Genomic DNA, 57,671 nt, shown 5'->3' with positions numbered 1-57,671 from the left:
CAACGCTCTTTCCGTAGCCGGATCTTTGCTTTCCACGGGGCCGCGGTATATGGGTGCAGTCAGCGCTTTTTCGCCGGCCTCAATTATCTTTTTGTAGAGCGGATGCTGCGGCGCCTCTTTTTGGATCTGTGCCAGGCTTCTGCCCTGGTTCATCACCCGTGGGTGCGTGGCCGGTATGCGGCTCAAAAGGGTTTTAAAATCAGGGGTAACCATACCGGCAGCCCCGGGCTCAATCACAAAGGAATATTTGCCGCGGGTGGTGATCTGATCTTTATTGATGATGTCGTACTTCCAATACCATTTACCCTCGTTCAGTTTCTGATGGGGATTAAAAAAGCAAAAACGCTGGCGCGCGCTTTCAATGGTTTGCCCTTCCGGGAACGCCGGGTCCCTGCTGAGGTACACTTTGTACAACACATCGGAACCATTATTCTTTTTCTCCGACGTCCATAACAGCGCGGGGGCATTATTTTTTATGGACGTATTGTTGGGGAATGGCGATTGACGGAACTCTTCGACCACGGCGCCGGGAAGCGTATCGGTAGCCGGGCTTACTACCGGGGTAGCCGGACCAAAGAGCAAAAAAAGAAAGGATAAAATTGTCATTTTGTATATTACTTTTTTAGAAACCGCCCTTTTTCAGGTCCCTGGCGATCGGTACCTTCTCCATCAAGCCTGTTTAAATTTTCATTGTATCCCTAATCTCCGCAAATTAACGGCAGCATCCCGTTTCATTATAGGTCCTCCTTCTTTCTGCTGATGGTTTGATTATTGACCAGCGGCCTGGCATAAGCGGCAATAAAGAAAATATATCCCAGCGTAATGTATAAAATCATCAGCGCATAACGCAGCCCGACCACATCGCCCAAAGCACCTACAATAAAAGGGACCAATGCGCCACCAAATATACCGGAGCAAAGAATGCCTGAAAAAGAGCCGTGGTGCGCAGTAACGGAATTCAGCGCCAGCGAAAACACGATGGAGAACATGACCGATATTGTAAACCCGGCAGCCGGGAAGCTCCATAGGGCCAGGTCCTTTCCTCCAAATAAGGCCATGCTTACCGCAATGGCCGACAATACCGTTGCTATTTTTAATACCCTGCGCGAGTCCCACAATTTTAACACCGCCAGTCCCAGCAGGCAACCAATGGTCATCAGCCCCCAAAAGGCAGCTACGGCTCCCGCCCCGCCCGTTGTAGGGTCTACATGATGATAACGTTTTAAAAACTCCGACATCCAGTTGGCGAGCGACTGCTCAGTACCTACATAGGCTACAATACCCAAAAAGAACAGCCATACCGCCCTCTTTTTTAACAGGGCCATATATACGGCTGCGGCGCCGGATTTTTCGTCGTCCTTCAGTTCTACCCGTGGCATCTTTATAAGAGCCAGCAATACAAGCATCAATGCAAAAATAAATGCAAACAGCCAGTAAAGCGCCGTCCAGTGCAGCCCCCCGCGCACCAATCCTCCCAGTGCGCTCACCAGCGGGTTGTTCACCGGCGCTGCCAGCGTTTTCATCAGGTACGAAAAAACAAAGGGGCTTACAAAAGAAGCAAGACCAAAAACCAGCTGCCCCAGTACAGAGAAAAAAGCAAAATGCTCCTCGCCGCCCGCAGTCCGCATAAGCGGATTAATGATCACCTGCAACATGGCCATGCCCGCACCGATGATAAACAGCGAAGCCAGTGCCATGCCATATTGCGGATTGAAAGCAAACAGCAATGCTCCGGCCAGGTTTAACGCAAAGGCAATGAGCATCGATTTTTTTTCACCCAATAGCTCTATCATGATACCGGCGGGGATGGACATGATGCCATAAGCAAGGAAAAAAGAAAACGGCAGAAAGGCGGCCATCGTAAGACTGAGCTTGTAGGTATCAATAATGATGGGCATCAGCGGCCCTAATATGTTTGTAACAAAAGAAATAACAAACCATATTAATAAAATCACCCCTACCAGAAAATTACTTCTTTGTTTCATATGTATATTTTTTGTCGCCACAATGGCACAAAAACGCGAAGAAAAAAAGCCTGCTATCCTCGTGTATCTATGATTAAATGATCTTTCAATGCTTTAGCCGTGCAGCCCAGCAAGCCGGCCTGGTTGCCCAGCATGGCTGCGGCAATGGTCGTATGTGCCAGGGCTGCGGGCATGGCGGTATTCCTTACTCTTCTCTCTATCTCCCCGATATAAAAACTGCCTGCTTCGCTGATGCCTCCGCCAATTACTACTTTTTGCGGACTAAAAATATTGACCAGGCCGGCAATGCCCGCGGCCATATAATCGAAATGGCGGTGCATTGCCCGTATGGCGGCGGCATTGTGCAGCCGGTATTGCTCCACAATATACCTGCCATTTACACCCCTGCCTGTGTCTTTGCTTATCTGCCGGTAGTTATTGACCAGCGCGGTTACCGAAGCATACGCCTCAAAGCAGCCTTTGGCGCCGCAGGTGCAGGGTGCGCCGTTGTGCTGCAGCATCATATGCCCCAACTCCGCCCCGCGGTTTTTGTAGCCGCCATATAATTCCCCGTTGATCACCACGGCCCCGCCAATGCCGGTTCCAACAGTAAGAAAAACAATATCACTGCAGCCTTTGCCCGATCCAAAAACCAGTTCACCCAGGCCCATCATATTGGCATCATTGTCGATTACGATATCAAAGCCGGTCTGCTTCTTCAGTATTTCACCAAGAGGCAGGCCTTCAAAACCAGGCAGGTTATCGGCCCCGCCAATTACCCTGTTGTCATCCACAATACCCGGGAAGCCAATCCCTGCACCCGCCACATTGCCGTCAACGGCGCCGGCGCATTGCCGGATGGCTTCAGCAATAAGGTCAATTACCTCCTGCTCTGTGCGGGCTCCGTCAAGCGGCTTTAAAAAGTCCTGTACAATTTCCCCGGTATGCGTTACCACACCGCATTTAAGGGATGAGCCCCCCACGTCTATTCCTATGGCATAAGTTGCCGGCATCGTATTGATCCTCCTATTCATTTTCTATTACCAAGCCAGTGTTTTATGGGATGAAAAATCAACCTCTCAAATCGCCCTTTTCAGGATCTTTTCCGCATCGGCATCTTTGTATTTTTTTATGATGGCTTCCAGTTTTGCTTTCATTTGTTTTACAACCGGCGCTGCGGCTTTTAAGCCGTAGATATTGTGAAGCTCGTTCGGGTCACTTTGCAGATCGAACAGCTCCCAGCTTTCTACCCGCTTGTAAAACCGGATGAGCTTGTATCGTTTTGTTTTGATGCCAAAATGCGGCGAAACAGCATGCTCGCCGTTCTCGTAATAATGATAATACAGCGCATCGCGGGATCTGTAACTTTTATCTTTTTTCAGCAGGGGCAAAAATGATCGTCCCTGCACCCCTGAGGGCATTTTTGCATGGGCGATGTTGACCAGCGTAGGCGCTATGTCAATATTCATTACATAATCTTTAACAACTGTTCCCGGCTTTATAACGCCGGGGTAGCGCATCAGCATGGGGGTCCTAAAAGATTCTTCGTACATCCAGCGTTTATCGAACCAGCCATGCTCACCCAGGTAAAAGCCCTGGTCCGACATGTAGATGACCACCGTATTTTCCGACAATCCTGATCTGTCTAAATAATCGAGCGTCCTGCCGATATTCCTGTCCAGTGAGGCCGCGGTAGACAGGTAATCGCGCATATAGCGCTGGTATTTCCATTCTACCAAATCTTTGCCCGTTGGCTTTGCCTTATCAAACCGGACTTTTATCCTGTCGTAGTAAGCATGCCAGGCCGCTTTTTGCTCGGGCGTCATTCCATCGATCCGGAACGAGCCCAGCAATGGCGAGCCATCATAAACCTTCAGGTCCTGCGCCAACCGGAGGGTTTTGTCAATAGACATATCCTGCACCGCCGCTGCCTTCCTGCTCTGATAATTGTCGTAAAAATCATGGGGCAGTTCAAATTCAACACTATCATACCTGCCCAAATCTTCTAAATCGGGCATCCATGTCCGGTGTGTGGCTTTGTGTCCGATCACCAGGCAAAAAGGTTGATCATTCTTTCTCTTTGCCAGCCAATCAATTGCTCTATCGGTAATGATATTGGTTACATAACCGGGAAACTGCTGTTTTTTATTTCCGGGCAGCACGAACCAGGGATTATAATAATCTCCCTGGCCGGGCAGAATACTGTAATCATCAAAACCCTGCGGCGTACTGTCGCCCAGGTGCATTTTACCGATCCAGGCAGTTTGGTAGCCGGCAGCCTGCAATGCTTTTGCAAAGCTGGGCTGATTAAAGTTAAAATTGGAATTTTCGTTGTCTTTAAACCCGTTCATATGGCTGTATGCGCCGGTAAGAATGCAGGCGCGGCTGGGCCCGCAAATCGAGTTGGTGACATAGGCCGCCGAAAATAAAGCACCTTGTTTTGCCAGCCGGTCAATATTGGGTGTTTGCACCTGCTTGCTGCCATAAGCACTGATGGCCTGGTAAGCATGATCATCTGAAATAATGAGCACAATATTGGGCCGCTGCTGGGCCATCATCCTTCCCGCAATCAGTAATGCAAGCGTACAAAAAAATAGCAACTGTTTTTTTATCATTTTATTCATTGAACCTGTTAATACTACCCGAAGTGTCCGCAAACAGCGATGTGAAGCGTTCCCGCCTCACATCGTCCTATATTTTATCCTTTCCCCGGATAATCATTGAGCTATTTCAAATAATCGTAGGCCGGTTCCAGTTTAAAGCGCCGCTGCATTTCTTTGCTGGGGCGCGGCGTTTTGTCTGGTTCACTAAAATAGGGCGCTATATCCCATACCTTCGTATCGCCCCCAATGGCGCGGGGGTCTTTTGTTTTTACCAGGTACGCGTCCATTTTGCTGATCAGATCGGCTTTTATGATTGCATACTTTGGGTTGTCTGCCAGGTTGTGCAACGCGTAAGGATCATCTTTTATATTGAATAATTCGATCTCTGGTCTCTTGCCCATGCCCAGATCAAAAAATGGTTTTACTGCCGGGTCGTTCTTGTGCTCCATAATATAATACTTCGTTTCTCCCGGCCAATTGAGCATATACGGATCAATGTCGCCATAAAACGGCGGATCACCGGCCGGCCATCTATCGGGCTCATTGTTGCGGATCAGCAGGTAGTCCTTCGTACGGATCGCCCGGCCCGGATACCCCATCCCATGCCGGCGCACAAAGGCGTGACGTTCGCGGCCCAGCACCACAAAATCCCTGTCGGGTCCGGCAGACACGGGTTTTTCATCTACCACCGGCAACAGGCTTTTGCCGGTCATAGCTTCAGGTATGGGCAAGCCCGCCAGCTCAAGAAAAGTGGGTGCCAGATCGTTCAGTGTTACCAATTGATCCGTTACGGTTCCCTTTTTAAATTTCCTGGGCCAGGAAATAATGAGGGGCACATGCGTTCCAAAGTCGTACAGGTTGGCCAGGCCACGCGGCATCTGCCAGCCATTGTCGCTGCATACAACAATAATGGTATTGTCCAGCTCTCCGCTTTGTTGCAACTCGTCCAAGGCCTGGCCCAGTTCCCGGTCAAAATGTTCCACCGCAGCGTAGTAGTCTGCTATATCACCGCGCACAGCAGGCACATCCGGTAAATAGCCCGGCACTTTTACTTTAGTTGAATCAATACCGGCTTTCGTGCCCGACCCCTCCACATAAGGACGGTGTGGCTCGTGGCTGCTGATCCAGTACGTCCAGGGAGCATCCTTCTTTTTTGTTTTCAGAAACTCCTCAAAGCTGTTAAACATATTGCCACCGGGATTCCGTTTGCGGCCATTGGCCTCAAAACTCCCCGGCCCCCAGCCTTTGCCCTGCATGCCGACCTGGTAGCCGGATGCCTCAAGCAGATCGGGATAAAGCTGGTACTCCATGGGCAGGATGCTCCAAAGATCGGCCCCCTCCTTTAACCGCCAGATATCCTGGCCGGTGAGGAAGCCCGCTCTGGATGGCGTGCAGGAAGGAGCACTGCAAAAGGCGTTGGTAAAGCGGACACCACCGGCTGCCATTTTATCCATATTCGGCGTCCGGACAGTTTTATCGCCATAGCAGCCGGCATGTTCGGCCGACTGGTTATCGGACATAATAATTAAAATATTGGGGCGTTTGGCTGCTTCTGTTTTTGAAGACCCGCAGGCCGTAAAAAACAATGTCATGCCCAATAAAGCTACAATTGCTATCAATGATCTGGTCATATTGTGTTTCATTTCGAAAATTGAGCATCCATACGGACGCCACAATCCATTCTTTTGCTAAAAAATAAATCCTGCTAAATCAGAGAACATACCTGCCGCTTTTATTTACCACAGGAACCTCCTGCACCGAATATGGGCACCTACTGTTCTCCATATCTTTATACTGCCCCGAATGGCACAGATGCAGCTTTACCTCCCCGGCAACAGCGCTCTTTACCAATTCGGGTTTTTAGCCATCCCGCTGGCATCTACTTCGCTTTGAGGAATGGGGTACAGCTCATGCTTGAACGTAATAAAAGTGGTACCGGCAATATAGGGAAAATTGCCGCGCATGGCTTTTAATGCGTTTTCCGTTTCCATAAGCACCTGCTTCACCGATGTTCCGTCGGCCGGGTTACCCCAGCGTATTAAATCGGCTTTGCGCAGGCCTTCAAAACAAAGTTCCCAGGCGCGTTCCTGCTTTATGGCGTCCAAAAATATTTCCTTGCTCATGCCGGAGCCCAAATCAATTTCGGATTGGGTAAGCTGCGGCAACAACCTGGCAATAGCCGTAGCTCTTGCTTTTGAAAAGGTAAATATAGCGCCCGTTGCCGCAGGAGAAGCGCCTGTTGTATTGGTGGGTGGCGTATTGGTAGAAATACCCGCTGTGGTTACGGTATACAGATTGTTGCCATAAGACACCAGTGCATCGGCCACATAATTGGTATTGGGCTGCCATTGGGGCACTGCCATAGTATCCCAGGGAGCGGCAATGGTAACGGTGGGCTCGGAGGTATAGCCGGCGCCGGTATACGTAGATTGTATGCCACTCAAACGGGTAACACCACCGGAGGTAGCCACACTGGTTACGGCTGCCTTAGCGCCGGAGCCGCTGCCACCGTTGATTTCAATGGCCGGCCAGGATGCGGCACCGGAGGTATAGCCCGCGCCGCCGCTGGTTAAGTACACCCTTACCCTGTTTTTAATATCGAGGCCAAGGCCGTAAGCGCGCCGGCGTACCTGGTTGATGGCATCCAGTGCAATGGCATTGGGGCCGCCGTTCAGTTCGTTCTCCACTTCGGCACGCAGCAACAGCAGGTCGGAATAGCGCATGATCACAAAATTGATATTGGTCTGCCCCTTTTCATTTGCCGCATTGGTTTGCCACTCCCGGCTCCATTTCCCGGGATAGATCTGCTGGTTGGTTGACCCGGTTACCGATATGGGCTGCCGATCGCCGGCAGAATCGATCCTGTAGGTTGCTACCGCAAAATCCTGCCGCAGGTCCAAACTATCGAATGACTGGTAAAACAGCGGTGTGGTATAAATAAAAGTATTTCCTCTGAAATATTTTCCGGTTACGGTAGCGGGAACGTTATAGTTACCGATTTCAGAGTTGCCGGAAGACACTCCGAACAACGCTACCTGGAAGATATTTTCGGTGGGCTCCAGCACATGCTGACACTGGTTTTTAAATACCTGCGCATAATCGGGGTTCAGTTTATATACATTGGCCGCCACTATTTCGTCTATCAGCGCTTTGGCCTTGGTATAATACTCGCGGTAGTTGGCCGGCCGGTTGATGGTACCATCCATCCGCAGGGCATAACCTCCTGCAAAAACGTAAACTCTTGCCAGCATCGCCTTAACTGCCCATTTGTTCACCCGCTCGTCAACAGGCATTGCAGCGGGCAGCAGTTCGGCAGCCTCGCTCATATCCTTAAATATTTGCTCATACACCTGGGCAGCGGGGTCCCTTTTTACGTTCAGGTTACCAGAAGCGGACGGTACCAGCCTGATGGGCACATCGCCCCAAAGCCGTACCAGTTCCGAATAATAAAATCCGCGTAAAAATTTGACTTCGCCCAGCAGCCGGTTCAGGTCTGTTTTCTGAGCGGCCGTTCCATTGGTAAACAAATCCATTTCAGGAATGCGGTCAATGACAATATTGGCCCGGTTAATGCCATTCCAAAGCGTATTCCACATACCGGTAACCATACTGTGCTGCGCATCAAAATTGTAATGCCCCAGGGTGCGCTGATCACCTGAGAAACCGGCCCCTTCTATTTTTGATAGATCATTATCAATGTCGGACATAATAGAAAGATAATGCCCATACCCACCATTACGGCTTGTCATTGCTTCGTACACACCCAGCGTAGCTGCCTTTGCCCCGTCAACATCCGAAAAAACGACTTCACCGCTAAAAACGGAATAGGTATTTTCTTCCAATTGCTTTTTACAGGATATAAATAATATCAGTACAAAAAACAATCCGCAACAGGTTGCTTTCTTCAGAAGTGGGATCTTTTTTGTTTCAATATTTTGCGCTTGCATATATTTACTTTTTGTAGTCAGTTTAATGTTATTTAAAACGCCAGGTTTATCCCTGCCAGAAATGATTTTCCCCTTGGATAGGCCCCAAAATCCACCCCGGGTGTAAGTCCCCCTCTGTTTACCACGCTTACTTCGGGGTCATATCCGGTGTATTTGCTGGCTACATAAAGATTGTAGGCCGTTACATATATGCGCGCATTGCTCAGCTTTGCCCGCTTTATCAGTTGCTTGGGCAAGCTATAGCCCAGGCTGATGTTGTTCAGGCGGAGGAAGGATCCGTCTTCGATCATTTTATCATAAAGCCTTGCACGGCCGTTGCCGGCACCGCTGCCATCATATACCGGAATCGTTTTGCCTTTATTGAGCGCCATCAGCTCTGCCGGATCGGTAACCCTCTGGCCGGCGGCATTGATGCTCATCCAACGATCGGCCTGGTAAGCAAAGGCGTTATTATAATCATTCACAAGGGACGACATAAACAGCTTGTTGGCATTGTAGATATCATTGCCATATACCCAGTTGATAAAAACTGTGAGGTCGAAGCCATGATAGGAGAACGTATTGTTGAGCCCGCCAAAAAACTTAGGCTGGGCATTACCGATGATGGTTCTGTCCAGATCATTGATGATGCCATCCGGCTCACCGTTGGGGCCGCTGATGTCTTTAAGCTTTAAATACCCGGGCTGTACGCTAAAATTCGCATCTACCGGTACGCCGTTTTTCAATGTATACCGGGCATTGGCATTGGTGGTATTGGGGTTATAGTTAAAATCATCTACGGTGTATAAACCATCGTACACCCAGCCGTACATATTGCCAAGCGGCAAGCCTACCTGTAACAGATAATCATTGGCGCTGGCAAAGCTTTGGGCATAAATGGAACTTACGCCATCGTTCAGGCTCAGTACTTTGGTTTTGGGAAAAGTAATATTAAAATTGGTATTCCAGGTAAAATCCTTGTTTTTAATATTGCTGGAAACCACTGTAAGTTCAAAGCCCTTGCTGGAAGTGGCTCCGATATTTCTTAACTGGTTGGTATAGCCGGCCGTGCCGGATATGGCCGTATTGTACAACAGATCTTTGGAGCGGTTATCGTAGTATTCGGCGGTAAGCGTAACGCGCTGTTTGAATAAACCTACATCCAGCCCCAGGTTGGCTTTTACATTGGTTTCCCATTTCAGATCGGGATTGGGCAGGGTATTTTGATACGCCGTACCGGTATTGTTATCATTGAGTGGGTAATTACCATTTACAAATACCTGGGACGACAGGTAATTGGGTACCCGGTTGTTACCGCTGTTGCCCCAGCTGGCCCTTAATCTCAGATCAGACAAAGCGGTATTGCCTTTCAGGAATTTTTCATTGATGATCTTCCACGAAGCCAGGAAGGTGGGAAAATACCCCCATTTATTCTGCGGTGCAAACTTGGACGAGCCATCGGCCCGCATAATAGCAGTAAACAGGTAGCGGTCATCATACCCGTAATTGGCCCTGCCAAAAAAAGAGATCATCATATTATCCTCAGCATAGGAAGTAGGGATATCAGACAAACTGGCCATATCCAGCGCATCCCAGCCCAGGTTTACAAAGGGGAACTGCCGGGCATTGACCCCAAAACTTTCCGAGTAATCATATTGCTGTTCCTGTCCCAGGGTAACATCCAGCTTATGCTTTTCATGAAACCGGTTGCTGTAGGTGAGCGCGTTATTATAGTTCCATCCGAATTCATTACTTTGACTGATAGAGCCGCTGGGGCCGCCGTCGCGCCGCGCATAGGCGGATTTAGAACCTTCAAACCGTTTATTTTTGGTGTTCCCGTCTTTGAACGCCACTACTCCCCTGTAACTGAGATGCTCCACAATATTATAATCCAGGGTAGCGTTGGCGTTGAACAATTTTCTGCGCCGTTCCCTTAGCTGGCTTTCGGCTGCGGTAACCGGGTTTTGATAAATATTCCCCTGAGCGGTTCCCTCCAGTTCGGGATCTTCATCCAGTTCAATAAACTCCTCATCATTGCTCAGGAGACCCAGCGTAGGTCTGTAACGAAAGATATTCTGGAGACCGTTATACTGGCCGTTTGAGCCCGTTATTCCCTGCGTACCAAGCCCTGTAACCGTTTGATCGGAATAATTGACCGTGGCAGCCACTTTTACGTTTTTACCGGCATTGTGGTTAATGCCCAGCTTGGCTACATTTTTTACCGAGCCGCTGTTTTTCATTACGCCTTCATCATTGTTGCGGGAAAAGAAGAAGTTGAACCGGGTTTCGGCGCTGCCGCCATTAAGGCCCACCTTGTGATACTGGCTCATTACGGGGTCGCCAAAAACAACATCCTGCCAGTTTACCCCCTTGCCCCCGTACCGGTATTCGAGCGAGTCGAAACTACCATATCTTCTTTCGAAGGCCGTTTCATCCACAACATTCCCTACACTTTTTTCATATTCCAGCAGGGTGTACTGGTAAGCATCCAGCATGGGTATAGTGCGGGTAATTTCCTTAAACCCTACATAATTATCATAAGTGAGCTTTAACTTTCCCGCTTTTATTTTTTTAGTGGTGATGTTGATAACCCCGTTTGCTCCACGGGAGCCGTAGATATTGGCAGCACCGTCCTTCAGCACGTCAATGGTTTCGATATCGGTTGGATCTAAAAAACCAACCCCATCGGGTTGGGGTACCCCGTCCACCACATACAGCGGCTCATTGCTCTGGCTGATGGAAGTGCCCCCCCGCAGGGTAACTGAGGGATCGGCCCCGGGCGTCCCATCGGGCATACTCACCTGCACACCCGCCAGGCGGCCCTGTAAAGCCTGTGCCACATTTTGCACCGGTACCTTGGCCAGTTCATCCCCGTTAATGGAAGAAACAGCCCCCGTAAGGTCGCGGCGTTTGGCCGTGCCATAGCCAATAACCACCACGTCATCGAGGCTTTTATTGGCATCCGTGAGGGTTATATCCACCCGGCTGCGGTTATTTATTTTTTCATTCCGGGGCTCGTAGGCCACATGGGTAAAACTAAGTTCGCCGTCGGGGTCGGCATTGATCTCATAAGTTCCGCTATTGTTGGTAAGAGTGGTTTTACCGCCTTGCATAACCGTTACACCAACAACCGGCTCCCCGGCGGTATTGGTTACTTTGCCCCTTATCGTTTTAGCGCCCTGCCCAAAAACAGGTGCAAACCCGCCCAAAAACATCAATAAAATTAGAAATTGTCTCATTTCCCGGTTTTAATTTTTTCAGAATAAATGATGAAATAGCGCAATCATCCCTCTCGATCACACAAACAGTCGTTTGTTTTAATTTATGCAAACATCTGTAACAAATTTATAGGGCTACATGAAAAATCACTTCCAATATCGTCTAAAAAGCTTCAAATTTTGATGAAAATGAGTGGGCACCGGAAACCAGTCCGGGTTTTGACGGGACTGGTCAGGGGGGCTGCGCCTGGCCGATCCGCTGAGCCCGCTGGCGGGCGGTACCTCAGAAAAAAGTGAAAAACAGAGGACATCCATGTCTTCCAGTACCTCATTTCAACAAAATTGAATGGGAATTATCAAAAATCGAAAGGCTGCCCTTTCCCTATACGCTACTTTTACCGGGTCAGGAGGCGGGAATTTTTTCTGAAGGACCGCTATTTTTTGTAACGATTCACTATCCATTATTGCCACTGATCCAAAAATTTATAAAATGAGTTTTAAAGCCAAAATTTTATTACCGGGCCTGCTGTTGTGGATGGCACTGGCGTTTTCCTGTAAAAAAGACGACCCGACCAAATGGGAACCGGCTACCCCCGTAACGCCGACCGGAAAAGCGGAACTGTTTACCTCGGTATTTGCCAAAACTGCTATTAGCCGGATAGATACGGCCGGCTGGCAGCCGGGCAACAGCATGGGTATTACCATGCTCCGGTTAAGTGACAGCGTCGTGGTGACGGGCAATAAAAAATACAGCCCCGGCGCCGATGGCACACTGACACCTCAAACCGGGGAGCTGATCAGCTACCCTGCGAATGGTACCCTGGTAAATTTTGTGGCATACTACCCTTTTCAGGCCGGTGCAGATTCAGTATATAAAGTGGACCTGAATAACCAGGCAGATTTTAATGTGTTAGACCTGGTCTATGCCGCACCCGTTACCAATTTTAGCGTGGAAAGCCACACCGTTCCCCATTTAAAATTTGAGCACCAGCTGGCCAAAGTTGTCGTACACGTTACCAAATCGCCCCGCCAGCCGGCCAGTTTTGAAAACATGGAGGTAACGGTTAAAGAGATGACCGCCACTGCCGGTTTTAACCTGAAAACGGGCAATTTTGAAAATAAGGTCAGCGCCGATATAAAACCGGTGGTAACGCCCGTTGCCGGTAAGGCCGATGCGTATACAGTTACGTTCCTGGTAATCCCCGAAAGGATTGAAGGTAAAATGATCACCTTTAAACTCAATTCCGGCAAGGTGCTGGAATGGGCATTCCCCCTGGGCGCTGCGGCTACAAAGGGCAATACGCTGGAAGTGGATGCCGTGATCGGCGAGCCTATTGAACGACTGGTATTTGCGGAAGGTTTTGGCACGGCAAATGTAAGCGCTAACCCCAGCTTTAACAGCTATACCGGCTATGATAACGGGTTGGGATTAACCATTACCGGCAATGGCCAGGTAAGATCCGGCGGTAACGGTTTTGAGAGCAATACCGCCCGGTTTGCCAATACCGAGCAAAATCTTAAGATAGAAGGCATCAATACCGATGGCTATTCAGATTTAAAATTACAGTTCAGTATTGTTTCCACTAACGCAAAAGCTACCGTTCCGGTGGATCTTAAAGAGCTTATTGCAATAAGTTATAATGGCGTTGCCGGGCTGGAAAGCCAGATCCCCAGCACAATAAGCTATAGCAGTAACGCGGCGGGCATATATACCTTCGAAATTGACCTGAGCGCCCTGCCGGCCGGTCCCACAGGTACAGTGGAAATTATCGGGAACAAGGGTTATACGAGCGCCGATCCGAAGCCAAACGGATTCTTCCGGATCGATGATGTAAAACTATCCGGCGCAAAATAAAAGCGTATGCAGCTAAAAGAGGGGATGTCTTTTTGAGACATCCCTTTTAATTAAACAGAAGGCCCTTCCGGCACCCGGTTTCAGAATGCTGATCTTTGCTTATTCGCGGATAGCTACAATATCAAAAATGCCAGCGGCACCGTTATCCACCCGGCAACAGCTCCAATGTTGCTGAAAAACCATCGCAGGCATTCAACCGGCCATTACGGTTGCCCGTTTTTCATCAAAATTTAAACAAAAAAATGCATTTCTGAAAGCCATCGCTTTTATAACACCCTACTTTTATTGCCGGTCGATCATTATACTGAATCATTTTTAATTATCCTTTATGTACAAACGATTAGCGGCCCTTTTAGCCGGCATCGCCTTTACCGCAACCTCTTTTTCCCAAACGGCTCCGGCCTGGTTTACCAACGCCACCCGTAACATTGATGAACAACTTTCCAAAGCCGCCGAAGTGTATACCCCCGGCCAAAACCCACGTTCTGTAACCTGTGGTACCGTGCGTTTGGCCAATTACCGCGACTGGACAACCGGCTTTTTCCCCGGCAGTCTCTGGTATGGATATGAGCTTACCGGCAATAAGGCCCTGGCAACGGCCGCCAGACGTTTTACCCTGGCGCTGGACTCCATACGTTATCTTACCAATACCCACGACCTGGGTTTTATGCTCTATTGTTCTTACGGGAATGCGTACCGCATAACCAAGGACCATACCTACCTGCCGGTTTTGCAGGACGGCGCCAGGCACCTGGCCGCCCGCTTCAGTCCCAAAACAGGCGTTATCCGCAGCTGGGACTTTGGCAAATGGCGTTACCCGGTAATTATAGATAATATGATGAACCTGGAGTACCTGTACTGGGCCGCCGGCCAGTTTAAGCAGCCCGGCTACACCAAGATTGCCAGTACCCATGCCATCACCACGATGAAGAATCATTTCCGGAAAGATTACAGCAGCTATCATGTGGTCGATTATGACCCCACTACCGGCAAGGTACTGAGCAAGGGCACCCACCAGGGTGTTACCAACGAAAGCGCCTGGGCGCGCGGCCAGGCCTGGGGCCTGTATGGCTATGCCATGTGCTATGCCCAGACCAAAAACCCGGCGTTTTTAACACAGGCAAAGCATATTGCCTCTTTTATCATGAACCACTCCAATATGCCAAAAGACAAAGTGCCCGTTTGGGATTTTGATGTGCACAATGCTTACGATGTGGACGAGGATGGGCGTGCACCGCGTGATGCCTCGGCAGCAGCAGTAATTGCCAGCAGCCTGCTGGACCTGAGCACCGAAGTAAAAGATGGCAAAATGTATTTTGATTATGCCGAGGATATTTTAAAATCACTTTCGTCCGATAAATACCTGGCTGCTCCCGGTGATAATCATTTTTTCATATTGAAACACAGCGTAGGCGCCTTCCTGTTCAATTCGGAAATAGACACACCCATTAATTACGCCGATTATTACTACCTGGAGGCGCTGAAAAAATATGCCGCAATAAAGAAGATAAAACGATGAACTTGTTTAAACTTTTTCTTTTTTGATGAATAGATTTAATGTTCCCGTTGATTTTCGCGGATTCATGTTCATTGCAGATGCCCGCAGATTGATTTTCGCGGAGAATCAGCAGACCATCGGCGCTTACCTGCGGGAAATACATATCATAACATAAGTTTAAACAAGTTTGATAAACGCCCTCCATTTGAATAACTAAAAACTAAAAAACGATGTACAAAAAGGCACAAATTTTACCATTGGCTGCTGGGCTGATGATGGTAGCCACTGCATCCTGCAAAAAAGATGATGTAAACAATGGTCCCGGAACCACGCCCGGAGGCAACAAACTGCAATTTACTTCATCCATTGGAGCCAATACCGGCACGAAGGCAACGGGCAACGCCTGGGAAGCTAACGATGCGATCGGCCTATTTATGAATGCGGCAACGGGCGGATCCGGCCTGGCCGCTAACAAGCAGTTCACCACCACCGGCGATGGCAATTTTACCGAAGTAGGCGGCCCCACCACCTACCCTTCCGATGGCAGTGCTGTAAACTTCCTGGCTTATTACCCCTATAACGCAGCTTTAACCGGCACCAGCTATGCGGTAAATGTAGCTTCCCAAACCAACCCCGCCGCCATTGACCTGATGTACTCCTCCAACGCTACCGGCTTTAGCAAAACCAGCACATCAACGCCCAACCTGGCATTTGCCCACGAGTTATCAAAATTAGAAATAACGATCAAACCCGGTACCGGTCTGGCCAGCGTAGCCGGCGTAACTGCCGAGCTGCAGGATCAAAACACCACGGCCAGCTTCGACCTGGCAACAGGCACACTGGGCACCGGTGCCAGCCCTGCCACCATTAACGCAAAAATGGAAACCGGCGGTACCGACCCTGTAGCCACGGCTATTTTACTGCCCCTAGCCGATGCAGCGGGCAAAAAAATAATCTTTACCCTGAATGGTGTAAGCTATACTTGGACCCTGCCTGCCGGCGCCAGATCAGAAGCCGGTAAGAAACACAGTTATACCGTTGCCCTTAATGGCACAGCCCCCTCCACCACCGTGGTATTACTGGGCGCCGCTACCATTACCAACTGGGTAGACGTACCCGGCGGCAGCACCACGCTGGATCCTGATGTTGTCATACCCCCGCCTGCCTTACAAACGATCTTTACCGAAAGCTTTGGAACGGCGGATGCAAGCGCTAACCCCAGTTTTACCAATTACACCGGTTACGACAATGGTGTAGGATTAACTTTTAGCGGAAGCGGCCAGGTAAGAGTAACCGGCAATGGCATGCCCACACCCGGTAATACCGGACGCTTTAGCGGCAGCCCGGACCAAAATTTAAAAATAGAAGGGATCAATACAAGCGGATTCAGCAATTTAAAGCTGTCCTTTAAAATAGGGCCATCCAATACGGCATCTGCTTCCAACAATATTGATATGGACACCATCGTTACCGTAAGCTACAATAATAGCAATTATACTTTTCCCAGCACGGTTTTTTCAGGCACCAACACTCCGGCAGACGTTCAAATAGACTTGAGCGCCGCAGCCGCGAGCGCAACGGGCATTTTGGAAATCACCGGGCACAAAGGTGCTGCAGCCGGAACCAACGGGACCTTCTTCCGGATAGATGATCTGAAACTGGAGGGTGCCCAATAGTCATCCGATCAAAAAAGTAACTTTTATTCAGCAAAGGCTGTCCGTGGGGATGGCCCTTGCTTTTTTAATTTATCAAGCCTTCCTTTCATTTTCAAAACCGCACAATCACGGTGTCCGGGGATCTATTCATAGCTACAACGCTCAATTATTTCTTAACTTCATCCAAACAAAGCCGTTTCAAAAATCCATCAACCCATAAATGAACCTATACTTCGTCCAGGATCAATTTGTACGCCTTTATACTTCGTCTTTGCTCAATATAAGGAAAAGTCGATCACTTTTTTACCCGTTGCTCAGTATAAAGCTCATCTTATATTTTTTGTGGGTGCCGCTGCTGCTTCTTTTTTCCTGCCGCAAAAACGATGTAAAGCCCCTGGCTTCCAAAGTAGTAATGATCTACATGTCGGCCAACAACAGCCTGGCGTCCAATGCCTTTACCAATATCAATCAAATGGAGGAAGGATTTACGGGTATCAACGGCAAGCTGATCGTATACGCCAAGATCTTTGGCCAGCAGCCCTGCCTCTACGAAATTTCGCATGATACGGGACCCGAGATCACCAGCCGCAAGGTAAAAATATATAATGACCATGATGCATCCGACCCCGCTATTATGAAAATGGTGTTCAATGATATGGAATCTTTGTATCCTGCCAGGTCTTATGGCGCCATACTCTGGAGCCATGCCACCAACTGGCTCCCCAAAACGGCTACCGTGGCACTGCGTTCGTTCAGCGATGACGGCGGCAGCAAAATGGACGTGCAAAGCCTGAAAACCGCACTCCCCGACAACCTCGAATACCTTGTTTTTGATGCCTGCTCCATGGCATCGGTGGAAGTCATGTATGAGTTGAAAGACAAAGCAACCTATATACTGGCCTCGCCCACCGAAGTACTGAGCGTGGGCCTGCCTTATAACCTGGTAGAAAAATACCTCTTTGATGCCGCGCCGGAGCAGGGGCTGCGCCAGGTGGCAGGCACTTACTATAATTACTATCTGTCTCAAAGCGGCAACCTGCAATCCGCTACTTATTCGTTAATAAAAACCAGTGAGCTCGATGCGCTGGCAAAGGCGGCCAAAAACCTGTTTTACGGCCATCCTTTTGCTTACCCTGATTTCAAAAGAAGCGAGATCCAACGACTGGATTTTGACTCCAATTCCCTTACTGCGGGGTTTGATTTTTTGGATTTTTTGAATAAAAATTTTGACGCGGCTGACCTCACCACTGTACAAACGGCCATGAACCAAACGGTGCTGTACAAGGTGCATACCCCCGGCTTCCTCGGCAAGCCCATCCATACCTTTTCGGGGCTTTCCTGCTATATTCCCATAGCCGCAAACGAATGGGCGCATCCTTTTTACCGGACCCTGGGCTGGTACCTGGCAGCAGGGGTTGATAAACTATTTTGAGAGCCGGGGCGGCCCGTTTCGACAAAATTGAAAGGCTTTTAACCATTTTTAAAAGTACCGGCGGCGGTTAACTCCTATTTTTATAAGATATAACTACTTGCAAATGAATAAACGGTTAATAAACCCGGTTGCAACATTGCTTTATGCGATATTGTTCCTGGTTGCCTGCCAAAAAAAAGACGCCCGGGCTGGTATACCAGGTACGGGCAGTGTGATCCGGTTCACGTCCGCCGTAGATGACAAAGCCGTCACCAAAGCCAATGGAAATACCTGGGATACGAACGACAGTATTGGCGTATTTATGAACGCCGCTCCGGGCGGAGCTAACCTGGCTGCCAATAAAAGATATACCACAACAGGTGATGGCAATTTTACAGCTCAGGGTGGCAATGCCCTCAGCTACCCCGAAGATGGCAGCAGCGTAAATTTCAGCGCGTATTATCCATACCAACCTGCTTTAGCCGGTAGTATTTACAAAATAAACCTGGCCAACCAAAGCAACCCGCAGGTTATCGACCTGATGTATTCCAGCAACGCCACCAACTTTAGCAAGGCCAGCACTGCCAACCCCAGTTTAAATTTTGAGCACCAGCTGGCCAGGGTAACGCTTACGGTACAATCGGGCAACGGCGCTGCGCTTGATGGTCTCGATGCCGTTTTTCAGAGCTTAAATACCCAGGCAGATTTTAATCTTGCCAGCGGTTCGCTTTCCGCCGGTACAGCAGCTGCCGATGTCCCGGCCAATGTAACCATCAGTGGTGCCACGCAAACAGTAACCGCCATCCTCCTGCCCCTTGCCGATGCAGCCGGTAAAAAAGTACGGTTTACCCTGCCATCGGGCAGTACGTATACCTGGACCTTCCCGGCAGGCGCCAAATTTGAAAAAGGCAAGAGCTACAACTACACCATTACCTTGCAAAATGCCACTTCGTCCCGGTTATTGATGGATATGAATTATGAGGATGGTATGCTTAACGGAGGTATACCGGACATTGGGGTTACGAACGCCACAGCGGCGGATGCAGCGTACCTGGTATCGCCGGGCGCAACCGGCAACTACGCCATTGCCCACAAAATAGTATATGGCGACAGCGGTTATTACTCTGACGGCTCCTGGCGCAGCGAAAGCGCTACAGCAGCCTATAAGCCCAATGGCCGTTTTGCTCCGGGGGATGTACGGCGATATGAGTTTAGCGTGTACCTGAAGGACTGGACGCCCTGGGTTACCGAACCGATCCACGAAACGAATATCTTTCAGTTAAAAGTATCCGGCAATGCGGAAACCAATTCGGGCGTGCCGCTGCAGATGCGCGTGGCCAGAAATGCACTACGGCTGCGGTACGTGGACAACGAGCGGGTGTATAACTTTTTATCGGATGTGCGTCCCTATTACAATCAATGGATCCATTTCAGGATAGATGTAAAGTGGACGGCCCGAACCGACCTTACCGGCTACATTAAAACCTATATGAAGCTGCCGGGTGAAAACAATTTTAAATTGGTGGATGAAAGAACCAATTATGGCACATTTGCCGGCGACCCCAGTATTGGAAACATTGGCTATATTAAATGGGGCCTGTACGGTTTGCAGGAAGGGCTTACCCGCATTGTTTATCATGATGATATAAGAATTTATAAACTGAATTAGAATGCCGTTTAAAAAAACAACAGGAACAAAAAGAGGAATGATCATGGCACTGCTCCTGCTGCTGATGGGCAGCACCCATGCGCAGGGGCCATTGAACAAGGAAAGCTTTAACATCGTCAACCTTGGCTACCCAGGCCTGGAAAGAACAAAAATGGCTTTTGATGCCGGCCGTTACAGGGATGCAGCCGCGGAACTTTTGAAATATTACCGGCAAAAAAACAAGGGTGGCAATACTGCAGGATCAGATAAAGTGAGCAAACAAACAAAAGAATCGGCCGACAACGCCCTGCTGCACCACTTTAAACCGCATAAGGGATATGGCTATTTCGATTATGGAAAAGACATTAACTGGCAGTACTGGCCGGTAAAAGATAATGAAGTGCGCTGGCAGCTGCACCGGGTAAAATGGTGGGCCGATATGGCGCAGGTGTACCAGGCCACCGGCGATGAAAAATATGCGCGGGAATGGATGGCGCAGTTTAGCGACTGGGCAAAAAAGAACCCGCTGGGCCTGTCAAAAGACAACGACCGTTTTGCCTGGCGTGCGCTGGAAATATCAGAAAGACTGAACAACCTGCGCGCCGCCTTTACCGCATTCGTCCGCTCACCCAATTTCACCCCGGCGTTCTTACTGGAATTTTTAAATAACTACCAGCATCAGACCAACTACCTGTCGCACCACTATGCCACCGAAGGCAACCATCGTCTTTTTGAGGCGCAACGGGTACTGACGGCCGGCACTTCGTTTCCCGAATATACTACCGCCGAAACCTGGAGGAACAGTGGCGTTGCCGTATTAAACGATGAAATAAAAAAGCAGGTGTATGCCGATGGTATGCAATGGGAACTGTCGATCAACTACCACGTGGCCATGATCAATACCTTTATTAATGCGTTACGGTCCGCCCAGGAAGCGGGAATGGATCATGTATTTCCTGCCAGTTACAAACAAACCGTAGAAAAAATGATCCTGGCAACCATCAGCATTTCTTTCCCCGACTATACCTACCCCATGTATGGGGATGCCAAAATGCAGGACAAAAGGGGAATGCTGAAATCCTACAAAAGCTGGGCAAAAGTTTTCCCGGACAATGTGGTCATTCAATACTTTGCAACAGACGGCAAAAAAGGAAAGCAACCTTCTTTTCTTTCCCGAGGGCTTACCGATGCCGGTTTTTATACCTTTAGAAACGGCTGGAACAATGATGCCACCGTAATGGTTTTAAAAGCCAGCCCTCCCGGGAAATTTCATGCGCAGCCCGATAACGGCACTTTTGAGCTTTGGATAAAGGGCCGCAATTTTGCCCCCGACGCCGGGTCCTTCGTATATAGCGGTGATGCAGCCATTATGCAAATGCGCGAATGGTACCGCCAGACCCGTATTCACAATACCCTTACGCTGGATAACAAAAACATGGTCATCACCAAGGCTCACCTCGATAAATGGAAGACAGCCGCACGGCCCCCTTCTGATTCCCTCAAAGGAGAAAAAGAAAATGGAATGGATCTGCTTACTTATACCAATCCCAGCTATAAAGGGCTCGATCATCAGCGCAGCGTGCTCTTTATTGATCAGAAATATTTTTTGATCATTGACAAGGCCATCGGCAAGGCCACCGGTGTACTGGATGCCCATTTTGTATTAAAGGAAGACAGCAACCCAGTATACGACCAGGCCTTGAACAGGGTATATACCACCTACAGTGATGGCAACAATTTATTAATTCAAAATCTGAACAAAGATAAAATCCGGCTGAAAGAAGAAGAAGGAAAAGTATCCTATTCCTACCGCCAGGAACTGCCACGCCCCTTATTTGCATTTGAAAAACCAAAGGCTGATGCGCAAACACAAACATTTATTACGATTCTGTATCCCTACAGCGGTAGTAAAGCTCCGGCAATATCCTTAAAAGAAAATGCAGGGAATGATCTTGTAAACGGGAAGATCGATATTACGCTCACGGTGGATGGCGTGAACAAAAAGATAACTACGACCCTATAGGAACTGCAGATACAAAAAGGATCCACAAGGTACAAAGAGCAATATCAGACAAAAATGTTTCTTCGTTCTTTTTATGACTGCTCCTTGATGATCTTTGATACCAGATGCGCTCACCGGCCCGGCCGGATAAACGCATCCGCGTCATACGTTTAAGTATTCAAATAAGATTTTTTATTTTAAAACAGCCTCTTACGAACCTAAAAAAAGCTATGGCCTTTTATTCATTATTGTCCGCCAGACCTACATGAACCGGCTGTTATTGATTCTTTTTATTCTTTAAATAATATAAAAAGCCGTCTTCAGCGCCCACCAGCAAATCTCTTTCAGGCCCTCTATGCCAGTCCACTGTTGTCGGGCTCGTGTCATGGCCGGCTAATCGTAATTGGCCGGTCTTTCCTTTGCCCCTCAATTGCACTTTCCCGTTTTTTATGCCTTCATTCTTTAAAAAAGATACATTCATGCTGTTTACCAAAAAGTCGGGTTTGCCATCTCCATCCCAATCAGCAATAGTAAATTTCCTCCGTCCGCTTTGCCCAAATTTTCCATTATTTAACTGTAACAAGCCGGTAGCAGGGCTCAAAGAATCCCTGGAATGCCTTTGATCAAATACGGAGCCATTGATCGCTTCGAAAATGCGCTGGCCGGGTTTCAACATCCATTCATTCCCCTTTTTAAATCTTTCAAAATAGGACAAGTAACCCGCCGTGTCTAATAGAATCAGATCTGTAAGTCCATCTTTATTCCAATCTATCGCAAACGGTGTAGTTCGCCACTGTGTTACTAATGTTCCAGGTTGGGGGCTCCACCAAATCCACGAAGGTTTGGGAACGGTTTTCCCCGGCCAGTCTACTTTTACGCCCTGTGCCTTAGCCAGCTTTGGTGCTTTTTCTGTGCCGGTATTTTTAAACCACTCTATTTTCCCCCAAATGGAATTTACAATTATATCCTTCAATCCGTCCCCGTCCCAATCGGCCACAGATAAAGTAGTATAACCCCATTTTGCTTCGGCGGGCCCCTGTATGGAACCATTTTTTCCAGCCTGAATGCGTATTACTTCTCCTTCACTTTTCAACAATACCGGTTTTGCCCAGCGCGGCATGCCATTATACATTCCCAGGTTTTCGATAAAACCAATATAGCCTGCCGAATTACCACAGATCAGATCTTCATCTCCATCACCATCCCAATCCACACTAAATGGTGTTACAAGGGCACCAAATTTTACGTCCGCTGCTTCCTGCTGAAAATATCTTGCCGATTTAAACACCGGCATGCTATTTTCCACTTTACCGGTATTTTCTATTAATGCCACTCTCCCATCCTCATCTCCCACCACCAAATCCGTTAACCCATCTTTATTCCAGTCAACAGCAACCGGAATGATCATTTCCAGATCCATAGAAATAACACCCTTCTCATTTTTCAAATATCTCCCCTTTGAAAATACAGGCCGGGCCCGCGTACCAATATTTTCAAAGTAAGTAAGCTTGTCCAAAAATTCACCGCAAATCAGATCTAAATCGCCATCGCCGTCAAAATCCGCCATATTGGGTGTTGGCGCGCCAAACACATCCAGATCTTTTCCGTTAACCTGCAGCCGGCCTTTGTTTTGATATGTTCCATTCACATTCTCCAGTAAATAAACATATCCATGTAAAGGCCCCCGCGTCCACTCTCCTTTACTATTAAAAGCATTATCCCATCCATAATCACCCCAGTCGTCCACCCCGATTAAAATATCCGGATCTCCGTCACTGTCATAATCCACATACTTCCACTGATTGAAACGATTCTTTCCTTTTATATCCCTGAGTACTTCTTTTGCCGGAAACAAGTCCTTTTTTTGACGCTCAAACTGATTGAGAAAGTCGGTCAGCTCAGCGCCCGGTATCAGCAGCCTTGGCCTGCCATCCACATAGGAAACCTGAATATCTTTTATCGATTTATTTAACCATTTAGGTTTGGCAAATACAGGAAATGCATCCCCGCTGGTATTTTCAAAAAGGTAAATCCCATTATAGGGTTTTCCCTGACTGGACACCAGCAGATCCATATCACCATCACCATCATAATCCAGCGGAATAGGCCAGCCCCAAAGCCCCACTCCTAAATCCACCACCAGACCGGGGTTATTATATTTCAGCAATTGAAAATCGCCGGGGGCACCTTCGGGCTTTTGCGCCTGTACATCGTTTAACAAAAATGTACTTACGAAAACCAATATTTGTATTTTCCTCATAATTACCAGCTTAAATCTTTTCTTTGATAATACATATAAACACCTTTTTCAATACCTACAATTAAATTCAGCGTTCCCTTATCTCCCAAATACCCCGTCGTTGGAGCGCAATCATGGACGCCAAATAACATTACACGCCCTTTATATTTCATCATTTTGGGAAACTCGAAGACAGGCGCTTTGTCTGTACCCGAATTGCGCAGAAAAAGAACGGCGCCCCCTTCATTTTTTTTACCCCAGTTATAAGGAAGCCCTGTTTTGGGGTTCGGAATAGCATTAGACCGGCCTGTTCCTACAAGCAAATCGGTTACACCATCTAAATCCCAATCTACCAGATGTATATTGGCACGCCCCACCTGCCCTCCGGGGCGGCGGTTCGCTTTAATAAAACTACCATCTTCCAGCTTTAACTTCCCCCCATCTTCTACATTGTAATCATCGATTCTCCAATACAAATGAAACTCATTATCCTTATCTAAAATAATATAGGCCATTCTGTTGCCCAGCTTTCCGGCTCCGGGTTTTACTCTCCAGCCCCCATGCATATTCATCCCTCCTACATACAAAGATTCTTCAGGCTCCAGTAGCGGTTCCGTTTTTCTTCCCCGGTTTATGTAAACCATAAACTTACCCCTGCTATCGCCCGTAAGAATATCAGGCAGACCATCTTCATTCCAGTCTGTTATGGTTGGGCAGGTATAACCCCATCGGGCTTCACCCGGCCCCTGAATATCTTCGCGATAGCCGGGTTGTATATGAATCACCTCACCCCCCGCGTTTAAAAACACCGGAGGCAAATAAACAGGATTTTTATTCGACCCGTCATTTTTAAAGAAAATAATATAGCCCGCCGAATTACCCGAGATAATATCCAGCAACCCGTCGCCATCCCAATCTGTCAATTCCGGCACTACCAGCGAACCACCGTACAATTCAGGATTTCTTTGCATTACTGCTATCGGCTCATTAAAAATCAAATTCCCTTTTTTGTCTTTCCGGGCTGTATTTTTATAATAGGCTATTCCTCCTTCGCCAGATACCAATATCCCTTCCTGCCGTTCGTTGAACTTCACATAACCGGCATAAGCATGAATCGTAGGACTACGCAGGATATTATGCCTCTCATCCACTACATATTTCCTTTCTGCAGAAAAAGGAGCTCCATTGATTTTATACGCGAACATATTTCCCATCCGGGTACCGGCAATGGCATAGGTTTCCTTCCTATCATTATAGAATGTTATAGCGCTGTAATTGAAGTAGGTTTCATCCGGCGATGATAATTGCCGCGCTTTTACAGAGGCAGCGACCGCAATATCATTTATCAAAGCACCGTAAATACCCGACCGGGGTAATGTTGCCGGCCAGAAACCTTCAGGTGTGTAATATAAACTGTCGAATTTCATTTCTTTTTCTCCTTCCGGTCTTTTTTCACTGATGCCAAACAGCATCACTTTTTTCCCATTTGGCAACTGCCCTATGCCCAAACCGGAATAACCAGAAGGAAGCCCCTTGATTGCAATCAGCCTTTTTTCTCCAAAACGAAGCTTGTTTTTATTGAATTCAGCCATAACAAGATTCATTCCGAATTGCCAAATACCCCATATTTTGTTGTTCGCATCCTGAAAGATTGTGCCACGCTTATCACCTGTTTCCGGAAAGGGCAACGCCAGCTTTACGGGTGCTGCGTAAACAGGATTTCCTTTGTCAGTAAATCCTTCAAAATAATACAGATATGTGCCGATATTTCTTTTATCGCTTTGCAGGAACAAAGCCGGGGGCCGATTCTTTTCCAGAACAGCCGTTCCCATAACATAGCCGGTTAAAGAAGGCAATGCAAACGCTCCCGGTGATTTCCCTTTGACAGGTGCACCACTCGTTAATACAGGTGTGTCATCCATAGTTTTTTGTGCCATCCCCGGCAATACATAAAGCATGCATATTAACAGCATCAATCCCTTGCTCCTTAAGCAATCATGTATTTTACAGCTCCGCTTCATTACCAGCTCAAATCTTTTCTTTGGTAAAAAATATATTTCCCATTTTCCTCACCTATCAACATATTCAGGGTATTGCCCGGACCGAAATAACCAGTTGTCACACCGCACTCATGCCCACCATGCAAAATAGGTTTGCCATTAAAAAGCAGGGGTTTGGGATACGCGTAAACGGGCTTCTCTTCCGTTCCCATATTCTTCAGGAACAAAGGCGTAGCGCCTCTTTGAGGAAAATGAAAAGGATAACCTTTTGCCGGTTCCGGAATGGATTGTTTGCCATAGGTTCCCAGCAACAGGTCTTTCACGCCATCGCCATCCCAATCTGCTATTTCTATTCTTGTTCTTCCCACTGCGCCTCCCGGTAAGCGGGCGCCTTTGATCGTACTTCCATCTTCGAGCTTTAATTTGCCCCCCTCCGCGACGTTGTATTCATCTATCTGCCAGTACAAATGCAGTTCATCCTCTTTATCCTGATTGATAAAAGCCATTGTTTTACCCAATTTACCTACACCCGGCCTTACCCGCCATGAACCAAACATATCCAGGCCTTTGAAATAAATAGGCTTCGGCGATTTAAGCTTAGGCTCCCGCTTTGTTCCGGCATTGATATATACCGTAAATTTTGCGCGACTATCGCCCAATACGATATCCGGCAACCCATCGCTGTTCCAGTCTGCTACATTGGGGCAGGTATAACCCCAGCGGGCCTCTCCCGGTCCCTGGATGTCTTCCCTGTAACCCGGCTGTATATGTATCATATGGCCACCAGCCTTTAACCTGACCGGATTGATCATTTGAGGAACTTCATTGGTTCCTTTGTTCTTAAAAAACAAAATATAACCAGATGAGGTACCGGAGATGATATCCAATACGCCATCACCATCCCAATCTACCAGGGTGGGAACTACAAGCGACCCTCCGTAAAGTAACGGATCCTCCTGCAGCAGCGGCACCGGCTCTCCGAATAAAAGGTTCCCTTTTGCATTTTGCCGCTTTTTATCAGAATAAAAATAAATACCTCCTTCACCCTGCGCTATGATACCATTTTGCCCCTGTGGCGTTTTAAAATAGTTGACAAAGCAATGGACCGTCGCATTTCTATACATATTGCCTCTTGCATCAACAATATATTTCTTATTGCTCAACTTCGTATTATTTATCATTTCATAGGCATATATATTGCCCAAACGGGATCCACTGATAAGAAATCTTTTCTTACCCTGCTCCACAAATGAAAAACCGTCAAATGAATAATAGGTCTGGTCGGAAGAAGTCAGGGGGAGCGCCTTTATAGCGGCACCATTCCACGCATTTGTCTCATATACATATATGCCGGCCTGCGGCAACGGATAAGGCCAAAACCCTTCGGGCGTATAGGGTACAACTCTTGGCCAATCGGTTGCCGGGCCAAATACGCCTTTACTCATTACACCAAAAACAAACAGGTATTTTCCATTGCTTTTCAATAACCTGAAATCACTTACCCGCGGCGGCAGGTTTGCAATATCATTTTTTAAAAATGGCTGGAAGCCGCCCTTTCTCTTATCGAACAAACTGACCTTCAAATTGCTGCCAAATTTCCACAAGGAATAAATTTTGCCATCCGTATCCTGAAAGACAATCCCCTTATTTTTACCCTTATCTTCAAAAGGCGCTTTTATTTTGACCGGTTCAGAAAAAACAGGAACGCCATTCCTGCCCATTTTTTTAAAGAGATATAAAAAAATACCCCTGAAGGATGCATTGGTGCTTTGAATCCAGAGGTCATCCACCCCATCGTCGTTGACGTCCGCCAAACCCATTGTTACAGCGCTGTAGGAAGGTAACGACATAACGCCCACTCTTCCCTCTGTAAAATTCATAAGTGGCGCGCCACTTACAGGCGTACACGCATATTGCGACCAAAGCAGATTTGCCTTAAAAAGCAGAAAGAGAAGGGTCAGTAATGCGGCATTACCATATCTTTTATTTTTGAGGTTCGCGAACATTGCTGTCACTCATATTTTAAAGGCCCGGAAATAACCCACGCCACGGTGCTCTTTGTTTTATCCTTATCGTTTCCCAGAAACTCAATCAGGTTCTCTTTTGTTCTCACCCTGTTATTTTTTTCATAGGCCCTGGACAAAGCCACGTTCCAGTTGGTATAGCGCCGGTCCACTAAAACAGTGCTGCCATTCTCCGCTTTAATATTAATGTTCGTGACCGACCATTTTGACCATATTTTATCGCTCTTTTTTTCTGCCGGCTTTGTCTTATACCTGAAAGCCAGATAAAGGGGTTTTGTCACATCAACAAAACCGGATAAATCAATGTTACCTGATGGAACATAATCCTTCCCGTAAGAGGCCCATTTTACCTTGTCGGTAATATTGATCCATTTAGCTTTAGTGATATACTGTGATTCCGCCTTCCCTTCAAAATCCTGTGATATGTATAAGTACATCTGGCTTCGCTGCCGGTTATGCCACACTTTGGAACTAAAACTTAGCAACAGCGGCTTTTTGGGTAATACAACTTTTACAGCCGACTTTTTTGTTTCGCCCACACTCCAGCTATCTGTTCTGAACGACGAGGCTGGCAGGTTATCCCTGTTAAACAGGTCTCCTATAGCCCATGCTTTAAAGGCGTAGCGAACAGCCACGGGTTGACTCACTTCCGCCGCGCTTACCTTGATTGCTCCTCTGCTCATAACGGCTTCGGCCGGGTAAAATATTTTGTCATTCCCCGCAATTTCAAAATTTACAGAACTTCCATTTTTCAGATACAATCCTTCTGCATGATCAAACGACAGAACAATTGTATTTCCCGCTACCTTCATCGATTTGTAAACCGGCCCGGAATAGGGGGTATTTTTAAACCCGTATGTTTTGTTTAATGCCTGAAAAGACAACCGTTTCCCAACCGACTCTTTATCCGGCGGATGAATAGTCGCTTCTGCTCCAATATCCGTTAAGACGGCCATTCCTGAGTTCGGGATGATTGTTTCCGCCTTTAATTGCGCCTCTCTCAAATAGGGAACAAACGGTTTTAATTTTGCTAAACTCTCAGGAAGTTTGTCGGGTGTCTTATATATATACGGAGCAATCTGAGCATAATAAAAAGGAAATTCACCAATACCCCATTCCTGTCGCCATTGCTGTACCATTGCAGGAAACAGCTTTCCATATAAATCCGGCTCATTCCGGTTTTGTTCGCCCTGATACCAGATAACACCTTTGATACCATAGCCTGCAATGGGGTGGATCATTCCATTGTATAAACCGGTCGGTTCATTTTTGCTGGAATAAGCCGAATCCGCAAACGGTTTAACATTTACAGCGGGAAATGATCTTAAAGTTTTGGCGCTCATCCATGCCTGCACAATAGTTCCACCCCAGTCTGCTTCCACAATAGCAACCGGTACATCTAATTTTTTATATAGTTCTTCTGCAAAAAAATAAGCAACTGCACTAAACGCAGGCTTGTTTTCAGGCGTCGCCTGCAACCATTTACCGGCAGCGGCAGTTAAGGGTTTTGCCCAGCTTTTATTCTCCACATTAAAAAAACGTATGTGCGCATTCGTGGGTTGCTGAATTACATCTTTCCCGTTTTCGACAACCTGGTTTCTGGGAAACCCTTTTAAAGGCATTTCCATATTGGATTGACCGGAAGCCAGCCATACTTCACCCAATAAGATATCTGACAGGATCATTTTCCCGTCTGTATCTATAATTTCAATGGTAAAAGGGCCGCCGGCTTTCGCCGTAGCAAGTCGCGTCTTCCATTCTCCGTTATCGTTAACCGATACCGTGTAAGTCTTATTATCCCAAGATGTAAGAACCGAAACCGTTTTTCTATCAGATTTCCCCCATATAGCAACATCTGATTGCCGTTGTAAAACCATCCCGTCTGAGAAAATAGAAGGCAGCGTAACGGTACTCCAGGCTAATAAGGGAAATAAAAAAAGGATCAGGAGTACTCTTGTTTTTTTTCCAACCATCATGTTTATATTAAACTAATTAAATCAGGATACAGCATCTATGGCTCAATGGTTATTTGCAGTTGCCGCACAACTTCTTTTCTGTCATCAACATTTGAATTGGCCGCAACAAAGGTCACATGATACACACCGGGCGCAGAGAAGCGATGTGCGTACCTTTTTAAAGCAGGATCGGCATAAGACTTGATTCCTACCCCATACTCATGTCCCAAATTCGTATCTTCCAAATAAACCGGGTCGCTTATGCACCACATTTCTGCAGGTATATCGTTTGTGGTAGGTCCCCGCAAAGTTACAACCGAGCTTGTAGCGCTGAAGCTGTTGGACAACCATGTATTTCCGATAAGTACAGGCTTCCAGCCTCCGTTTGTTTGATTCGTCAGCGTTCCGGATCCTACTGCATTTGTTGCATTCATCTGAAACCCCGAAAACCGCCATATATTAGCCCTGCCATTATCCACATTAGGGCGGTTCACATATTGAAATGCTATAAACAGCGGTTTGCCTTCTTGAAACAATTCTTTAATATCACTTGTACCCGAAGCATGATACGCAGTGGTACTGCTACATTCCAACGGGCACAATGTAAACCTGTCTGTTATTTCTGTCCAGGTGGCACTCTGGACAATAGCCGCAGAGTCCGCCATAGTTGCCGCCCCTGTGAAATCCAAATCGCTGCAAACCCAAATATGGAATTGATTGTCCTGGCAGTAAGACGCTGAGGCTCCGGACTGGCTTCTTACCTGGCTTGAAAAACTAATTTCCACCGCCTCAGTGGGCACAATACGATCCTGATCTTTATAGTCGTACGAATTCCCAATTTCTCCTGAATAAAAACTGATAATATCCGGTTCTCCCTCAAAATTAAAAACAATCGAGTCTCCAACATGCGCCGTAGTTCCATTAGCCGAGACCTCAAATGTTACGTCAGCGACCTCCATTGTTTTATTACAGGAAACCGAAATGCCCAGTATGATGATTATGGTTGCAAAATAATATTTAAATTTCATATCAGTTTTTTTGAATACACAACTTACCATCCCGGATTCTGTTCTAATTTGCCGTTTACACCAATTTCATATGAAGGGATCGGCCATAATACATTTCTTGCTGTGGCTCCTGTATAATAAACAACTGCCGAAGTCACATAGGAAGCCGTACTCGAAGGTATTTCCAGCAATCCATTTTTCATATTGGTCACAAAATCACCCCAGCGAATAAGGTCATCTTTTCGAAGCGCCTCAAAGCAGAGCTCTCTTGCGCGCTCCTTTTTTATTTCACTTTTAAATTCCTCATAATCCATAGATGTTATATCCACAGCGGGATCAGGGGTATTTGCATCAACTCCAATCGCCCGTCTTCGCACCTGATTCATCGCTTCATACGCCTCCGGCAAAGGAGCATGGTTCACTTCATTTAACGCTTCAGCATACATCAGCAAAACATCTGAATACCGGAGAAGAGGAAAGTTCTCCGGAGTGGTCGCGGCATTTTTAGGAAGCAAGGTTTCATATTCCCTTCTAAATTTACCGCTATTCCGTCCCATCACATTAGCGGTCGGCGACCAATACTGAATCGTATCTGCATTATACCTGTATGGGGCAATTGCCCAATCCCTGCGCAAATCATTATCGCTATATATATTATACAGCCAAATAGTGGGATGAATGGCTCCTATTGAATATCCCCAATCAGCAGATCCGGAATACTGGATACCATTGTTGCGCCCTACCTGCCCTCCTGTATTGGAGTAAATGCCGGTGCCATTTCCATAAAACTCTACTTCCAAAATACTTTCTTTAATATCATATAAGTCCTGCGCATAATTAATAAATATTTGCCGGTAAGATGGATTTAGCGCATGCTCACCCGACTGAATGACTTTTTTCGCCCAGCTTGCGGCCTCCGCATATCTTGATACATCATTCACCGGATTGCCGGCAGCATACAGGCAGGTTCTTGCAAGTACTCCCCATACAGCGGATTTACTTACCCTCCCTGCCGATTCGACCTTCGAAACGTCATAGACCAGATCCGCAGCTTGTGTCATATCAGCAATGATCTTATCGTAAACCTCTTTGACCGGAGTTCTCGGAACCTGCACGTCTTCTATTTTAGCCGAGGTGCTTGGTTCTAAAATCAATGGCACACCGCCAAACCGGGTCGCCAGCATCAGGTAGAAGTATGCCCTTAAAAAAAGCGCCTGTCCTTTGATATTATTTCTATCTGTCTCTTCAATATCAATCGAGGGGTTGTCAACGCTGGCTAATAAAAAATTAGCCCTGTTAATGCCCGCATACAGATCTCTCCAATAGCTTAAGATCTTCGTATCGGTGACAACACCCTCATAATAGGAGATCGTATTCCGGTCAACAGAGTAATGAATGAACCCTTCATCTGCTTCCAGGCCCAAACGTCCTAAAATCACCCCTCCATATAATGTTCCATTCGCTAAAATTGCGTAAACACCTTTCAGCGCTGTTTCCAACTGTGTTTTATCTGCATAATAGGTTTCGGTGCTAACAATATATTTTTCCGGGCTTATATCCAGCATCTTATTACAGGAAATATTTGACAGCAAAACAGCAGCAATTAAAGAGGCCAGTAAAGATTTTTCGATTGACAATCTCATATAGATCATTTTTTTATACTATAAGGTTGCTTTTATCCCAAATGTTGTGATAAGATTTCTGGCATAAGCAGAGTAGTCAAACCCCGGAGTCAATACGGAATTTTTTGTAGAAACTTCAGGATCCATTCCCGAATAGCTGGTCCAGGTATATAAATTCTGACCCGATACATAAAGGCTCAATGCTTTAAACGTTCTGCCCAATATTTTCTGTGGAAACGCATATGCCAACTGCACGGTCTTCAAACGTAAAAAAGAGCCGTCTTCTATCGTTCTGGACGAATAAATACCCCTCGGCCCAAAACCGCCTGTACGGTACATGTCGTTGGTCGGGTTCTCCGGCGTCCAACGGTTTTCGTAAGATGCATATTGATTCAGGTTTTGGCGATTCGCAAAATTTCCTTCGAAAGCGATACGGTTGGCATTCATGATATCATTGCCATAGCTCCATTGCAAGAAGATATTTAAACTAAATTGTTTATAGGTGAAATTATTATTAAAGCCGCCATAGTGAATCGGTAATCCTCTGCCGATCACCACCAAATCCAGTTCGTTCACTACTCCATCTCCGTTTTGGTCTACATATTTTGAATCGCCGGGCTGGATGGCTGTTCTTTCAAGCCCGTTCGTCGGTACCGATTGTTTCAATAAATAAGACCCATCCGCCTGCTGATCAAAATCTTCAAACTGGTAAACCCCACCCCATTTATAACCATAGAACGCGGCCGCAGGGCCTCCTAATTTTGCTATATACAAAGGGGTAGCGTTAAAATCACCCGTAAAAGAAACAGACGATATAATATTGGGTTGATCTTCAGAAAGAGCTGTAATCTTGTTATCGTTAAAACTGATATTGAAATTACTTTCCCAGCTGAAGTTCCTGGTTCTTATATTCGTTGTAGCCAATGAAAATTCCAAACCCCTGTTTCGTATAGCGCCAACATTTTTATACGCATTTCTAAATCCTGAGCTATACGGTAAATTTGCCCTTAATAACAGATCCCTGGTTGTTTTGGCGTATGCATCAATTGTTAGCTGAATTCTATTTTTCAAAAGCGAAAAATCCAACCCTAAATCCAGCTGGTCTGTCCGCTCCCACCTCAGATCCGGGTTTCCCATGTTATCTATAACAGCGGCAAAATCGGGGATTGCATTACCAAACGAGTAATAATCCGACAAATCCAGGCTGAAGAATCTTGCAAAATCGCTGACCCGGTTGTTACCCGTAGAACCGTATGTCATACGGATTTTTGCATCATCGATTACATGAGTATTCTCAATAAACTGCTCCTTGCCCAAACGCCACATTAAGCCTGCCGAGGGAAAATACCCCCAACGGTTCTGTTTCGAAAATTTGGACGACCCATCTGCTCTTATCGAAGCGGTGAGGTAATATTTAGATTTATAGTTATAGTTCGCCCTCCCCAGAAACGAGACCAATGCATTTTTGGAAGCAGAGGAAGTAACAGCGCTCGGAAGCCCCAATTCCATGGCCCGTAAACCCAATTCCTCATTAGGGATATTTGTAGCTACATAACCATACCGTTCAAGCGATGTTCCCTGCATGGTAAAACCACCGGTAAAGTCAACCTGATTGTCCTTATTGATCCTTTTTTTATAGTTCAACGTATTCTCATTCACCCAGTCGATTAATTCTGTATTAGAATAAGAACCATTTACCCCTTTTAAGTTTACTGCAGAGGGGTACCCTCTATATGTTTTCGAATTGTTAAACGCCTCATTTTTGGTTGTCCGGTAATTATACCCGCCTGTTATCTTAAGCGTCAGTTCTTTAGTGATATCATAATCGATCCCCAGGTTTGCCTGCAAATTATTGCGGGTCTGCTGCCTGATCTCATTTTTAGTGGAAATAATAGGGTTCATTGTCAATAAGCTGCTCGCCGAATTACCCCCATCAACTTCTTCGTCAAATAAATCGTCAATCAGGTCATCTCCCCCGGTCGAAATCGGCCGATATCCCCAGGTTCTATACATCAGATAAGTAGCATAGGCATTTGAAGAATTCGCCTGGGAGGAAGAAATAGCTCCATAATTTTTATCTCTTGTATAGTTTATATTTAAGCTTGCTTTTAATTTTTTACTGATTGTCTGATCCAGGGTAAATCGTCCTTGCTGCCTGTTATAACCGGAATTTATAATTACTCCTTCCTGATCAACGGCCGACGTAGAGACAGCATATTTTGTTTTGTTGGTCCCACCCCGTAACGATAAGCTATGATTCTGCATGATTGCATTATGAAAGAGCAGATCCTGCCAGTCAGTTCCGTTAATATTCCTATAATCTTCCAGTGTTCTTCCCGGATTTGTAAGATACCTTTCTGTCATAATCTCCGGATTAATTTCGAGCTGATATTTTACGAATTCATAAGCATCCATCATTTCCATTCGCTTTGTGGCCCTTTGCAAAGCTGCATATCCGCTATATGTAATAACCGGTTGTCCGATAGCTCCCTTTTTTGTTTCAATTATTATCACGCCGTTTGCGCCTCTTGCTCCATATATCGCTGTAGCGGATGCGTCCTTTAGCACATTGATGGAGGCAATATCATCAGGATTCAATGATGCCATTGAAAAGTCCTCTATCGGGAAACCATCCACCACATACAAAGGAGCATTGCTCTGCGTTAAAGAATTGCCTCCCCGGATGATCATATTTGATTCGGAGCCGGGCTGGCCGTCATCGCTGGATACCTGTAAACCCGCCACACGCCCCGCTAATGCCTCAGCTACATTCGGCACCGGTGCTTTCATTATATCATCGACATTCACTTCCGCAACGGACCCGGTCAGATCGCCCTTCTTTACCTGCCCATAACCAATAACAACAACATCCTCAAGCTCCGTATCAAATTTCACCATCTGAACATCCACAGCAGTCTGGTCGTCTACCGGCACCCGAACTGAAAGGTACCCAACGTGCGAAAACACCAAAGTATCTTTCGGCCTTGCCCTAAATGTAAATTCTCCCCTTCCATTCGTGATCTTGCCTGATTGCAGGCGGCTCAGGCTGATCACAACGCCCGCTAAACGCTCACCTGTAGTTGAATCCGTTACAATCCCGGTAATCGTCTTTAACGGATTATCCTGGCACAACGAATTAAAAGGTATGGAAAAAAACAAAAAAAATATAATTAAGTAATGCTTCATATTCTTGGCTTCCGGATGAACAATCTTATTTAACTAAAATTCATATGATAAGAAACAAGCGCTTCGTTCTCAATATATCTCTACAGCAGGCAACCCATTTGCAATCAATCGTTTCACAAAAATAACTTCATCTCATTCCTCCGCTTTTCAATTTTTTTGCACATTTTTATACGATCTTACCAATATTTACTTTCGTTCCTGTTAGCTGTCCCAACAGTTTGCTGTACCTTAATTCCAGCTGGTTGATACCATCCATGGTCTTGTAAGATATTTCGTTGCCCTTCGATTTACGGGTATGGGAAGACATCAATATGCCCTTTTTTAATAAATAATACTTTGCCGATTGTGGGTAGTCCCTGTGCATCACCTCCATCTCATCTATGAAAAATTGCTGTACCAACGCCACTTCTTTTTCCATTGCGGGGTCATCATAATTGTCACACAACCACACCACCAATTCCGGGAAATAGTTCCCCTGAATACAGGAAAGCCCGACGGAACCCGATTTTAAAGATTCCACCGCATGCGCCATATAGGCATCATATAAAGCAAAATCTTTTACACCTGCAGAAAGCCTGTTTTTTTCCTTTACCTGTTCAATATCCAGGCAGGTATCTTTATGATAAATAATCCGGCCTGTACTTACCACGCGGCCCAGCAATTGCGGCGAAAGAACTACTTTATACGGCTCGGGGCATTCGTAAAAACCCAGGGGGATATTTGCAGTTAACTCCAGTAACCTCAGAATGTTTGCCTCTAATACAGCTTCAGGCTCATCCTGTTTTACCAATTGATTGGTAAGCAATATAACCGCCTGTACACCCAATGCATAAACTTTTCTAACAAATGAGGCCTGCGCTTCCAGGGTATCTCCAAAATTACCCGTGGCCACAACGGGAACTTTTCCATCGACAATGCTCAATACATGTGCTACCAGGTTTAGCCGTTCATCGGGTGTTAATGCAAACATCTCGCTCGACTGGCAATTCGCAAATAATCCCTGTGCCCCGTTATTGAGGTAAAAATCAGTCAGCCGGGTTAATCCATTAAAATCAATACGGCCATCTTCACGAAAAGGCGTCAGCATTACCGGTACAAATTTTTTCTTATTGTTCATTGGTCTATTTTTCTATCGATCATTAAACGTATTTCTGTCTGGAACGTGGAAATTCCATTAAGCGCCAGGGCTTTTAAAAATCCATCTGCTTATTCTATTTACTAAAGAATAACCCGGATAGCAGTCATCGTTCCTGCCAGAGCAGCACCAATACCCGGGTGTTTTGAAATAATCCCTGACAGGAAAACCCCAGCACCCGACAGTGGCCTTCAGAGATCCGGTAGCTACATATGCGATTATTTCAATGCTGCTAAGATATTTTGTTGTAGTCCGGGATATCTATATCATCTTGACAGTTATGTATAATATTTTATCATTGTTCAATTGACCTGCTCATTTATTTTCAGGTTCTCCCGACAGGTAGCATTGACTGCAATCAGCTTTTGGCAGCTTTTTCATCAAGTTCTTTAATAAGGCACGCTCATCTTGCACCTTCTTTCAGATATAACTGCTCATTGGGGGGGTACAAATTTCGAAATGCGCTCTTTTCAAGACAAGCGGTTCATCTGCTGAACCTTTTACGGGGAGCAAATCGGGCCGGATCCGTCGGGTACATTTTGAAGCCCTTCACTATGCAACGATTTGCAAGCTTTAAAATGAGTGATCTCTTAAAATGGTTTATGGAGATCCCAATCATGACCTGCACCACAGGCAATGTCTTCACCATAGCCGTCAATTTATGGTCCGAATCTATGGCTCTCCTCTTTTCATTGCAGGTTTTTACAACGAATCTCGGTTCGTTATTGGCACATGAGGTGAGGCATGCCTCTTATAATATTACCCAGGATACAAAAGGCGGGCGGCCTGAATGATCCGGCAACGCCCGGAATTTATTCCGGAACCAGAACATCCTTCGGAACAGCAGAGTGCTATAGGCACGGCATACTCTTAAGTTGGCTGTTATGGTGTCTTCACTGACCGGACATATATTTATAAAGATAATTTTGAAACCGGTGTACTATTAAACAGCGCCTTTTTTATCCAATCCGGCAGGACCGGAGACAAAAAAGGCCCGGAAACATTGCATTTCCGGGCCTTCTGCCAAGATCTGATAATCTTTTTGCGGTGAGGGCGGGATTCGAACCCGCGGTACAGTTTAACCCGTACGGCAGTTTAGCAAACTACTGATTTCAGCCACTCATCCACCTCACCGGCTGATTCCCTTACAAGGGCTGCAAAAATAGAGAAACTCCACTATATAAACTAAAAAATATGGGTAAAATCATTAAAAAAACAGGCACGGAAAAGCAGCGGGCTTACATAGCTGCCAACTGCACCTTCTGATGCAGTTCCAGCACGTTCTCACGGAAAACGGCGTCTGTATCCATCAGGTCTTTCACCGTTTGGCAGGAGTGGATGACCGTTGTATGATCCCGGCCGCCAAAATGTTCGCCGATGGTCTTCAGGCTGTTTTTGGTAAAAGACTTCGCCAGATACATCGTGATCTGACGGGCCTGAACAATTTCCCGTTTGCGGGTCTTTTGCAGGAGCTTATCGTAGGGTACATTGAAATAATCGCAAACCATTTTCTGGATGGTATCGATCGTGATCTCTTTGCTGGAGGATTTGATAAAGTTCCGCAGTACTTTTTTTGCCAGGTCAAGATCGATCTCCCGCCGGTTCAGGGACGACTGGGCCAGCAGGGAAATGAGCGCTCCTTCCAGTTCCCGCACATTGCTGTTGATGTTGTAGGCAATGTATTTTACCACTTCCTTGGGCATTTCCAGGCCATCGGCCTTCATTTTCCGCTCCAGGATCTCGATGCGGGTTTCATAATCGGGGATCTGAAGATCTGCGCTGAGCCCCCAGCGGAAACGGCTCAGTAAACGCTCCTGTACCCCTTCGAGGTCCTTGGGCGACTTATCAGATGTAAGAATGAGCTGCTTTCCGGACTGGTGCAGGTGGTTGAAAATAGCAAAAAAAGCATCCTGTGATTTTTCCGCTTTGCTGAAGAACTGCACATCGTCCACGATCAGTACATCGATCAGCTGGTAAAAATGGATAAAATCATTGATGGCATTGTTCCGGCTATGGTCCATAAACTGATTGATGAACTTTTCGGAACTAACATAAAGCACTATTTTATTCGGATGCGTTTTCTTTACCTCATTACCAATGGCCTGTACCAGGTGTGTTTTTCCCAACCCTACCCCTCCATATACGACCAGGGGGTTAAAGGAATTGGCGCCCGGCTTCTCCGCCACTGTTTTCCCCGCCCGCCGGGCCACACGGTTACAATCGCCCTCTATATAAGCATCAAACGTATAGTTGATGTTCAGCTGAGGGTCAATCTGCATTTTCTTAATGCCCGGTATGACAAACGGATTTTTTACAGGGTTATTGATCACGAGCGGAAAATCCATTTCGTTATTTGAATAGGTTTTGTATCCCGTACCGGTAACATCCATGGTAAGCGGCTTGTTTTTGCTGTTTCCGCTATCCACCATTATACGGTATTCCAGACGGGCCTCTTTCCCTAACTCACGCTTCAACGTCTTTGCCAATAAATTTACGTAATGTTCTTCAAGATACTCAAAAAAGAATTGGCTGGGGACCTGGATCACCAGCACGTTGTTTTTCAATGAGATTGCCTTTATCGGTTCAAACCAGGTTTTATAGTGCTGCCACTCCACAATGTCTTTAATAATCTTTAAACAATTAGACCAGATTTTTTCGACATTTTTCTCCATCAGAAGTTACCAAGTTTATTGATGCATTTACGATAATGTTTCTCCTAAAAGTCCAGCAAGAAACCATCTTCTCATAACGATAAAAAAAGTTTCGCGGGACAGCGAATATCCACATTTATTCAACATAAAAAAAATTTAATCCTTTATTTTTTTTACGTACAGCACAAAAAAAAAAATTTCCGATTGTTTCTTGAATTTTTTTTAACCAAAGCGCCGGATCGGTAAACCACCGCCGCCATGGAGGTCCGGCTTCCCGGCCCTGCCCTTGCTTAACAATTAAGCGGCTCCCGATTTACGAAAACGGGCCGAAACCCTTTACTGTAAAGGATTCCGGCCCATTATCCGTCTTTTTACTGATCGTCCGCTGCAAAAGAACGACCGTTCTCAATTCCTATAAAAGAAAATAGCAGAATGCCGTAAGATCGTACAAAATCATTTTGACTTTGCCTTTGTTTTCGCCGGGGCTTTTGCCTCCGCTTTGGGTTTTGCTTTTGCCTTTTCGCCGGTCTTTTTTTTGGCTCCCTTGAGGGCTTCATCAATGGCCTGGCTCAGGAGCGGATAAGTGGTTTTACCTTTTATCATCTGGCCGTTTACAAAGAACGTCGGCACTTCTTTTACGCCCAGGTCGATCCCATATTTCAGATCATCCTGTACCTGCCATCCATAGGTTCCGTTTACCAGCTCTTCAAGAAAATTCTTATTATTAACACCCGCCTCCTTTGAATGTAATTTTAAACTAGTGGTACCAAGATTCCTCCTGTTTTGAAACAGCACATTATGCATCTCCCAAAACTTTCCTTCCTGCGCAGCAGCAATCGCAGACTCCGCAGCTTTTAAACTCCGCTGATGAATTCTCGTTTGGGGAAAGTGACGGAAATTCAGTTTTACCTTACCTTCATAGTTCTCCAGAATCTGCTTTACAATTTCATTGGCCCGGGCGCATTCTTCGCTTTCATATTCCCCAAATTCCATTAATATCACGGGCGCGTCTTTCTTGCCCACAAATATATCTTTAGGCTCAATAATTTCTTCAGCTTCTTTCTTCAGGCTCATACAATTAAAAAATTTTTCTGGTTTGGATGGGCGGCACCGATTTTTAAACTTTTAAAAATCAATACATAAATACAACAAATATCTCAAAAAAGCGGTTGAAGATAATTTTTTTTTTCTTCTTACAAATTTTTTCTTTCAATGAAGCCAGGCTGCTTTATAAACATTTAATTATCAACACTTACCGGGGAAAACCCATGCTTCCGCCCGCTAAAGAAATGGGGCTGTTTTAAGCGCCCCATTCATTTCATTTTTCTTTGCCGGTCTGGTTTTCATTTCTAAAGACCACCGTATTATCAAAAACATCCACCAGAACGGGCCGCGACCGGTCCAGGTCGCCCTGCAATATCCGTTTGCTCAGCTGGTTTACGATCTCTTTCTGGATCAGCCTTTTTAACGGGCGGGCTCCAAATTGAAGGTCATAGCCCTGTTCGGCAAGGAACTCCAGCGCATAATCACTAAACTCCAGTTGAATGCCGTTTTGGGCAACCAGCTTCCTGAGCGCTTCCAGTTGTATCTTCACAATGCCTACAATGTCTCTCTTCAATAACGGGTGAAACATAATGATCTCATCCACGCGGTTCAGGAATTCCGGCCGGATGGTTTCCCGCAGCAGGCTCATGACTTCGGCCTTTGCTTTGTCCGTGGCCGCATCCACATTCTTTTCGGTCACATCTTCAAACGCGTTTTGAATGATATGGCTGCCGATGTTGCTGGTCATGATGATGATGGTGTTCTTAAAATTGACCACCCGGCCTTTATTATCCGTAAGGCGGCCGTCATCCAGCACCTGCAGCAGCACGTTCCATACATCCGGATGCGCTTTTTCTATTTCATCCAGCAATACCACGCTGTAGGGTTTCCGGCGTACGGCCTCGGTCAACTGGCCGCCCTCGTCATAGCCCACATATCCCGGAGGCGCTCCTACCAGGCGGCTCACCGTATGTTTTTCCTGGTATTCGCTCATATCAATACGCGTCATCATGCTTTCATCGTCAAAAAGAAATTCTGCCAGCGCTTTTGCCAGCTCGGTCTTTCCCACACCGGTAGTGCCCAGGAAAATAAAGGAGCCGATAGGTTTACGGGGGTCCTGCAGCCCGGCTCGGCTTCTGCGTACGGCATCTGCCACTGCGGCTATGGCCTCATCCTGGCCTACCACGCGCTGGTGCAGGTGCTCTTCCAGTTGCAGCAACCGCTCTTTATCGCTCTGCAACATTTTCGTAACCGGGATGCCCGTTGCTTTTGCAATGCTTTCGGCAATGTCCTCCGCGTCCACTTCTTCTTTAAGCAACCGGCTTTCGGCACTTTCATTCAGCTCTTTGGTAAACCGGATGATCTGTTCTTCTTCTTCTTTTATTTTACCATACCGGATCTCGGCCACCTTGCCGTAATCGCCATTCCGCTCGGCCTTTTCCGCTTCGATCTTATAGTCTTCGATCTTTGCCTTTCCTGCCTGTATCTTCTCTACCAGCTCTTTTTCTTCCTGCCATTTAGCCTTGAGGGTGTCCCGCTCTACAGAAAGGTTTGCAATATCCGTATTCAGTTGTTTTAATTTCTCATCATCATTCTCCCGTTTGATCGCTTCGCGCTCGATCTCCAGCTGCCGGATATGCCGGTTCAGGCGATCAAGCTCCTCGGGCATGGAATTCATTTCCAGCCGCAGCTTGGCAGCGCTCTCATCCACCAGGTCGATGGCCTTATCCGGCAGGTAGCGATCGGTGATATACCGGTGCGATAATTCCACCGCCGCAATAATGGCCTCATCCTTGATGCGCACATGATGGTGGGTTTCATATTTATCTTTTAAGCCCCTTAGGATGGATATCGCATCTTCTACCGAGGGCTCGTCTACCAGTACTTTCTGAAAACGCCGCTCAAGCGCTTTATCCTTCTCAAAAAATTTCTGGTATTCGTTCAATGTTGTGGCACCTACGGCCCTCAGCTCACCGCGTGCCAGCGCCGGCTTCAGGATATTGGCGGCATCCATCGCGCCTTCGCCACCACCGGCTCCCACCAGTGTGTGGATCTCGTCGATAAACAGGATGATCTCTCCGTCACTGCCGCTGACCTCTTTGACCACTCCCTTTAACCGTTCTTCAAACTCACCCTTGTACTTGGCCCCGGCAATGAGCAGCCCCATATCCAGCGCATAGATCACTTTCGACTTAAGATTCTCCGGTACATCCCCGTTAATGATCCGGTGTGCCAGTCCTTCTACAATAGCGGTTTTACCTACACCGGGCTCCCCCACAAGGATCGGGTTGTTTTTGGTACGGCGGCTCAGGATGTGCAGGGTACGGCGGATCTCTTCATCACGGCCGATCACGGGATCCAGCTTGCCCTGCCGTGCCAGTTCGTTCAGATTTTTTGCATATTTATTCAGCGCGTTGAACTCCTGGGATTGTGTCTGCGAAGACACGGTTCCCCCCTGCCGCAGATCTTTGATGGCTGTGATCAGCCCCTTTTGGGTAAGGCCTGCATCTTTAAGCAATTTAGCAACGGCATCGCTCCCCTCCACGATCGCCAGGAGCAGGTGCTCGGGCGTGATAAATTCATCATTAAATTGCTTCAGGGAGGCTCCTGCCCTCAACACGACATTATTGGCATCCCGGCTGATCTGCTGGGCAGGCTCTCCGCCGGTAGCAGGCAGTTTTGCCAGCAACTCATCCAGCTTGGAGTGCACCAGATTCACCGTTACATTATTTTTTTTCAACAGGTATTCGATCGGTGAATCTTCCTGGTCCAGCAACGCCTTTAAAATATGTTCTACTTCTATATTCGGATTTTTAGCATTAAAGGCCAACTGCTGGGCCTGTTGAAATGCCTCTGCTGCTTTAATTGTAAAATTTCCTAAATTCATAATTTGTATTTAATAAGATCCAGGCGGTTGCCTGACTTTGAATTCCGGGATGTGTCCCGCACCCGGGATCAGTTGCCTGTATCTGCGTTCTACATAGCAAATCAAAATCCAAGCCGCTTTTTGTGGAAATTTTGTCAGGAATTTGCACCAAAACCTGACTATAATTCAGTCAGAATAAATGTTTTATGAAATTTTAGCAGGAAACCGGCTGCTTCCGGAAAAAAGCACGCATTTACGGCCCGGGATCAAATAGCCATTCCCTGGTTTCCCGGTTAAGGCCTGCCGCCTTTTTTAACGGGATAACGGTAAACATGAGCTTCGGAGGTACCTGCCAGTCCTTTAACGGGTCAAATCGGTCCACCGGAAGTTTTACCAGTATGCTGTTCCACCCCTTCTTAACCGCTATTCTGTGGGGCGGGCGGATATAATGCATCTCATCTGCCAGCGGCTCTTCAAGTAAGCCGCTTTTTCTTCCGGCATATTGAAACGCAGGAGGACTGACCAGCTGTTCGTTGATCCATATCCTGCTTTTATTATAGTCCCACGCTCCTGCAGGTGGTGTGGCGTCGGCACCCGATTTCGACTGGTCCTTGGTATCGATCCAGAAATCCACAATTCCGGCACAGTTACTCCGGAAACGGGTATAGGCATACCAGGTGGTTTGTTCCTGCGGATGCAACAGCCAGGCGCTTGTAAGCGGAAAATGGGTATGCCATAACCAGACGGTGCCCCCGGTAACCGGCAAACCGGCCGCCGCTTTTAAAGAGCCGGGCTGCTGCTCGGGCCAGAACGGCTGATCCAGGCGGCCCTTATTATTAAAGGGTCCCAAAAGCTTCCACCGGATATGGGTTTGCTGCATATAATTAAAAGGAAGCCCGGAAAAATATTGTTCCTTATGCGCAAGCAGGCGCCGTTCAAAGTTTTTAAAATCCTCCGCCCTTTCCGATTCCGGGGTGCCGATGGAAAAATGGTACCCACTGTAGCCGCCCCCGCGCCAGCTCCGCTCCGCAAAGGCAAGGAGGGCCGGGTAGACCGCATTCTGCACCAAAAGATCCCGTTGACCTGCAACCCTCCGGTCGCTCCATAAACAGACCTCGGCGCCCAGCAAACTTTTATTGCCCTGCTCCCGCTCAAAAAATTCACGGTTAAAAATGGTAACCACAGTATTTTCCGGGTCCATATCGCTGATATACAGGAAACGGGAGTCAATATACTTTCCGGTGGTATCCTTTTTATAATGCTGGTCTTCTGCCTTCCATAAATGCTGCACCGTTTTATTGCTTTTGGCTGCTCCCGGGTTCCAGGCGATCACTTTTTTTCCGCAGGAGTCCAGCAACGCCTCAATTTCCGGAACAAAATTTTTATTCGTGATGTGTACCTCATCGGCACCAATGTGCAGGTACGGTACGTCATAGGTCGCCGCCACTTCCCTGATGATATTTTTCACCACTTCAAGTCCGCGCCCACTTTGCATATCGAACCCCATCGCACGCGTAAATGCCTCACTGTGGCCGGGCATGTCCATTTCCGGCACCAGCGTAATATGGCGGTCCCGGCAATATTGGATCAGTTCCTTTACCTGCGCCACGGAATAAAAGCGCCCCTTGTTGCGCGTCATAGATGCGGCGCCGGTAAGCTGCGGATACTTTTTTATCTGCAGCCGCCATGCAACATTTTCCGTCAGGTGCAGATGAAAAACGTTCATCTTATAGCGGGCCATTATATCGATCTGTTGTTTCAACTGGCTCACCGACTGAAAATTGCGTCCTGCATCTACCATATATCCCCGCCAGGAAAAAGCAGGATAATCTGTGATAGCGCAGCCACCGGCCTTATTTCCTTTCAGCAATTGTTGCAGGGTCTGCAGTCCGTTAAAGATCCCATGGGGTGTATTGGCCTTTAGCAATATGTTTTCAGACGACACGGTCAGCTGATAGGCCTCGTCGGAACAAACAGACGCCGGAACATGATCCAGCATTATATAAACAGAGCGGTCCGCAAGTTTGCCGGGGACCCCTTTTTTTACAGGAAGCCGTTTTAATCCGGCGGGTAAAAACCGGGCCAGCAGTGGTCGCAGACTGTCGGACGAAACATAAACGGCCCTGGCCTCTGAAATATCAAACACTGCATTCCGCCAGCTTAGCTCGCGGGGCAGCGGGATCAACGCTGCCCTTTCCGTTTGTGCGGCAGCGCATGAGAAAAGAAAGCAACTAATCATACATAATAGCTGGATTCCTTTTTTCCTGATCGGTTCCAATCGCTTTTTGCGGTTCATGTATAAGGGGTCCGGCCTGACCGGCTGTGATGATTAGAGGTATTGCACTAAAGTTACGCAAAAGACAGTTCCCCGCCGTCCTGTACCATCATGCGCCGGCAATGATCGCCCCGGCGCTCAGGGCTCTGTGCAAAGGGTACCACCGGTATTTCCTGAAAACGTATTGCCCCACTGGCCGAAGTTTGTTACCAGCGCCGGATGCCGTATGCTGATGGCACAACCACTATTATTCGTAATGTTGTTGTTATACACCTGGCACCCGTCATCCGGCTGATTTAAATTATTCTGAAAGCGGATGGCATGCCCGTAGGTCCGGTCGATGGTGCAATTAAAGATATTGGCTCCATTTGCCTGATCAATACCGATGGCCCCTACTCCCCGGCTGCTCTTATTATTTTTATAAAACCACACATTATTTACAAAGCAATTGTGCGAGCCACCATCGATCGTAAGCCCCTCGCCTCCATTTTCATAGCATTGCGAGTTTTTGATCGTATTATCGGAACTGGCCCACTGCGAAATGCCCACAATGTAATTATAATAGGCTTTTACGCCTTCGATCCATATATTGTTTGCATTATGAATTAACAGACCGGAGTGGCCGCTGTTGCGGAAATGGCTGTTATAGATCTTTGTTTGATTTCCAAAAATGCGCATATCGGGCTCGGGCAGGTTTCCACCATCGATATAGATCCAGTCGATCACGGTATTTATAATGCCCCCATCCACATCTATAACCGAAACGCCCTGGCCCGGTGCTGCCGGTGCTTTGCGCAGGTAATTGATTGGATCGGTACCATTATTTTCACCTCTTATCGTTAACCCGCTTTTATTCACATGTACGGTTCCTGTAAAATAGTGGTTCCCGGCCCTGATCACAATCATATCGCCGGAAGCAGACTGGTTGATCAGGTTTTGAAGGGCCGCTGTTTCGTCCGGCCCGTTTTGGGCGCTCAGGTACCTTGTAACAGCCAGCAGGGCATTGTTGGAGGTTTTTTCAGCAACGGCCTTCTGGTGAGGATCAGCGCCTGCCTGACCGGGGTTCCCGGATTTACTGCAGGCGAAAAGGAAAAATACGGCGCCCAGCAGGGGGCGGCAAAGAAAATACGTCTTTTTCATTTTTCTGTTTTTTACGGTTTATAAAAAGAGCCGGTTTTTATTTCCAAAAAATTCCGATTGCCATCCAGGTAACCGATCCCCACTTTTCCCGTAATCTTCTTAAAAAATATTCCGCTCCACATACGCGCTCAATTCGCCCAATACCATAAAATCCCCGTCGCCGGTAAGCCCTATAAATTTAAAGTACCTGCCTGAAACGGCTGATGTAATGGGATAAAACTGCTCGCCGCTTGCAAACCTGTCAAAATTAAAAATGCCGAGGTCTGTCCAGGTGATATTGTCTTTGCTTATCAGTACCTGGAACGTGTTGGGCCCCCTGAGGTCGCCATTCGGTGCATCTTTAATGGTTCGTTCAACGCCCAATTGTGTTAAAGTCTTCTCCGATCTCATATCAATGATCACCCAATGCGGATATGTTGCACCAACCTGCGAATGCCAGCGGGTGGCAACAGTACCGTCAATCACTGCGGCGGCGCCGCCGCCCGACTCGTTATGCTGATCGGAATAGGATACAACACTCCATTTTGTTTTATCCAGTTTGATACTTCTGATCGCACCGTAAGTATTGTAAATCGTATCAATCGCATTGGAATCCGCAAGAAATACAGAACGATATTCAAATTTTGTATCTGCCGCAAAATCATCAATAACGCTGGCTGACTGGGTATTGCCCACGAAAAGCTGTTTCTGCACGCCGGCGGTATCTTTATAGGTTAACTGCAGCCCTACTTCCCCGTTGTAAACAGCAGCAGCCCCCCAATTGATCGTCAACACATCTGCCTGCACTGCTGCGGATGAAACAAAACGGTTTGTCAGTGCCGCCAGGTAACCATCGCCATAGGCACGGCCATTCACCTCCACGGGTACGGAGCTGTTGCCGTTCTTATCAAAGGTTTTAATAATGAATGTATAGTATTGCTCCTGCAATCCCGTAATGGGCACCTGGATCGTATCCTGGGCGGGGGTGATGTTTACCGAAACGGAATCGCTGTAATTGTTCCAATACACTTTGGCGCTGCTTACATTGGGATCGGAGGCGCGCGGCCACACGATCGCTACTTTTTTATAGCCGGGCCGTACCACGGCTTTTGCTTTTTCCACGTACACCCTGCCGCCGGGTTCAATAAGGTTTTTATAACTGTCATCTATTTTTGAACAACCCCATGCTACGAGCAGGATATATAAAAATAAATTCTTCATGAATCATTTTTTTTGACGGATAATAATTACAGCTCTATTTTTCCCCAGAAACTGATCTCGGAAACTACGATCTGGCCGATAGGCCCGGAGCTGGCATAGGTGGCGATGGTCTTGAACCGGATGTACCGGAAAGCGCCCTGGTCGCCGGTAAACTCAAAATCGCCGCCGTTTACAACCGAATACGTCAGGTCTTCTTCTGTGATCTGCCCCTGTGGTAGTCCCGAGGGTTTGATGAACTCGAAGCTGCCCAGCTGCTTCCAGCCATCCCAGCTGCCATTGGCGGGTGGATCATTGGACCCCCATATCTCAAATTGTTTAACGCTGGCGCCTGCGTAGGGCGATTCATGATAATGCATCACTTTCATGCGGCTGGCCGTAACGGTCTTACCCAGGTCAAGCGTAAACCATTGCGGTATCTGCAATGTATGTACGGTAGCAAAAATATTGTAGTTGCCGATGCCCCAGGAACCATCGTATACATGCGGAAGATCAAACGACTCCACATACTGGTAGGTATCTGTGGGCAGGTACATGGCCTTCCAGGTGGTCTTGGGAATAAACTGCTCAAACAACGGTTTTATAACCGCCTCTACCTGCGGCGACCGGTTATTCCACCGGTCGCGGACATAAACCGCAAACCTTTTTGAAAGGGTATCAAAACCCCGGGCCGAAAAAGTGCCGGAATCGAGTGCACTGTAATACGAATTGATTTCTTTATATGCACCGTTCCCAGTGGTATCATACAACAAGGTAAAGGCAAGGTTTGCACGGGTAGGATTCCGGTATCTCAGCCGCACCCCGCCAAAAGTAGGCTCAAGACTGATGGATTGCTGTACCTGCATTACGGGAGGTGTAAGCGGCACCAGGTCCACTGTTAAGGGCTCCGACGCTTTTTCATTTTTCCCAACACTATAAATCGTTATCTGCCGCGGACTTATATCTCCAAAACCCGATACTACGAGGGTATCTTTAAAAACAGAAGATTTGGCCTCTGCTTTTACCCCTGGCTGTATCTCATAAACCGCCTTTACATAAGAGAGGTTGGCATCCACCGGCAGGCTGTACGTGATAATACCGCCGCCCGGTGTGGGCTTTACCTGTATATTCGTAACCTGTGCCGGAGGGGGCATGCTGTCATCCGTATAATTATAAACGGGCTCCTTACCACAACGGGCAAGGAGGAAAGCACTTGTTGCTATTAAACTGATTTTTAGAAAATTTTTCATTTCAATACTTTTCTGATGTTTACCAGCCGATATTCTGCTTAAGGTTTGTATTCCGCGTCAGCTCCTCTTCCGACAGGGGCCAGAAATAATCCTTAATGCTGAACCGCTGATTATATAAAGTAACCGGGTTGTAATAAGCCGCAGCCGCGCTCTGGTTTATGTCCCAGCCGCGCAAGGGCGCATTGTACTCCTGTATGCCTTCCTTCCAGCGCCGGAGATCCCAGAAGCGATGCCCTTCAAACATCAGCTCCAGGTTGCGCTCCCTGTGAATGATGCTGCGCAAACCGTCCTTTGTTGTATACTTTACTGGATTTTTTGAAAAATTGGTCCACGCCGTTTCAACTGCAGGAAGACCCGCCCGTTCCCGCACCAGGTTTATGTACTGGTACGCTTCCGCACCGGGGCCACCCGCCTCGTTTAAGGCCTCCGCATATAAGAGGTAAAGGTCTGCCAGGCGTATGAGCGGCCAGGGATAGTTTACATAGGAGTACCGGGTGGTATGATCCATCGTGTTTTCAAAATGGACTACTTTTTTTATGGCGTACCCGGTAACCGGACCATAGGCGGGGTTGCTGAGCCCGTTGATCTGGCCACGCTTTGAAGAAATATAATAAAGATCGAGCGGCTTGCTGTCGTCAAACCGGCCCTGCCCGTACCAGATGCCGCCATCAAAGCCCAGACTGGCATAGAAACGCTGCTCCCGGTCAAAATTAAGTGCAGCGGTGGTATATCCCTGTCGTACCATTAGCCCCTCGGCAGCGGTGGCCGTCCTTAACGTATAGCGCTGGTCATAGCTGTATGTTTTATCCTCCTCAATAGGCACCCCGTTTTTTGTATAAAACTGTTCCGCAATTTTAATGGGTGCATCCAGGGCATTCAACATCACGGTATTATCAGGAAAAGCAGGATCCCACTTGGGCGGCGTATGGAACTGGATGCCGTCTGCCCAGCTTTGAGTATTGGCCCAGATGATCTCACTGTTCCATCTTTCGGTAAACGATGTCCGGATACTCAATTGCGTGCGCATGGTATTGGAGAGGGTTACATTTTTATATGTAGCAGGCACGTTATACAATGCATACCCCAGTTCCGTACAAATATCAACGGCCTCTTTACAGGCGGCCACAGCGCTGGTCCACTTTGCAGGATCTGCCGTTTGATTAAAAAGCCGGGTCCCATCATTATTTTCAAGCGTGGCGGCATCCGTATTGCCGTTGTATAGAGGACTGGCGGCGGTTACCAAAACCAGGGCCTTTACGGCATATGCAACCGGCCTGGAGATACGGCCCAGCAGGTCCTGGTTCGTAATGGCGTCGGGTAGCGAATCTTTTGCCTCATCCAGCAGCTCAGTAATATAGCTGAAGCATTCATCAACCGTATTTCTTGACATTTTTACCTGTTCAATCGACGCGTCTACCGGCAGGTTCTGTTTTATAAGGGGTACGGGGCCATACATCCGTACCAGGCAGAAATGATACCATGCTTTTAGAAATTTCACCTCTGCGATCCAGTAAGTTTTCATAATGGGGGGCACCCCGGGCACTTTCCGGGCATTCTCCAGGAAAATATTACAATCGCGGATGGCTTTGTAGTAGGACTCCCAGTACTCCTGCCCAATCGGGTTTACAAAGTTCTGGTTGCCCCGCGCAATGTTGAACATCCGGCCTAACTGGCCCCAGCGGCTCTGCAGGGGAATCATTTCATCGCCTCCCGTTAAAGCCGGGTTTAAATTCGGATCGGCATCTTTTAACAGATAGGAATAGCAGGTGCCCAGGTATTTTTCAGCCTGCGTGCGGGTAGCGAAAGCATTGTCGATCGTTGCAATATTGTCCGGTACAATGTCGAGGTACTGTTTACAGGAATTAAGCGCCACCGATACGATCACCCCTACCGCCCAGTATAATGGCTTTATATTTTGTATGCTGCAGAATTTCATGCTATCAGTTTTTTAGAAAGTGTTAGTGGAACGTTATGTTCAGTCCCACGTTAAATACTTTTTGCAGGGGGTATCCCAACCCGTTCCCCGCCATTTCCGGGTCCCACATTTTAAACTTGCTGAACGTAAGCAGGTTCAGCGCATTTACATAAACTCTTAAGTTATTTGCTCTCAGTTTATCCTGGATGCTTTTTGGAAGGGTGTACCCCAGCTCTACCTGCTTCAGCCGGAGAAAAGCGCCGTTGCGCATCCACCAGGTGCTGGACTGTGTATTGTTCCCCTGCTCAATAGAGGTGCGGTCGTCCTTTTCGCTCAGCCGGGGCATGACCGCGTATACATTTTGATCGGACTCCGACCAATAGCTGTCTGCATAGGCTTTGAGCAGCTGGGTCTGCCTGAAAAAGGGCATGGTGCCGGTATACTGGCCGTTGCTGCCAAAACCTGCTACATTGATCCAGAACGATTCCCGGGCAATGCCATTAAAGAAAAAGGACACATCAAAATTCTTAAAGCCGGACGAAAGACCGAAGCCGTAATTGATTTCGGGAGTGGTGGGATAGCCGATCGGTGCTTTATCCGCTTCCGTGATCTGCCCGTCGTTATTAATGTCAAGATATTTGATATCGCCCCCCATGGCGCCGTCAATAAAATTTTGCCGGGGAGCATTGGCTGCTTCGGCATCGTCTATAAACAATCTTTCGGCAATATACCCAAACACACGTCCGATAGGCTGACCTACGTGCGAGCGGTATGGATCTTTATATGCCGGCTCTTCATACACATCATACCGGCTTGTGGCGTACGTAAAATTACCAAGTGCCGATACCCACAGGTCGTTACTGAATGTTTTTTTATAATCCAGTGAAGCGTCGATCCCCCTGGAAGACGCCTGGCCCACGTTGGCCCGGTTTACCGCGGAAAGTCCCATAGTAGCCGGCACATAGGCCCGGTCCATCAGGATGTCCTTCCTTTTCTGAAGAAAATAATCCGCTTTTAAATTCAAGCTGTTGAACAGCTCCAGCTCCACGCCATAATTTTGCTGTATGGATGTTTCCCAGCTGATATTGGGATTTGCATACCGGTTCACCAAAATACCGTTCATAGGACCATATTCCAAAAGACCGAACCGATAAGCTCTTTGAGCGCTGTTCATATTCACTTCCGATAAATAAAAAAAACGGTCATCGGGGCTGCCGATGGCATCATTGCCTACCAGGCCATAAGTGGCCCTGAACTTTAAATTCGACACCACGTCTATCAAGGGCTCAAAGAACTGCTCGTTGGATACCGTCCAGGCAAGACCCGCCGACGGAAAGAACCCAAATCGCTTTTCTTTTGAGAAACGCTCGGAGCCATTGTAACCAAAATTGAACTCAACATAATACCGGCTGTCATAACCATAAGTAGCACGGCCCGATACACCGATATTTCTGAAGGGCAGCGATTTCTGAAGGCTTCCGGCATTGGCATTTAAGCGCTGGTTCAGCATATAGACCAATAAACCGCTGACATTGTGCTTCCCATGGAACGTGCGGTTATAATCCAGCTGTGACTGCATGTAGAAGAAGGTTTCAATGGTTTTCGGGCCTTCTGTATAACCCAGGTATTCGGTCCCTTCTGCTTCATTAAGCGGCATCAGGATATACTGATCTGTTGCCCGGTCGTAGCTGGCTACCTGGTAAAAATAGGGGTTATAAAAGCGGTTCACGTCAAAAAAAGAAGTGCGGTTCGTGTTCATCATGGTATTCCAGGTAAGCCCCTTAACTACGGAATTGAGATTTTGCTTCAGCTCCAGCTGTGCCAGCATCAGGGAGCGTGAATAATCCCTGTAGCCCTTTACCATGTCTGCGTAGGGGTTGATGAACGGGCCATTCTGGTCGGTACCGCCAAACAGGATGTGCCGGGTTTCCATATTGGCGGAATCGGGGGGAAAGAACGCCGGGTAGGCCACCGGGTTGGCATGCATGGCGCTGTAATACATCTGGTCGCCACCCGGCACCGGGCCTGTATAATCGTCAAAATTGCCGTTGAGCCGCACCGTTAGCATGGTAGATTTAGTAACATCAATATCCACATTTGAGCGAAGCGTATAGCTTTTTAAATTGATATTGTTGTTGAAATTGTTACGCCGGTCCACCTTCAGCACGCCGTTATCTTTATTAAAAGCGCCGGATACAAAATATCTTGCCACGCCGCCGCCACCGCTCACATTGAGGTTATAGCGCTGGTTTACCGCATATCTTTTAAACAGCATCCCGATCCAGTCATTTTGGGGATATACGTACGGGTTGGCGCCCGGTGCGGCCGTGCGTTCAATTTTCTCCTGCGAATACAACAGCTGTATATTGCCTCTTGTAGCCCGGGCCTCATTTGCCAGCTTCATATAAGTGACCGGATCGGCGAGCTCCACCGTTTTAGTGGGGGTAGAAACCGAATTTTCCACCCGCAAAGAGACCTTGGCCTTTCCCACAGCTCCTTTTTTTGTGGTTACCAGTATCACGCCGTTGGCCCCCCGCGCGCCATACACGGCAGTGGAAGTAGCGTCTTTTAATATGGAGAAAGTGGCGATATCATCGGGTTGCAGACGGGCCAGATCCGTAGGTGTGAGCTCAATTCCATCGATCAGGATCAGCGGGTCCCGCTTATAGCCAAAGGTGGTAACGCCCCGGATAAAAAACTCGGCATTGTCCCGGCCGGGCTCCCCTGACCGCTGGAAGGCGATCATACCGGCCACCCTCCCTGCCAGCGCAGTCGTCAGATTGCTGGCCGGTATCTTCAGATCCGACGGACTTACAGAGGTAACAGCGCCTACCACATCTTTTTTCTTTTGAGTACCAAAGCCCACCACTACCACTTCTTCGATCTTTTGCTTTTCCAGGTCCGGCTCCAGGGCAATGGTCATATTGCGCGCCTGGCCAACGGCAATCGTTTTTCCCTTATAGCCAACGGAGGTGACCACCAGCGAATCGGTTTCGGCGTCCACCTCAATTATAAACTTCCCGTTAAGATCCGTAGAAGCGCCGCGGCTGGTGCCCATAACGGAAACGGAGGCACCTGCGATCGGCTCTCCTTTCTCATTGATCACTTTACCGTTCAGCACCCAGGAAAGCGGCACCACCTGTTGTTTCCTGCTGGTAATGAGGATGGCCCGGTCCATCAGCTGGTAGGTAAACGGCTGATCAGCAAAACACAGATCCAAAGCCTGTTTCAGCGGAACATCCTTCAAATTGACAGACAGGTTCCGGGCATTCCGGATCTCCCGTACATCGGCTAAAATGGAATAGCCACTTTGCCGGCCGATCCATTCTATCACCGTTTTAAACGGCTCGTTTTTAGCCTTCAGTGTGATTTGCTGCGACCATGCCGATGCATTCACCTTTAAACAAGCGATGATAACCAGCAAAACGGTTAATTTCATTGCTAAGAAAGTTTTAGGTTCTGTTCCTTTACAAGCAAAAATGAGACGGGCAATCCGGTGCAAAGCCCGGCCCATGTAATGAATCTTAAAATTCATACATTTGTAATTGTTATGGTTTTAGATAATATGACTCCTGTCTTTGTTATCCGGACCTGACGCGCCGGAAGTGTTGGCCCACTTCCGGATTTTGTTTTTATGGCCCGGTGATCATTCTGTTACATATATTTTTCTCCCTTCGATTTTAAAGTGAATATTGCCTACAATTTCAAGCATCTCCAACACGCGCGAAAGCGGTACGTTCCGTTCGATCTTGCCATAAAAAAGATTATCGGGCAACTGATCGTATACAAACTCTACATCATACCATTTCCGGATCTGCTCTTCCATGGTCTTAAAATCCGCCGAGTCAAACTCAAAGTAGCCGTCCTTCCAGGCAATCGCGGCCTCAGGGTTGCTTTTCTCCGCGATGCTGACCACCCCTTTTCCTTTCACAAATTCAGATTCCTGGCCCGGCTTTAATATGCGGGAAACACCCGCGCCCGATAACTTAATGCTTCCCTCCAGCAGCGTGGTTTTGATCACCGAAGCATCTGTACCCGTGTTCACGACAAAATGCGTTCCCAATACTTCCACGGACTGGTTACCGGACATCACCCGGAATGGCCTTGCCGCATCTTTGGATACCTCAAAATAAACTTCGCCTGAAGACTGTACCTGGCGCTCCTTCTGCGAAAACCATACCGGGAACCGGACCGTGGAACCGGCATTCAGCCAAAGCTTTGAACCATCCGGCAGTTCGACCCGGGAGGCGCCGCCCACCGGTGTGGTAAATGTAGCAAACAGCGGCTCCGGGACCGCCTCCTCTTTGGCACCGGAATCCCGGAACTGTACCACTCCATCATCCGACCTGGAAATAACAATGCCGTTCCTGCTGTACAAAACGCCTTTTGAGGTACTGTCGACCTGCACCGCAGATCCGTCTGAAAAATGGATGACCGCTTTTTCGGTGCCGGGCAGCACTTCTTTTTTGCCGGCGATGGCCTCCTGAACGGGCCGCGTTTCCCCGTACTGGTACAACCGGTACCCGGCCCAAACCACCAGGAACACCGCCGCTGCAGCAAGCAGGTAGCGTTTCACGGAGCTTCGCTTTTTAGCAATCGTCCCTGCCGCAGCCGTCGCTTCCAGCAGTTCCCGTATGCGGCCGCTTTGCTGTTTGGTAATCGATGCACCCGCTGGCGCTTCTTCGGGAAGATGGTACTGCCGGTATATTTCGGCAAGCAACACACGATCGGATTGCGGACTACGGATAAATTCCATCAGCTCATCAATCTCTTCCGGCAGGCACTCGCCGGCGACGTACCTGCGCATCAGCTCGCTATAATAACGGGTATCCTTTTCCATTGACAATACACTTTAGCCCTTCCTAATATTAATATAATATCTCCCTCGTTCAAAACAGGGTGGATACGGGGGCTCTTTTTTAAAAAAAATTTAGAAAAATGACAAGAACACAAACAGGATCAGGGGCTGAAAATCGATATACCGGCTCATATAGCTTTTGATGGACCGGGTGGCCAGTACCATATGTTCCTTTACGGTATTCTTTGAGATCCCCAGTTCAAGGGCAACACCGTCATAGGTCTTGCCTTCATCACGGCACAGGCAGAAAACTTTCCTACGCTGTACCGGAAGACAATTGATGGCATCGGAAAGGAGGGCCTCATATTCTTTCCAGCGCAGCTGTTCTTCATTGGAAAAGGTGAGCGGCACCGTCATAACTTTGATCCGTTCGGTGATCTCCCGTTGCCGGGCATTTTTTTTCAATGTCTTGAATATGCAGTTCCTGGAAATCTTATATAAGTAAGCCTGCAATGAACGGGTACTGTCTACCCGGTCCTTTACACGCCAAAGCGTTAGAAATACTTCCTGGAGCACATCTTCAGCAAGCTCCGGCAATTTTACAAACCGGATCGCAAAAGCATAAAGACGCTCGTGATACAAATCATAAATCCTTGTATAAGCTGAAGTATCACCATTTCTCAGCCCTTCGATGATTTCTATTTCTTCCGGTTTCATATGATGTTCATGTAGCAGCCTTGGCAAGCTTCCAGGTAAGGCAATAACAAACACGCAATTAAAGGTATACAAAACCTGCAGCCCATCCGTCCTGCACTGTCATGCCTGGCTGCTGCCGTTAACCCGGCCGGCCGGCAAGCAGCTTCTGCTTAATCGTTGTACAGGAAGATCGTTATTTTCCCATCCTTTGTGATCGCCGCACGGTACATACCGGCCGTATTAAAAGGCATTGCCGCATTTCCGTTCCGGTCCAAAGCGATCAGGCCACCGTTACCGCCGCTGCTGCCGATCTTTGTGATCACTGCATCTCCGGCCTCTTTTACCGGCATACTTTTATATTCCATCAACGCAGACAGATCATAAGCGGCTACATTCCGGATAAAATATTCGCCCCAGCCGGTGCAGGACACAGCTGCCGTTTTATTGCTGGCGTAGGTGCCCGCCCCGATCACCGGTGAATCACCGATCCTCCCAAACCTTTTGTTCGTCATCCCACCCGTGGAGGTTCCTGCCGCCAGGTTCCCGTTCCGGTCCAGCGCCACAGCGCCCACGGTTCCGAACTTATAATCCGGGAAACCGGTCCCCGGCTGCTGCTGACGGTGCCCCACCTTCGTTTTCGGTGCCTCATCCCGGATCGCTTTTTGCAGCCCCTGCCATCGCTCTTCGGTATAAAAGTATTTTGGTCTTACGATCGTAAGACCACATTGTTTTGCAAACTGTTCCGCACCTTTTCCGGACAGCATAACATGTTCCGACCGTTCCATAACTGCTCTTGCCGCATCAATCGGGTTCTTAATGGTGGTTACCCCTGTTACCGCGCCCGCTTTGCGCGTGTTTCCATCCATAATGGCTGCATCCAGCTCATTGCGCCCACCGTGTGTAAACACCGCT

At 47.5% G+C, this 57,671-nt stretch carries 33 protein-coding genes and 1 tRNA gene (2 of these 34 cut by a window edge); 6 read left to right on the top strand and 28 right to left on the bottom strand.

The window, feature by feature from the left end; genetic code table 11:
• The 7 genes from B160_RS0100505 to B160_RS0100470 form a co-directional block, all read right to left on the bottom strand.
• Positions 1-606, bottom strand: the beginning of a protein-coding gene (locus tag B160_RS0100505) for a DUF4962 domain-containing protein (protein WP_018625872.1). The gene continues 1,863 nt to the left of window position 1, outside the view; the window shows 606 of its 2,469 coding nt (coding positions 1-606); it begins with the start codon at positions 604-606; its stop codon lies off the left edge, out of view.
• 128 nt (positions 607-734) lie between these two features.
• Positions 735-1,985, bottom strand: a complete 1,251-nt coding sequence (locus B160_RS0100500) for an MFS transporter (RefSeq protein ID WP_018625871.1) — start codon at positions 1,983-1,985, stop codon at positions 735-737.
• Positions 1,986-2,038: 53 nt separating this feature from the next.
• The gene (locus tag B160_RS0100495; RefSeq protein ID WP_245562133.1) at positions 2,039-2,998 is read right to left on the bottom strand and encodes an ROK family protein; all 960 of its coding nucleotides are present in this window, start codon (positions 2,996-2,998) and stop codon (positions 2,039-2,041) included.
• Positions 2,999-3,043: 45 nt separating this feature from the next.
• On the bottom strand, positions 3,044-4,588 hold the full coding sequence (locus B160_RS0100490; protein ID WP_245562132.1) for a sulfatase family protein: 1,545 nt from the start codon (positions 4,586-4,588) through the stop codon (positions 3,044-3,046).
• A gap of 101 nt (positions 4,589-4,689) precedes the next feature.
• Positions 4,690-6,198, bottom strand: a complete 1,509-nt coding sequence (locus tag B160_RS0100485) for a sulfatase family protein (protein ID WP_018625868.1) — start codon at positions 6,196-6,198, stop codon at positions 4,690-4,692.
• Between the two features lie 213 nt (positions 6,199-6,411).
• Positions 6,412-8,514, bottom strand: a complete 2,103-nt coding sequence (locus B160_RS28030) for a RagB/SusD family nutrient uptake outer membrane protein (protein WP_018625866.1) — start codon at positions 8,512-8,514, stop codon at positions 6,412-6,414.
• Between the two features lie 32 nt (positions 8,515-8,546).
• The gene (locus B160_RS0100470) at positions 8,547-11,732 is read right to left on the bottom strand and encodes a SusC/RagA family TonB-linked outer membrane protein (RefSeq protein WP_026309421.1); all 3,186 of its coding nucleotides are present in this window, start codon (positions 11,730-11,732) and stop codon (positions 8,547-8,549) included.
• A 469-nt stretch (positions 11,733-12,201) separates the two neighbouring features.
• Here B160_RS0100470 and B160_RS0100460 point away from each other — a divergent pair, with 469 nt between their 5' ends.
• The 6 genes from B160_RS0100460 (at position 12,202) to hepC (ending at position 21,801) form a co-directional block, all read left to right on the top strand.
• Positions 12,202-13,566, top strand: a complete 1,365-nt coding sequence (locus B160_RS0100460) for a fimbrillin family protein (RefSeq protein WP_018625863.1) — start codon at positions 12,202-12,204, stop codon at positions 13,564-13,566.
• Positions 13,567-13,894: 328 nt separating this feature from the next.
• On the top strand, positions 13,895-15,085 hold the full coding sequence (locus tag B160_RS0100450) for a glycoside hydrolase family protein (protein ID WP_018625862.1): 1,191 nt from the start codon (positions 13,895-13,897) through the stop codon (positions 15,083-15,085).
• 209 nt (positions 15,086-15,294) lie between these two features.
• Positions 15,295-16,740, top strand: a complete 1,446-nt coding sequence (locus tag B160_RS0100440) for a fimbrillin family protein (protein ID WP_018625860.1) — start codon at positions 15,295-15,297, stop codon at positions 16,738-16,740.
• Between the two features lie 199 nt (positions 16,741-16,939).
• On the top strand, positions 16,940-18,151 hold the full coding sequence (locus tag B160_RS0100435; protein WP_211218023.1) for a clostripain-related cysteine peptidase: 1,212 nt from the start codon (positions 16,940-16,942) through the stop codon (positions 18,149-18,151).
• 103 nt (positions 18,152-18,254) lie between these two features.
• Positions 18,255-19,799, top strand: coding sequence for a fimbrillin family protein (locus B160_RS30375; RefSeq protein ID WP_018625858.1), 1,545 nt, complete (start codon positions 18,255-18,257; stop codon positions 19,797-19,799).
• Between the two features lies 1 nt (position 19,800).
• The gene (hepC, locus tag B160_RS0100420) at positions 19,801-21,801 is read left to right on the top strand and encodes a heparin-sulfate lyase HepC (protein ID WP_018625857.1); all 2,001 of its coding nucleotides are present in this window, start codon (positions 19,801-19,803) and stop codon (positions 21,799-21,801) included.
• 256 nt (positions 21,802-22,057) lie between these two features.
• Here hepC and B160_RS0100415 read toward each other — a convergent pair whose 3' ends face one another.
• The 21 genes from B160_RS0100415 to B160_RS0100295 all read right to left on the bottom strand — a co-directional run.
• Entirely contained in the window at positions 22,058-24,040 is a 1,983-nt protein-coding gene (locus tag B160_RS0100415; protein WP_018625856.1) for an FG-GAP repeat domain-containing protein, read from the bottom strand.
• A 2-nt stretch (positions 24,041-24,042) separates the two neighbouring features.
• Positions 24,043-25,941: an FG-GAP repeat domain-containing protein gene (locus tag B160_RS30370; RefSeq protein ID WP_157557836.1), complete on the bottom strand. Its 1,899-nt coding sequence runs from the start codon at positions 25,939-25,941 to the stop codon at positions 24,043-24,045.
• Between the two features lie 98 nt (positions 25,942-26,039).
• On the bottom strand, positions 26,040-28,025 hold the full coding sequence (locus B160_RS28010; protein WP_018625854.1) for an FG-GAP repeat domain-containing protein: 1,986 nt from the start codon (positions 28,023-28,025) through the stop codon (positions 26,040-26,042).
• Positions 28,026-28,030: 5 nt separating this feature from the next.
• Complete coding sequence (locus tag B160_RS28005; RefSeq protein ID WP_018625853.1) at positions 28,031-30,019, bottom strand: DUF5017 domain-containing protein; 1,989 nt, start codon at positions 30,017-30,019, stop codon at positions 28,031-28,033.
• A gap of 35 nt (positions 30,020-30,054) precedes the next feature.
• Positions 30,055-31,026, bottom strand: coding sequence for a DUF5017 domain-containing protein (locus B160_RS0100395; RefSeq protein ID WP_040679192.1), 972 nt, complete (start codon positions 31,024-31,026; stop codon positions 30,055-30,057).
• Positions 31,027-31,049: 23 nt separating this feature from the next.
• Entirely contained in the window at positions 31,050-32,657 is a 1,608-nt protein-coding gene (locus B160_RS0100390; protein WP_018625851.1) for a RagB/SusD family nutrient uptake outer membrane protein, read from the bottom strand.
• Between the two features lie 9 nt (positions 32,658-32,666).
• On the bottom strand, positions 32,667-35,786 hold the full coding sequence (locus B160_RS0100385) for a SusC/RagA family TonB-linked outer membrane protein (RefSeq protein ID WP_211218022.1): 3,120 nt from the start codon (positions 35,784-35,786) through the stop codon (positions 32,667-32,669).
• A gap of 193 nt (positions 35,787-35,979) precedes the next feature.
• Complete coding sequence (locus tag B160_RS0100380; protein ID WP_018625849.1) at positions 35,980-36,930, bottom strand: dihydrodipicolinate synthase family protein; 951 nt, start codon at positions 36,928-36,930, stop codon at positions 35,980-35,982.
• A 1,063-nt stretch (positions 36,931-37,993) separates the two neighbouring features.
• Positions 37,994-38,082, bottom strand: a tRNA-Ser gene (locus B160_RS0100365).
• Between the two features lie 104 nt (positions 38,083-38,186).
• Positions 38,187-39,620, bottom strand: coding sequence for a chromosomal replication initiator protein DnaA (dnaA, locus tag B160_RS0100360; protein WP_018625847.1), 1,434 nt, complete (start codon positions 39,618-39,620; stop codon positions 38,187-38,189).
• Between the two features lie 432 nt (positions 39,621-40,052).
• Entirely contained in the window at positions 40,053-40,673 is a 621-nt protein-coding gene (locus tag B160_RS0100355; protein WP_018625846.1) for a DsbA family protein, read from the bottom strand.
• Between the two features lie 244 nt (positions 40,674-40,917).
• Positions 40,918-43,530, bottom strand: coding sequence for an ATP-dependent chaperone ClpB (clpB, locus tag B160_RS0100345; protein WP_018625844.1), 2,613 nt, complete (start codon positions 43,528-43,530; stop codon positions 40,918-40,920).
• A 232-nt stretch (positions 43,531-43,762) separates the two neighbouring features.
• The gene (locus B160_RS27995; protein WP_018625843.1) at positions 43,763-45,694 is read right to left on the bottom strand and encodes a family 20 glycosylhydrolase; all 1,932 of its coding nucleotides are present in this window, start codon (positions 45,692-45,694) and stop codon (positions 43,763-43,765) included.
• A 228-nt stretch (positions 45,695-45,922) separates the two neighbouring features.
• Complete coding sequence (locus B160_RS0100335) at positions 45,923-46,924, bottom strand: right-handed parallel beta-helix repeat-containing protein (RefSeq protein WP_018625842.1); 1,002 nt, start codon at positions 46,922-46,924, stop codon at positions 45,923-45,925.
• 99 nt (positions 46,925-47,023) lie between these two features.
• Positions 47,024-48,124, bottom strand: a complete 1,101-nt coding sequence (locus B160_RS0100325) for a DUF4998 domain-containing protein (protein ID WP_018625840.1) — start codon at positions 48,122-48,124, stop codon at positions 47,024-47,026.
• A 26-nt stretch (positions 48,125-48,150) separates the two neighbouring features.
• Positions 48,151-49,350, bottom strand: a complete 1,200-nt coding sequence (locus B160_RS0100320; protein ID WP_018625839.1) for a DUF4959 domain-containing protein — start codon at positions 49,348-49,350, stop codon at positions 48,151-48,153.
• 19 nt (positions 49,351-49,369) lie between these two features.
• On the bottom strand, positions 49,370-51,286 hold the full coding sequence (locus B160_RS0100315) for a RagB/SusD family nutrient uptake outer membrane protein (RefSeq protein ID WP_018625838.1): 1,917 nt from the start codon (positions 51,284-51,286) through the stop codon (positions 49,370-49,372).
• Positions 51,287-51,308: 22 nt separating this feature from the next.
• A complete protein-coding gene (locus B160_RS0100310) occupies positions 51,309-54,704 on the bottom strand; it encodes a TonB-dependent receptor (protein WP_245562131.1) in 3,396 nt (1,131 codons plus the stop codon).
• A 207-nt stretch (positions 54,705-54,911) separates the two neighbouring features.
• Positions 54,912-56,105, bottom strand: coding sequence for a FecR family protein (locus tag B160_RS27990; protein ID WP_018625836.1), 1,194 nt, complete (start codon positions 56,103-56,105; stop codon positions 54,912-54,914).
• Positions 56,106-56,195: 90 nt separating this feature from the next.
• Complete coding sequence (locus B160_RS0100300; RefSeq protein WP_018625835.1) at positions 56,196-56,780, bottom strand: RNA polymerase sigma factor; 585 nt, start codon at positions 56,778-56,780, stop codon at positions 56,196-56,198.
• 149 nt (positions 56,781-56,929) lie between these two features.
• Positions 56,930-57,671, bottom strand: the 3' portion of a protein-coding gene (locus tag B160_RS0100295; RefSeq protein WP_083927660.1) for an isoaspartyl peptidase/L-asparaginase family protein. It continues 305 nt past the right edge of the window; the window shows 742 of its 1,047 coding nt (coding positions 306-1,047); its start codon lies beyond the right edge, outside the window; its stop codon occupies positions 56,930-56,932.

Source organism: Niabella aurantiaca DSM 17617 (assembly GCF_000374125.1).
Classification (GTDB): domain Bacteria; phylum Bacteroidota; class Bacteroidia; order Chitinophagales; family Chitinophagaceae; genus Niabella; species Niabella aurantiaca.
This window is presented reverse-complemented; position numbering and strand designations above follow the sequence as displayed.

Excerpts from the sequence above, each read along its gene's own strand:
- B160_RS0100325 (WP_018625840.1), bottom strand. The coding sequence starts at position 48,124 with ATGAAGAATTTATTTTTATATATCCTGCTCGTAGCATGGGGTTGTTCA.
- B160_RS0100490 (WP_245562132.1), bottom strand. The coding sequence starts at position 4,588 with ATGAATAAAATGATAAAAAAACAGTTGCTATTTTTTTGTACGCTTGCA.
- clpB (WP_018625844.1), bottom strand. The coding sequence starts at position 43,530 with ATGAATTTAGGAAATTTTACAATTAAAGCAGCAGAGGCATTTCAACAG.
- B160_RS0100435 (WP_211218023.1), top strand. The coding sequence starts at position 16,940 with ATGAACCTATACTTCGTCCAGGATCAATTTGTACGCCTTTATACTTCG.
- B160_RS0100470 (WP_026309421.1), bottom strand. The coding sequence starts at position 11,732 with ATGAGACAATTTCTAATTTTATTGATGTTTTTGGGCGGGTTTGCACCT.
- hepC (WP_018625857.1), top strand. The coding sequence starts at position 19,801 with ATGCCGTTTAAAAAAACAACAGGAACAAAAAGAGGAATGATCATGGCA.
- B160_RS0100355 (WP_018625846.1), bottom strand. The coding sequence starts at position 40,673 with ATGAGCCTGAAGAAAGAAGCTGAAGAAATTATTGAGCCTAAAGATATA.
- B160_RS28005 (WP_018625853.1), bottom strand. The coding sequence starts at position 30,019 with ATGATGGTTGGAAAAAAAACAAGAGTACTCCTGATCCTTTTTTTATTT.
- B160_RS0100500 (WP_018625871.1), bottom strand. The coding sequence starts at position 1,985 with ATGAAACAAAGAAGTAATTTTCTGGTAGGGGTGATTTTATTAATATGG.
- B160_RS0100485 (WP_018625868.1), bottom strand. The coding sequence starts at position 6,198 with ATGACCAGATCATTGATAGCAATTGTAGCTTTATTGGGCATGACATTG.
- B160_RS0100450 (WP_018625862.1), top strand. The coding sequence starts at position 13,895 with ATGTACAAACGATTAGCGGCCCTTTTAGCCGGCATCGCCTTTACCGCA.
- B160_RS0100300 (WP_018625835.1), bottom strand. The coding sequence starts at position 56,780 with ATGAAACCGGAAGAAATAGAAATCATCGAAGGGCTGAGAAATGGTGAT.
- B160_RS28010 (WP_018625854.1), bottom strand. The coding sequence starts at position 28,025 with ATGTTCGCGAACCTCAAAAATAAAAGATATGGTAATGCCGCATTACTG.
- B160_RS30370 (WP_157557836.1), bottom strand. The coding sequence starts at position 25,941 with ATGGATGACACACCTGTATTAACGAGTGGTGCACCTGTCAAAGGGAAA.
- dnaA (WP_018625847.1), bottom strand. The coding sequence starts at position 39,620 with ATGGAGAAAAATGTCGAAAAAATCTGGTCTAATTGTTTAAAGATTATT.
- B160_RS0100460 (WP_018625863.1), top strand. The coding sequence starts at position 12,202 with ATGAGTTTTAAAGCCAAAATTTTATTACCGGGCCTGCTGTTGTGGATG.
- B160_RS0100320 (WP_018625839.1), bottom strand. The coding sequence starts at position 49,350 with ATGAAAAATTTTCTAAAAATCAGTTTAATAGCAACAAGTGCTTTCCTC.
- B160_RS0100390 (WP_018625851.1), bottom strand. The coding sequence starts at position 32,657 with ATGATCTATATGAGATTGTCAATCGAAAAATCTTTACTGGCCTCTTTA.
- B160_RS27990 (WP_018625836.1), bottom strand. The coding sequence starts at position 56,105 with ATGGAAAAGGATACCCGTTATTATAGCGAGCTGATGCGCAGGTACGTC.
- B160_RS28030 (WP_018625866.1), bottom strand. The coding sequence starts at position 8,514 with ATGCAAGCGCAAAATATTGAAACAAAAAAGATCCCACTTCTGAAGAAA.
- B160_RS0100440 (WP_018625860.1), top strand. The coding sequence starts at position 15,295 with ATGTACAAAAAGGCACAAATTTTACCATTGGCTGCTGGGCTGATGATG.
- B160_RS0100310 (WP_245562131.1), bottom strand. The coding sequence starts at position 54,704 with ATGAAATTAACCGTTTTGCTGGTTATCATCGCTTGTTTAAAGGTGAAT.
- B160_RS0100380 (WP_018625849.1), bottom strand. The coding sequence starts at position 36,930 with ATGAACAATAAGAAAAAATTTGTACCGGTAATGCTGACGCCTTTTCGT.
- B160_RS0100335 (WP_018625842.1), bottom strand. The coding sequence starts at position 46,924 with ATGAAAAAGACGTATTTTCTTTGCCGCCCCCTGCTGGGCGCCGTATTT.
- B160_RS0100415 (WP_018625856.1), bottom strand. The coding sequence starts at position 24,040 with ATGAGGAAAATACAAATATTGGTTTTCGTAAGTACATTTTTGTTAAAC.
- B160_RS0100315 (WP_018625838.1), bottom strand. The coding sequence starts at position 51,286 with ATGAAATTCTGCAGCATACAAAATATAAAGCCATTATACTGGGCGGTA.
- B160_RS0100495 (WP_245562133.1), bottom strand. The coding sequence starts at position 2,998 with ATGAATAGGAGGATCAATACGATGCCGGCAACTTATGCCATAGGAATA.
- B160_RS30375 (WP_018625858.1), top strand. The coding sequence starts at position 18,255 with ATGAATAAACGGTTAATAAACCCGGTTGCAACATTGCTTTATGCGATA.
- B160_RS0100395 (WP_040679192.1), bottom strand. The coding sequence starts at position 31,026 with ATGAAATTTAAATATTATTTTGCAACCATAATCATCATACTGGGCATT.